Here is a 57671-nt window from a genome sequence, read left to right as displayed (position 1 = left end):
TATGATCGGCGGCGATAAAACCACCGAAGAACTGATCAAAAATACCCGCCGCGGTATTTTGGTATCCCGCACCTGGTATATCCGTATGGTCGATCCGCAGTCCATGCTCCTGACCGGCCTCACCCGCGACGGCACCTTCTATATCGAAAACGGCAAGATCAAATACCCGGTGAAGAACTTCCGCTTCAACGAGAGCCCGGTAATCATGCTCAACAATATCGAAGATATGGGTGTACCCCAGCGAGTGGGTATGTGGGGCATGTCCGCCATGATTCCCGCGTTGAAAGTGCGCGACTTCACCTTCAGCAGCCTTTCCGACGCCGTATAACAGCCAGCACCCATCGAGGATAACGAAATGGAAAGAAGAAAATTTCTCCAGCTCAGCGGTGCCGGCCTGGGTGTTTCCATGTTGCCGCTGTCCGGCAATCTGGTCGCCGAGAGCAAACTGACGCAAAGCGGTGTTGATCTCTCGGTAAAAAAAGAATTTGCCGATGTCGCCCTGAATACCGCCACTAAACTCGGCGCCACTTATGCCGATGTGCGTATTGGTCGCTACCTGAACCAATATGTGATCACCCGCGAGATGAAAGTGCAGGACGTGGTGAACACCGAATCTATCGGCATGGGGATTCGGGTTATTGCCAACGGCACCTGGGGCTTTGCTGCCACCAATGACCTGACAGCCGATGGCGTCGCTCGCGCCACCCGCCAGGCAGTAGCTACCGCCAAGGCCAACTCCAAGTACCAGCAGGAGCCCGTACAGTTGGCTCCGGTAAAAGGCCACGGCGAGGTGAGCTGGCAGACACCCATCCAGAAAAACGCTATGCAGATCCCCCTGGCCGACAAGGTGGACCTGTTAATGGACGTGAACAAGTCCGCTATGGATGCCGGCGCCAGCTATATCAACTCCATGTTGTACCTGGTGAATGAACAAAAGTATTTTGCCTCTACCGACGGCTCCTATATCGACCAGGACGTTCACCGTTTGTGGGCGCCCTTCTCGGTCACCGCAGTGGACAAGAAAACTGGCGGTTTCCGTACCCGCCAGGGCCTCAGCCAGCCGGTAGGACGCGGCTTTGAATACCTGGATGGCCGCGCCGAAGACAAGATCCAAGCACAGACAGTGCTCTACCGCGACTCCTACGATATGGCCGAAGACGCACGCCTGGCGGCGCAACAAGCCAAGGAAAAGCTTACGGCTAAATCGGTCAAACCGGGCAAGTACGACCTGGTGCTGGACCCAAGCCACCTCTGGCTCACCATCCACGAATCCGTCGGCCACCCACTGGAGCTGGACCGCGTGCTCGGCTACGAGGCCAATTTTGCCGGTACCTCTTTCGCCACTATCGATAAATGGCGCAGCGGCAAATTCCAATACGGCAGCGACAAGGTCAACCTGTTTGCCGATAAGGTACAGCCCGGCTCTCTCGGCGCCGTCGGCTACGACGATGAAGGCGTGAAGACCCGCAACTGGGATCTGGTAAAAGACGGTGTGCTGGTGAACTATCAGGCCACCCGCGACCAGGTACATATGCTGGGGCAAAAGGAATCCTACGGCTGCTGCTACGCCGACAGCTGGTCCAGCGTGCAATTCCAGCGCATGTCCAACGTTTCGCTGTTGCCTGGCAAGGAGGAGCTGAGCGTCGACGATATGATCAAGGATGTGGAGAAAGGCATTTATATTGTGGGTGCCGGTTCCTTCTCCATCGATCAGCAGCGCTACAACTTCCAGTTTGGTGGACAACTGTTCTACGAGATTGAAGACGGCAAGATTACCGGCATGGTGGAGGATGTCGCCTACCAGTCCAACACCCAGGAATTCTGGAATGCCTGTTCGCAGGTCTGCGGCAAAGATGATTATCGTCTGGGTGGTTCCTTCTTTGACGGTAAGGGACAGCCGATGCAAACCAGTGCCGTGTCCCACGGTAGTTCCACAGCACGCTTCGACGGTATCAATGTGATCAATACCAAGCGCAAGCTGGGCTAACCACTGATCCACACGGGAGCTGGCCAGCAAACCAGTCAGCTCCCAGTATTGAAAATAAATGGGTAGAAGGAAATAAGGTGCTCCGTTCGAGACCGTATGAGGCATGGATGCCGATTACGAGCGTACAGGGATGTATTTACAGCGTGTCTCGAACGGAGCACTTTCTTTCCTTTGCTCTCAACAATAAAAACCAACGCAGTAACAGAGTTATCCCGTGTCCCTCACCCGCAAGGCTTTTCTCCAGCGCCTGATCCTGGGTAGCTGCGCCGCAGCGCTGCCGCTGGGCACACGCGCACAAAATACCGCACCGGGTAGTGCACAGGAGCACTACGATTTTTATTTCACCCGCTTGATGTACGAATCCGGTGACTGGGATGTGGATCAGCGCATGCCCTCCAACCTGCTCAATTCTCTGGTGGAGTACACCAATCTCAGGGTTGACCCCAAAGAGCACATAGTGCCGCTGGCCGATAAGAAAATGCTGCTGGCGCCCTTCTGCTACCTGGCCGGACACAAGCTGGTGCAATTCACCACGGGAGAGGCAAAGAATTTTCGCGATTACGTCAATCGCGGTGGCTTTATATTTGTCGACGACTGCAACCACGATATCGACGGTCTCTTTGCCAAATCCTTCGAAGCGCAAATGGCCAAGCTGTTTGGCGAAGACTGCCTGCAAAAGCTCCCGGACGATCACGACCTCTACCGCTGTTTCTTTCAATTCGATGAATTGCCGGTAACCAGCTTTGAATTAAATGGCTGGGGTGATGATCTGGTACACGACTACCTGAAAGCCATTGTTGTAAACGGCCGTATCGCCGTGCTTTACAGCAACAAAGATTTCGGCTGCGAATGGGACTACGACTACCGCAACAAACGCTGGCTCGCCATCGATAACACAAAATTTGCGGTGAACATTGTTATTTACGCACTGACGAGCTGATTATGCTGACCACCCTGGAAAATAGTATCGAACAACAACTGCACAGCCTCGACAATCTGCAACAGGAGATTGCGCGAGTGATTGTCGGCCAGAAACCTGTGGTGGAACAGATGCTGATCTGCCTGTTGGCCGGCGGCCACGCCCTACTCGAAGGGGTGCCGGGGCTGGGTAAAACCCTGCTGGTAAAAACCCTCGCCGATGCCAGTGCGCTGGATTTTAAACGGGTACAGTTCACTCCGGATTTAATGCCCGGAGATATTCTCGGCAGTGAGATCCTCGAAGAGGATCACAGCACCGGCAAGCGCTTTTTTAAATTCCAGCAGGGCCCGGTTTTCACCAATATCCTGCTCGCCGATGAAATTAACCGCACACCGCCGAAAACCCAGGCAGCCCTATTGGAGTCCATGCAGGAAGGCTCGGTAACCGTGGGCGGTAAAACACTGAAATTGCCCGATCCTTATTTCGTACTGGCCACACAAAACCCCATCGAGCAGGCCGGCACTTATCCGCTGCCGGAAGCTCAGCTGGACCGCTTCCTGTTAAATATTCATATCGACTATCCCGATGAGCGGGATGAAGTTGAAATCCTGCGCTCCACCACCGGTGCCAGCAGGGTCAAACCCAGCCCCAGCCTGGATGCAGAGCAATTGCGAGAAATGCAGAAACTGGTGCGGGAAATTCATGTAAGCGACGATTTGTACCGCTATGTAGCAGCCCTGGTACGCGCCACCCGTATGGAAACCAGCGGCAGCGATACCCTGCAACAGTGGATCAAGTGGGGCGCCGGTCCCCGCGCGGGGCAGGCTCTGATTCTCGCCGCCAAGGCGCGGGCCCTTTTGCAACGACGCCTCGCCGTCACCCGCGAGGATATCCGCAGCCTGTTACTGCCGGTACTGCGCCACCGGGTGCTGCTCAGCTTCCAGGCCCAGGCCGATGGCGTACAGATGCCACAGCTGATTGACGAATTACTGACGGCGGTGCCGGAACCGGGCCGGGACTGATCAGCGTGGAATATCTGTCCCCCAAAACCCTAGCCAGTTGTCGCGATCTGGTGTGGCTGTCGCGGCATATCGCCGAGGGCGTGATGCTCGGTGTGCAACACAGCCAGCGCCGTGGCACCGGTCTGGAATTTCACCAATACCGAGGCTATCAAGCGGGCGATTCCATTCGCCATATAGACTGGAAACTGTTCGCCCGCAGTGATCGCTACTATGTGCGCGAGACAGAGCAGGAGAGCCGCATGCACGTGTGCTTTGTGCTCGATACCAGCGCTTCCCTGGGCCAGGCAAGCTTTGTCGAGCCCAGCCTGAATAAACTGCATTACGCCAAGTGTTGGATTGCCAGCCTCTGCTGGCTGCTCAACGCCCAGGGAGACAGCTTTTCCCTATTGGCGTTTAACAGCAGCCGGACGGTTTATGTACCCGAAGGCCAGGGTGAGAGCCACCAGCGTCAAATCGCCCTTCAGCTACAACAACTCGACGCCAGCGACCACTGGCCAGATCACACTCAACTGGCGCCGCTGTGGCAATACTTTGAACGCTCCAGTCAGGTGGTGTTACTGAGTGATTTTTTTCAACAGGGCAATGAGATCGACGATTTTGCCGCACGCCTGCATGCCGCCGGCCGCCCCTGCCTACCGCTGCAGTTGTTAATTGAAGCCGAACAGACTTTTCCTTTTGGCGGAGAGCTAAAGCTCCTTAACCCGGAAGCGAACGCCAGTGGACCCATAGCTTTGGAAGTGGACGCCGAACGGCAACGCCAGTCTTACCTGGATGCTTTTGCTCAAGCGCAGAGCGAGTTAAAAGCGCGCTTTGCCACACAGGAGTGTTCACTACAGACCGACCTTATCGAGCAGCCTGTGGAAAAGTCACTGCGACAATTTGTTCAGCTGCACGGCAGGTTGTGCTGAGATGTTGTGGATAAATAACTTATTTCAATCCCCACAGTGGCTATGGCTATTCACAGCCCTGATTATCCCTATCGCCATTCATTTGCTGCGCCGAAGTAATCCACAACAGGTCTCCTTTGCTGCGCTGCAATGGGTACAAAGATATTCACAGAGTCGCGCGCGCCGCCCTATTGTGGATAACAAGTGGTTGCTGCTATTGCGCCTGCTAATCGTCGCCATGCTGGCAAGTTTATTGGCTCAGCCGCTGATTAAACGGGAAATTTATCCCCAAGAGGGCGTGATACTGGTAGACCCCAGAATTGGGGCGGACGAAGCGAATACATTTATCCACAATTCACTGCCGCAGCTTGTCGGGGAAGGTAATAAAGTGCTGTGGTTATCCCCAGAAACGTCTTCCGTAACCTCACCCCCACCACAAAATGTGGACCTGTGGAAAACTCTATCAGCACTATCACGCCGGGCGGATTTGCGCAGGGCTCATATCCTGTTGATAAACAACGGGGTTCCAGCATCCCACCAGGCACTAAGAGTCAGTCCCCATTGGCAGTGGCACGGCCTCAACAAAGCATCCACAGCTCCGAGCCAGGCATTACCGAGTATCGCTTTAATGGCCAAAGCGCCCAGCTGGTGGGCGCCGGTGCTAGAAGACTGGCAAGGCAATATGCCGGGACTATCGGTGCATATTCAGGAACAAGAAGAGACTCCCAATGCCGAGCAGGCAGATTGGTTGATCTACACGGGCCCCGCGCCCCTGCCACAAGCTGTGCTGGAATTTGTTTCAGATGGCGGCCTGTTAATCACCGACAACAGTATCCCCCCTACCGATAATCTCAACTTCGTTGCTGTGGATAACAGCCAGTCAGCTCAAGCGGCCTCAATGGGACGGGGAAGTTGGCTGCGCTACGAAAGTGACTGGTACAGTGAGGCCTTTTATCGCCGCGCAGATTTACCTGAACGCTTATGGCTGCACTGGTCTGGGCAAGACTGGGCTCTGCAACACCAAAATCGTGGCCACTGGTCTGCCAATAAAGTAGTGGCAGGCCTTCCTGTAGAAGACAGCGAGGTAGAAAACCGCTGTATTGAACAACTGCAACCCTGGTTAATAGCCGCCCTACTGTTACTTCTGGCTTTTGAACGCCTAATTGTCCTATCGCGACCCGCAGTCATCATGGCAACCGATAGTAACGGGGAGGCCGACCATGGATAAGCGTGAGTCCACCCTTAACGCTGTGCGCAGGCGCTGGCAACTGACAGCCCTGCGGCCCTATCTCTGGCTTGCCACTGGCCTCAGCCTTCTGGCAGGCTTGGGTATTTTTGTATTCGGCTGGCCACAGTGGCTATTGCTCGCCTGGCTTGGAATTATTGTTGTAGCAATTCTATTGGATCGCAGCTGGCGCCCAAGCCCCGAGAGCCTATGTCGACAGTTGGATGGACAATATCCACAGCTGCAAGACAGCAGCCAGTTGCTTAGCCAACAGAAAACCAACCTAAATCCATTGCAGCAATTACAGCGCACGCGTATCGAAACAGAGCTGCAAAAACTGCTGGAAAGTGGCGACCGGTCGCCTTTCGGTCCAAAAAAACTCCGCAGTACCCTGACAAATGCCTTCGGTGCCTGCCTGGGACTATTGTTATTTGTACTGAGCGATTCTCACTTCACCTGGGATAAAGCTGAGACCACGCAACAAAATACAGCTATTCCCGTTGCCGAAAAACTCGCCATAACGCGGGCGGCAACCCATATCCAGCCGCCCGCCTACACTGGGCTCGCAGCCGACAGCCAATCCCTACAAGTCGATGTGCCGGAGCAGTCTGCGGTCGAGTGGCAACTTGAATTGAATCAGCCGGTGCAAGGGCTGGAAATGCTGGCCGAAGCTGAGCGCTTCATCTTTTCTCCGCTAGGTAATCTACCCAGTAAAAAATGGCAATTACAACGCACTATCGCTAAGGCAGACTTTTACCAGCTTTCAGTGCAATTCGGGGAGAACCAAATACTTTTGCCGGAAATCCATAATATTCGGGTGCATAAAGACAGTGCCCCGGAGTTTACCTTTGAGGCACCCAGCCTGCGCGTCGATACCATTCAAGGGAGCACCCAAGGTATTCCCGTGAAAGTAATAATTAGTGATGATTACCAGGTGAGTTCTGCAGATTTATTGGTCACCCTCGCCAGCGGCACCGGGGAAAATTTACGCTTTCGCGAAGAGCGTATTCCTCTCACCAGTTTGCAATCCACTGCTTTATCAACAAGCCTCTCGGAAGATAAGAAAGCAGCTCGCTACGATTTCCTCCTGCCCATCCACCAGTTTTCCATGGAAGCGGGAGATGAACTCTACTGGTATCTGGAGGCCAGGGATAACCGCGAGCCCAGCGCCAACATTGCCAAGAGCCAACACTTTATCTTGCGCTGGCCGCAAGAAGAGATTTTCGGGCTGAGTGACAGCGAGGGGATGGCGATTAAGATATTACCGGAGTACTTCCGCAGCCAACGCCAGCTGATTATTGACACCGAGGCCCTGCTAGCCGAGCGAGAGCAGCTGCATCCGCAGGCGTTTCGCAAACGCTCCGAGGGTTTAGCCTATGAACAGAATTTGCTGCGCATGCGCTACGGCCGCTTTCTCGGCGAAGAGGATTCGGAAGTGGAGTATTCTAGCGCAGAGAGCGAGGAGCACGATGATAAAGAGGAGTCCGAACACGGCCATAGCCACGATCATACAGAACAAGGTGAGCACCAGGCACATGGCGAAGAAAATGCCACTCCCTTTTCACAGCGAGACTCCCATTTCCAACAGGCAGAGCGCATAGCTGCCTCTGCCGGACACCGGCATGACAGCTCAGAGCATGCCACCCTGTTCGACCCCCAAACCAAGGAGCTACTGCGCAACGCGCTGAATGCCATGTGGAGTTCCTGGCGCGACCTGTCGGTTATAGAGCCCCAAGCCTCCCTGCCCCACCAGCACCGGGCTCTGCGGTTTATCAAGGAAGTACAGCAGGCTTCGCGTATTTACTTACAAAGAGTCGGGTTCGAGGCGCCCCCCATAGACGAAAGCCGCCGGCTTAGCGGTGAACGGGAAGACATAGCGCCAAAAACTGTCGACAGTGCCTTTGAACAAAAACAAAGAGCACAGGTGCTCGCCCTAATGGCCCAGGTAGACTCTGGCGCCGAACTCGATACCGATCTGCTGGTGCAGATAAATGAGCTAGCCACAGAGCAATCATTAGATCTTGGCCTGGAGCTGTCCAAACAGCTGCGTTTATACCAGCAGCGCCACCAGCAACCGAATTGTATTGATTGCACGAACTCCCTGAATCAGCTGCTCTATCAGCTACTGCCAGCACCGGAATCTGCGCCTTCACTGCCTTTGCAAACTGAGGCAGACGGCCATTTCAGCCGTTGGCTGCACCAGCAAGGGGAGAAATCATTGTGATTGATTTCTTGATACCTGGCTTGTGCCTGTTGGCCTGTTTAGCATCACTCGTACTGTTACGCCGCCGTGGCGCCAAGCCGTTCGACTATGGCCTGCAACTGGCGATTTGGCTGAGTGCCTGGATGCTCTGGCAGCAGCCGGCAATCATTCCCGCCGAGCGCAATATCTCTATCGACAGCAAACAGCTGGCGAGCTCAAACCCAATAAATCTCAATGGTGTGGAAAATATCTCCCTCAATGGGGAGTCACTCGGCCGCGACAAACTGCGGGACCTGGCACCAGTGCGCCTGGAGTTATCGAAGATCCAGGAATCTGATAGCCGCTGGGAATTCGACTGGCAGCGGCGAATTACCCTGGGTGATTCTTTAAAGTTAAAGGTTCACAACAACCAGCCACTAACTGAAAACCTACGAATTAGTTTGCTCAATCCCTACGGCCATATTGAAGACAGTCTTGAGCTGAAAGTGGGAGAAGCAATTCAGGCACAACTCACTGCCACTCCAAAACTCGCAGGCCCCCAGCTATACCGAGTACGGACGGAAAGCGAAGCCGGCGAAACCCATACAGATCCTTTACCCATCCTGGTGCGTGAACCGCTCCAACCCAAATTGTTACTGTGGCTGGCACGCCCCTCTTTTGAGACGGCCGCCCTCTCTCGCTGGCTGCGCCAATCCGGTGTAACAGCACAAGTGATGACCCAGTTGGCACCTGAAATTAGTAGAAAAGAAACTCTCAACGGCCTTCCACTTACCGAGTCTGCGGATTTATTCACGAATGAAAGTCCCTTCGATTTAGTGATACTCGACAGCAGTTTGTGGCCACAATTTTCTGCTCTGCAAAAGCGTCAGCTCAACGAACTGGCCACTACAAAGTCACTGTTATGGTTAGTCAGTGACGACAGCTCTGAAGAGTTTCTCCAATACGCTGCTGCCCAATCCATGCCTCTACAAAAGGAAGAAGCCACCCACTTACATTCCGGCTTTGGCTACCAAAAAGCGGACAATCCGGAGATTCCCCCACTGCGTAATCTTGGCTTCAAAGTCACACAGTCCGGCTCCTACGACTTTTTACTGGGCAATGGAGAGCCCCCACTTTTCTGGGGGCGTTCGACTGAGACACAACACCTGGGGTTTATCCTATTTAGTGACAGCCATCGCTGGCTAACCAGTGGCTTTACTACTGAATTCGCCAGCCTGTGGAAGTCCATTATTGATTACCAACTCAAGCATTTGGGTAGTCAGCAGCCAGTAATCCTCTCCAATGAGTTACCGCGTACACAAGAACGCATCACCCTATGCAGCCCACTTTTTTCTGATCAGAGTCCATTCTTATCAGAGTTTCAAGATAGCTCCCGCTCTACCAAAGGAATCGCCGCAAGCAGAAGTTCCCAGGGTCAGTGCTACAGCTTCTGGCCCCAAAATTCAGGTTGGCACCAGCTTTGGACTGAATTGGAAGGGGAGTCGGTACTAGACTTCTATATCTTTGCCAAAGAGGACTGGCCTCTATGGCAGCAGTCCCTGAATGCCAGGGAAACCCAACTAATGGCTGCCGCACGTTTAGGGCCAGAAGCAAATAATCACGCAAACAGGGTTTTGTTGGGGCGCCAATGGCCGGCCCTTATATTGCTGTTACTAGTGTGTATAAGCTGGTGGCGGGAACGCAGGCTTTTGAATAGATCACGACCCTGAGGGCTTCGCCGTAGGTTTATTTCCCGGCTTAGCCTCTTGCTTGGGAAATATCATCTGGTCGGCGGGATACCCCAAAGCTTTGGCCTTCTGTAAAAACTGCTCCAACACATCCTTGGGCATGGTTGGGGTGCGGGACAATATCCACAGATAGGATTTATCGTAGCCAGATACCATCGCGTATTGGTAGTCATCCGATAGGGCAATCACGATATAGGATGAGTAGAAGGGGCCAAGAAAAGAGACTTTCAAATGGCCCACATTTTTCGGGCCGACAAACTCGGCCCTCCCCTCCGCCATTTGCCAGGCATCACGCGCTTTTGAATAGCCGGTATTGATCACCGCGACAGAACCATCATGGTTGAGACTGTAGTCGGCAGTTACCTGGGTCAGGCCGCGCTCGAATGAGTGATCCAATCGAGCAATCTCATACCAGTGACCTAAATATCGCTGTAGCTGGAAGTTTTGGACAGGCTCAACCCCCTCCGGCACCCGTGTACAGGCACCCAGCCAGAACAAGGAAAGCAGTAATACACCCAGTGAAAACAGCTTCATCTAGCCACTCCCAGCAAGCTCCCCTCAAGTCAGAATAGAAGGCAGGGGTTTCACAAGATCAGGATAGTTTCGGGAATCTGTATTTCACCCATAAAAAAACCACCGCGAGGGTGGTTTTTTTATCGCTGGACTGACCAACTTATTTTTCGACGAAAGCGCGCTCAATCACATACTCGTGAGGTACACCTGCGCGGGTCTCCTTGAATCCCCAGTCATCGAGGATATTGGTGAGATCCTTCAGCATTGCCGGGCTGCCGCACAGCATAAAGCGATCTTCCTCAACACTCGGCTTGGGCACACCCAGATCGGTGAAAAGCTTTCCGGACAGCATGAGATCAGTCAGGCGGCCAGTATTCCGATAGGGCTCACGGGTGACGGTTGGGTAGTAAAGCAGTTGCTCGCGTACCATCTCGCCAAAGTACTCGTGTTCCGGCAATTCGTTCTCGATCTGCTCCTGGTAAGCCAGCTCAGAAACATAGCGAACACCGTGAGTAAGGATTACCTGGTCAAAACGCTCGTAGACCGTGGGATCTTTGATGATGCTCATGAAAGGTGCCAAGCCAGTACCCGTGGACAGCAACCACAGGCGTTTGCCCGGCAGCAGGTGGTCCGCCACCAGAGTACCGGTGGGTTTTTGGCTCACGTAGATCTCATCGCCCGGCTTAATCTTCTGCAGGCGGGAGGTCAGGGGGCCATCGGGAACCTTGATACTGAAGAACTCCAACTCGTCTTCGTAGTTGGCACTAGCAATAGAGTAGGCGCGCAGCAGTGGACGGCCATTGTCCTGCTGCAAACCGATCATCGTGAAATGTCCGTTCTCAAAGCGAAAACCCGAATCCCGGGTGGTCTTGAAGCTAAACAGTGTGTCGTTCCAGTGATGGACTTCCAACACCTTCTCTATATTCAATTTGGACATAAACTTAAAACCGGTTATTCCACGAGTCTCTTGATAGTTGAATTTTAGCCCTAGAAGATCTATTGGCAAAGTGGGATATTTCGATATTCCTTATCTATTTTAACGATCAACTGGAGATATCCCTTTGCGCTACACGCTCCGCCAGTTAGAGGTGTTCCTTGCCTGTGCCCATCACGAAAATGTCAGTCGTGCTGCGGAGAGCCTGAGTATGTCCCAGTCCGCAGCCTCCACAGCGCTGAAAGAGTTTGAACAGCAGTTTGAGTTGCGCCTGTTCGAGCGCACCGGTAAGCGATTGCGTCTCAATGAACTGGGACGGCAATTGTGGCCAAGGGCGGAAGAACTCCTGGAGCGAGCCCAGGAACTTGAGCAGACACTGGCCACTCACCGGGAACTGGGAAGCCTGAAGATCGGAGCCACCCTGACCATTGGTAACTACCTGACTGCCAGCGTGATGGCTCGTTATATGGAAGAGCAGCCCGGTACTCAAGTACAACTGGAAGTTGCCAATACCGCAGCGATTGCCGAGAGGGTGCTCAATTTTGAATTGGATCTGGGATTAATTGAAGGAGAGATCAATCACCCGGATCTGGAAATCATCCCCTGGCGCCATGATGAGCTGGTTGTTTTCTGTGCACCAAACCACCCTTTGGCAGGCCGCAAGCGCCTCGCCGATAAAGACCTGATCGGTGCGACCTGGATCACCCGGGAATCGGGCTCTGGAACGCGACAGACTTTTGAGAGAGCCATGGCAGGGCTATTGCCACAACTACATATCCTATTGGAATTGCAACATACAGAAGCGATCAAGCGAGCCGTAGAAGCGGGGCTGGGAATCAGCTGCCTTTCCCGTGTTTCATTAACTGATGCTTTAAAGCGCGGCTCGCTTATTGAGCTACCCGTACCACATAGAGACTTTCATCGAGAGTTCTATTTTGTCCTGCATCGACAAAAATACAGAAGCGCCGGAATTAAGCGATGGATGGAATTATGTGACTCAGCAGGATAAAAAAAGAGTAATTATTTGAGAAAATTTGTATTTAAATCATAGAGTTATCTAGTTTGCTTAAAATCAGTAAAGTTACATCATTTCAGTCTTTAAGCCGTATGGGCTAACCCTGCGTTTTGCGTATGATGAATACTTATCCACCTCTACCATCAATCCAGGATCTACTACCTATCTACTTATTTTGGTAAATTACGCAACCTAAGACGACCTCCCCAACTTATAGTTTTATCTATGATTATTTAAGTGGTTTCCTCCTTACTTACAAAGAGATTATATGAAGATTAAAGGAATCTTATTGTTTTGTGCTGTTTTCAGCCTCTCACTATCCGCTTACGGAAATGGCCTGATTTCCATCAATGAAAAAGCCGAATATCACGACGAAGAATTAATTGCATCCAATATAGTTAAAGAGTGTAATAACCTTGGTTATCAATTTTCAAGCTCAACCAAGAAATTTCTTGGTAAGCATGGATTTGCCAGTTCACTAGACCCAGAGTTGGATATTCAATCAGAGGGATACAGTCTTAAATTAACAATTCTCAATGCATATAGCGGAAGATATATTTCAGGTAGCCATCAAAAATCAGTCTCAATTGAGGCTGAACTCTACAAAAACGGCGACTTGATAGATACTCTCAAGACCACCAGAAATTCAAGTGGAGGTTTATTTTATAAATTCAAAAGCTCCTGCAGTGTTCTCGAACGTTGTGTTCACACCCTTGGTAATGACGTAGCCAAGTGGATCTCTAGAAACCATAAAATTTAGCTTCACCCAAATAAGGAAACTTCATGAATTATATTATTAAGTCCATATCTATTGCAGCCTTTGCATTAATAGTATCTGGCTGTACAAGCAATCCGATTATGAATATTGAAAGTAGATTAATTCCCGATCGTCTTGACGGGTCAGCTCAAACTCAAGATTCAATTAAAAAATCAATTATTGCAGGGTGCATCGAGAGAAACTGGACTTGCCAACAAGTTGCTCCTGGGAAAATATTAGCCACCATTAACGTTCGCAAGCATCATGCTGAAGCAGATATTATATATAACCTTAATAGTTATAGTATCACCTATAAAGATAGCGATATGCTTGACTATAGTGAAAAATATTACACCATTCACAGAAACTACAATCGCTGGGTTAGAAATTTGAATGACGCGATAATAAAAGAACTATCCATTTAATAGCTTTTATATCTATCCCCAGTAGCTGTGACTATTGGGGAGCTATCTTAACTAGAAATTAGATTTTCATGCCCAAATTAATAACAAACGGAATATCTATTCCATCGTTATCACTGAACAGGTTGGCATTGGAGAAGTGTTTCCAGGAAACCATTAGCACCAGATCTTCTTTTCCTCTCCAGTTAATTCGCGCAGCATATCCAACCTGTGCCTGAAAAGAAAAGTTATTATCCTGACGACGGTTTCCCAATTGGTTGCTGGAAATATAGCTAGGACCCAACGCTCTAACAAAGAAATAAGGTTGCCCCCAACTTCTTTGCCTGGGATATAGATTTAATTGAGGATAGATGGAAAACGCTCTTATACGTTTATTTTCATCGGCATCAGTAGTTAGCTCTGTATAGCTAACACCTATATCAATATGCTGACGGTAACTCTTTTCAAAAGTTTTAAAGGAGTAATCTATCCCGAAGGTTTTATTATTCTGACTTGAATCAGGCTGCGGGCCACCGCCAAAACTCACTAAGAGTTCATCAGCAGTAACTGGCTGAGCCAAAAGAATTGTCGAAACTACAGCCAGTACCCACTTCATATGCTATCCCTAGATTAAAGCTCTCTGAGAGGAAAATTAAATACGTCTTTTAAATATTAAAGACGTATTGATTCCGCCAAAGGCAAAATTATTACTCATCACATACTCAGTATCGATGTGCTTTCCACTACCTTGGATATAATCCAATTCCGCACAGTCAGAATCAACCTCTGCCAAATTAATCGTGGGATGGAACCAACCGTTACGCATCATCTGAATGCTTGCCCAAGCCTCCAATGCGCCACAGGCACCCAGCGTATGACCGGTATAGCTCTTAAGTGAGCTTATGGGTACTGCACGCCCAAATGCATTACGAGTTGCGTGGCTTTCTGCAATATCACCTCGATCTGTAGCTGTGCCATGCGCACTGACATAACCTATTTCGCTAGTCTCTACCCCAGCCTGTGCTATTGCCTGCTGCAATGCCACCTGCATAGTTGCCGATTGAGGTTGGGTGACGTGGCTGCCATCAGAGTTGGTTCCAAACCCTGCGACCTCGGCATAAACCCTGGCTCCACGGGCAATCGCGTGTTCATATTCTTCCAAGATAAGTGTACCGGCGCCCTCGCCGATAACTAATCCATCCCGGTTGCGATCGAAGGGACGTGGAGACAATTCAGGGGTATCGTTCTTTGTTGAAGTCGCATATAAGGTGTCAAAGACCGCAGCCTCGGTTGCACACAGCTCCTCTGCACCACCGGCCACCATAATGGTTTGGCTACCATTGCGAATTGCCTCATAGGCATACCCAATCCCCTGGCTTCCAGAGGTACAAGCGGAGCTTGTGGTATAAACCCGTCCACACAAGCCGAAAAATACCCCGATATTGACCGCCGCCGTATGGGACATCATTTTTATATAACTGGTCGCATTAAGGCCATCGGTGCGGTGATTTATCAACATATTGCCGAAATCAGCCACTGCTGACGGAGTGCCTGCTGACGAGCCATAGGAGACTCCGACAGCACCACTTTTGAGAATGGGGTCATCCAACAATCCCGCATCCTCAAGCGCAATCTCACTGGCGCGAACCGCCATTAATGAAACGCGCCCCATGCTACGCACACGTTTACGGTTGTAGTGAGCCGGTTTTTCGAAATCCTTTACCGGCGCGCCCAGTCGGGTTTCAAGCCCCTCATACTTATCCCAGTCTTCCATGTAGGAAATGCCTGAAAGACCGCTCTGTAAAGCCTGACTAACCGAGTCCCAACCCTGGCCGATAGGGGATATTCCGGCCATTCCTGTAACAACCACGCGCTTCATTAGCAGAGACCACCATTTACTGAGATAACTTGACGGGTGATGTAAGCAGCACGTTCGTGCATCAGGAACGCTACAGTTGCCGCCACTTCTTCTGGTTTACCCATTCTGCGGGCAGGCACCATTTTTAAAATTTCTTCAACGGGCAAGTCTTCATCCAACATATCGGTGTCAATGAGGCCCGGAGCAACACAATTCACGGTAATCTTTCGCTTGGCTAACTCCAACGCCAATGCCTTACTCGCACCGATCAAACCCGCTTTGGATGCGGAGTAATTTACCTGGCCGCGATTTCCAGCAATGCCGGATACAGAAGTCATCACGACAATACGGCCGGGCGCACGGCGCCTGACCATTGGCATGGTTAAGGGGTGTAAAACATTGTAGAAACCATCCAGATTGGTGTGTACAACAGAATCCCAATCTTCAGCAGGCATCGCAGGGAAAGCATTGTCGGCAGTAACACCAGCATTGCACACAATGCCGTAGTAACAGCCATTACTCTCGACATCTTCCAATAAGACATCCCGTGCTTGCTCCCGGTCGGCAATATCAAACTGCAAAATTCTGCTTTTTCGCCCTAACTTAGCAATCTCTTCTGCTGTTTCCTCTGCTTGATTACGGCGGCTGCGGCAATGTAAAACAATATCGTAGCCATCTTCAGCTAACTGAAGTGCAATCGCCCGGCCAATACCACGACTGGAACCGGTAACTAAAACCCACTCTGACATTTAGTTTCTTTCCTTCAAATACTGTTCTACATTATCCGGCTGATAAACATTAAGCCGCGCGCTCTGTTCGATAGATGAGCCGGTTATCACACACTCAAATGTCGCCATGCCATTTTCAGCCTGGAGAATGCGCTGGACATCAATTGTTAATTCTTCACCGCAGCGATAACTCTCGATATTTGATAGGAACTTGCGAGTACCCAGTAAAAAACCCAGGCGAACGTCCTTACCCTGTTCTTTTGCATGATATCCGGAGAAAGCTGCGATGGATTGGGCCATATATTCAATACCCACGTAAGCGGGAACACGACCGTTGCGGGAAAATATTCCATCATCACGAACTCGCAACTTTGCCTGTAGCTGCTCCTCGCCTACAGAGATCACTTCATCGAGGAGTGACATATTTCCACTGTGTGGAACCAGTTCTTCAGCAGTATATTTGTGCATCTATTTTACCTCTGACTGCCCAAGATTACCGAGCAATTACTCCCACCAAAGGCAAAAGAGTTACTCATTACATAGCGCAATTTTCCAGGAGCCTCGTGGCCTTGATACAGGTTCAGTCGCACGATCTCCGGGTCATATTGGCCATCATACTGATGGCGGGGAAGTTGATCATATTGTAAGGCAAGCCAACAAAAAGCCGCTTCAAGAGCGCCTGCAGCACCGAGTGTGTGCCCGGTGAGAGGTTTTGTGGAAGAACACGGTAGTTGGCTTCCAAACACTCTTTCAACGGCTAGAGCCTCCATAGAGTCGTTATGTGGCGTTCCCGTACCATGAAGATTCAGATAATCAATGTCGGCGGTATCCAAGCCAGCATTCTCCAGAGCCCCGCGCATACAGGCTTCCGCACCACGTCCTTCTGGGTCTGGGGCCGACATATGGTGGGCATCAGAAGTGGCAGCAACACCGGATAGCATCACAGGACCAGGCTCTTTGCTCAGCACAAACATTGCTCCAGCTTCCCCGAGGTTAATACCATCCCGATTAACGCTGAAAGGATTGGTCTGGCCGGCACTAAGTGCCCCCAGGCTATGAAACCCCCGGACTGTCATGCCACAGAGGGAGTCCACACCGCCAACAACAACGGCATCACAAGTACCGGTTGAGATAAGGCGCCGGGCACTGGCAAAAGCATTGGCACTGGACGAGCAAGCTGTGGAGACGGTAAGCTGAACGCCTTGGATTCCCAGGTACTTCGCAACAAAGGTACTCAAACCAGCCATTTGCTGTTGAAGCCGATAATTATATCCGGTCTCTTTCTCACCACTTAAGTAGGCCTCACCTGAGTCTATTCCCGAGGTTGAGGTTCCCATCACAACGCCAATTCGGCCCGCACCATGTTTTTCTATTAGTTCAGCGACTGCACTTTCAATTTGAGTCAGCACAGCCATAGCCAGCTGGTTATTGCGGCAGTGGTAATCTTGCAACGAACTCGGTAAATCAGGCAGCTTCCCCTGCACAATACCCAGATTCCCTCTGTATTGTGGCAAATAGGTTTCATCGACCTGCATATGAGAACTCTCATCACCGAACAAGGAATTAGCTACTGCCTCAGCAGTATTTCCCAGGGTGCAGATGATCCCCATATGATTAAGATAGAAATTTTTCATACTTAGAAATTCCTAATGCTTAACCTATAACCCAGTAGTTTGTGCTCCAGCTCAATTTGGGCCTTCCAAATATCTTTACTGCTATAGCGAGCCACTGAATTCACTTCACCACTGCGTGAGAGTTTTCGCGTGTAAATTCCCTCGACAATAGCCTCGTCCAAATTCCAGCCTACGGGCAATACTTCACGAAGCTGGGCTATTGGCCAGTATACAAACTGGATATCTGCCAGCAATTTCTCTGGTGGCACTCTCTCTACTCTACTCATATGGTAATGGGTGCTGACCTGATTACCATCGTATGTAACATCCAGCAGGCTTATCCCTTCAGGGCTGAGAAGAGATATCTTTAAACTCTCCATAGTGTGGAAAGTAGCCGCCATCAATTCATACTCATCGCCTTGATAGACAATGCGTAAATGTTGATTGAGCTGGCGCGGTCCCTCGCTCAATAGCGGGGCCAAAGGCCAACTTTGCAGCTCTTCTTTCCTCCCCCCTGTGGACATACATCCCACCAGAGTAAGAAAGCTCAAAAACAGTATTACTTGGCGGAACATATTTCTACCAGTGTATTCAATCGACGCTCAGCAGCGGCAACAAACGGATTTTTTTTATCCCATGCATAACCAGCCAAGATTGAGCAAATCATGCCTTTTATTTCTTTTTGGTCGGTTTGATAAAAAATTACATCCTGGAAACGACCGTCATACCAAGCTTTGACATAGGTTTTAAAAACTTCCACACCATGCTTCAGGGGTTCAACAAACTCTTCATCCCAATCAACCACATCCCCTGAGAGCTGGCGATGCAGGCACTCAACTGCTAACTCTGAGGATTTCATTGCGATGGTAACACCGGATGAAAATACCGGGTCTAGAAACTCTCCGGCATTCCCCAAAAGCGCAAAACCAGGGCCGGCCAGTTTAGTCACATCACTGGAATATCCGCGAATACGTTGTATTTCCGTATCGAATTTTGCATTGCGCAGAGTTTTTGCCAACTCGGGGGCGGAGGCAATAGCCCCTTTCAATATCTGTTCCGGATCCTGCCCCCAGGCCGAAATCTTTTCTTTCTCACCTACAACCCCAATAGAAGCTCTTCCATCTGCAAAGGGAATCAACCAGTACCAAATATCCCGCTCACTGGGATGCACAGTGATTAAGATTTTATCCCGGTCAAAATGGCTATCATCAATATTGTCTTCAACATGTGTAAATACAGATTCTCGAACAGGAAACTCTGACGGACGATCGAGATCAAGTAATCGCGGTAAAACTCTGCCAAAGCCACTGGCATCCAATACAAAGCGCGCCTGGAAAGCCAGGTTTTCTCCATCATTCTCGGCGATTAACTTTGCGTTATTCTCAGCAATATCGACTGACACTACAGAATGGCGATAATAGACCTTAACTCCCTGGCGCTCGGCTTCATCAGCCAGGATTTTATCAAACTTAGCTCGCTGTACCTGGAAGGTGGTGCCATGCCCAGGGGAGAACTTCTCCCGGAAATCAAATGATGTACGAGCACCATCCCACTCAAAAGCAGCACCATTTTTATATTGAAAGCCCGCTGATTTCACAGCTTCTAACATATCTGCTTTTTCAAGATACTCGATACATTGAGCCAGTAGGCTTTCACCAATAGAAAAGCGAGGAAATTCTTCCCGCTCAACTATCGAAACTTGCCAACCTTTTTTAGCCAATAACGCACCTGCGATAGCTCCGGCAGGACCGGCACCAATAATAACAACGTCAGACTTAATTTCTTTCATTGGCTAATATCCCTTACCCCGTGTACAAAAAAATAAAAATGCCAACAACAAAGTTAATACTGTGCCCACAGCCAGGACTAACCCAAAATTTGCTATCGCCGGTGTGCCAGACAATGCTAACAAACCAAACCCTAAAAAAGTTGTTAACCCAGCCATAGCTATCGCCAGCAGGGTATAATGCTGCTCTGCCTTTCTGCTTGTATGGCTAAATATTGCGTAATCTATACCAATACCAAAGACAAGTAATAAAGCCGCAACATGAAATAAATTAATTGCTGATCCCTGTAAAATCACTATCGCCAGGGTGCCTAGTACTGCGCTGGATGGAAGTGCAACTATACTTAAGGCTTGCTTTATTCCTGTTTTAGTTACAGTTACCAGAAATACAACAAAGAATATTAATGGCAGTAATTGCAGCAACAGATCACGCTGTTGTGACATAACATTAGAGATACTTCTGGTAGTATCAACATAGGTTACTCCAGGCAGTAACTCTAAAGATGACAAATCTTCTTTTAAGCCATAAATACGTACCACAGAATAACAGTGATTATTTTCACAACCCAACCATAGTCCTTTATATTGCCGACCTGCAACTGGCAACCATTCAGAGAAATTAAAGGTATTGAATGGCTGTATTTTAGAACTTAACTGCTGGTTAATATCTTGTTCAGAATAACCCAATTGCTGATAAAAAGACCTGACAGCATCCCCACTGTAAAACTTCGACAATAACTTCCAGTCAGCTTCTTGAACCTCTTTTGGAGGTATCCGGTTAGTTACCCCCTGAAAACCACTAATAATTTCCTTTTCTACTAAATGGCCTAGTTGATTTCTAAGTTCCCATTCTCGTGTTAATACTTGTTGTTCATCTTCACCAAAAACCAAAAAATAACGGGAGTCTGGCCGGGATTTAATCAGAGAATTTAGCTCTATTTCATCTTGTGTAAGAAATTCTGGAGGCTGGTAAAACAGTTTTAGGTCATCATTAAATTGAATTTTCTGAAGTGCCGCAGATCCAAACATCAACAGCCCAACCAATGGAAACAGGTAGTACCTAATATTGAGTTTAGGAAACTGACTGGAAAACGATAAAGGCCTATGCTTAATATTAATCCAGCGTGGGAATAGCAGGATTACAGTCAACCAAGCCCCTATTAAACCACAGCCGACAAAAACCCCTATTTGTTGTAAAAGCGGAAAAGGTGTTAATGCAAGAGAGAAAAATGCCAAGCAGCTTGATATCAAGCCCAGCAATAGCCCAGGTAATATATCCTTATCTTTTGGCTTGCCCAGCCTCAATCTATTACAAATAAAGTGAAATGCGTAGTCAATCGCCAATCCAGAAACCGTTGTACCAAATACAAAAGCCAGTATATGAATTTGGCCCAAAATAATAATAACACCAGATATACCACTGGCTACGCCGCATAGAATTGCGAATGTACAGGCTAGTAGAGGTTTTAATGAGCGAAAGACAACAATACATAGACAGCAAATAGCAAGGATCGAAAGGGAGCCAATCAGGCGTATTTCATCCTGCGCCATAGCAGCAGCATACTCTGTATGCAGGGGGGCTCCAGCTACCAGCAGCGAATAACCATTTTTTTGAGCCCATTGCTTTAATTCTGACTGTAAAGAAAGAAGTGATATATCGCTCTCTCCAGTCAAATCAACTGGTGCGGCCAGCGTATAAAGCAGGGTAAAAACTTTATGTCCTTCTGTATGTACCGGAATTCCATCAAAGACTTGTGGAGTAACTCCAATATCAGCGGTAAAGTAATTGCGAAAAGTTGAGAAAGTATCTTTCTCCAAATCAATTCCAGCGCCGTCAGGCCCGTATAATTTACTCAATTGACGCTGTATAAGTTCCTCTGGCGTAGCGTCTAATAACGCCCTATCTTCAGGGCTGAGTAGCTGTTGGCGCAGAGGGAAGAGCAGCTCCCACTCCTCTTTATAGCTTTCAGAGTCGGCCCAACGATATTCAACAGACTCTAAAGATTTTGCGGCCTTTAGTTTCTGCGCCAACTCTTGGGTATGCCTGGCCAGACGATGTGATTCTTTTCCTTCAGAAACTAAAACCCAAATTAAACTTCCCTGTAATTGCTGACTGACTTTTTTCTGGATGCCAGCACTACTTACCGAGTCGGAGTTATTATCAGCTAATAACAAAATATCTGTTTGTAGCCAGCTCGATTGATAGCGTAATACAGTTATCCCAATAATTACACTAACAAAGGAAAGCCAAATAACAACTCGACGTGACATGAGATTATTTCTGGTTATCTTCTGAGAATTCACTCAGTAGTTGACTGTTATTAGCTTCAACTGAATGTAAATTCATAATATCTATTTCAGTAATTGCCATGTTGGCTTCAGCTAGTACTATTTTCCGAATCTTTTTATCTCCCACGACTTCTATCGATTCAATAACCTTTCTAAAAGCTTCTTGCTTGGGAATTAAGTTAATTCGCCATTGCTCTTCTGCGATCTCTGGTCCCACCGTAAAAGTCTGATCTAGCTCACTAAAATCACCACTGATAATCTTTAATAGAGGATCAGCTACATGATTTCCTACAATATTGCTATTGACCCGATTCCCAGAATCAGCATCATCTAGCTTAAATATTCGATGGGATTCTATTGGATTCTCTATTCGCCAGCTTAATCCTAACTCTTCAGAAATAGCTAGGACACCTGAAGAAACCAGAGGCCTGGGCAACTGGGGCAGCCTCTTTGTCTGGGAAAAAGTGCCAAGCATCTGTGGAGATGACACAATATTTTTCTCTATCTCCCGCAAAACTGCCTGCTGCTCCGAAGTCAAAGCAGAAGTTACTGTGGAAAATAGAAAACAAATAAAAAATAAAACCAAGCGCTTGGCAGTCATCACTAATTTACCCCCAATTTTTCCAGCAAAATTGGAGGCGATGCAAACAGCATTTCGGCACTGCTTATTTCGACAGCTACCTGTACGGTATGTCCTTTTGTTAAGCGTACACCGGTATCTCTATCTGTTATCGTATAATTTATCTTAAATCGATTTTCATATTCAGACACCTCAGCACGAATAACAATCCACTGCTGAAATCGCAAAGGCTTGGCATATCGTACGCGCAAATCTATGACCGGCCAGGCAAAACCTGATTCCTTCATCTGTTGGTAGTTATATTCCAACTGATCAAACAATGCGCATCGGGCTATTTCAAAGTACTTTGCATAATGCCCATGCCACGCTATCTCCATCATATCCACATCGTGGAAAGGAATTTGTAGTTCAACTTGCGCCGTCCATTTTTCAGGGCGCATAGGTTTATTAGTTTTCATATAAGCGCCAATGTCTTTGCTGAATTAACGAAACAAATTTTCTCAATGGCTGTTCAAGCTCTCTATCTTCCTCGAGAAAAGGAAATTCATCTCCTATCTGCCTGATTGTGGTATTAAGAGCGGTAGATAATTTTTCCAAATCCACTCCCCCACTACGAACTCGAAGTTGAATGCCCTGCCAAGCAACCATCAGTGCCGCTGCGGTTGTTTGCTCCGTTAACTGTAATACCCTGATACAGTCCCTGGCAGCAATGGTGCCCATACTGACCTTATCCTGGTTATGACACTCCGTTGATCTGGAAAAAACGCTTGCGGGCATGGTCTGCTTTAGTGCTTCAGCAGTCCAGGCACTCGCACCAATTTGAACAGCCTTAAAGCCATGGTTAATCGATCTTCGAGGCCCGGTTACACCTGATAGGTTTGCCGGGAGTCCATTATTGAACTTAACGTCTACCAGTTGGGCTATTTGTCGATCCAGTAAGTCAGAGAGGTTTGCTACCGCATTCTTCAGGCTATCCATGGCGAAGGCTATATGCCCACCATAGAAGTGCCCACCATGAAGCACCCTCTCGTTTTCACCATCAATGATCGGGTTATCATTGGCACTGTTTAGTTCGTTATGAATAAACTGCTGGAGCCAGGGCAGAGAGTCCTGTAATACACCCACTACATGGGGAGCGCACCGAAGTGAATAGCGATCCTGCAATCGGCTATTTTGTCTTGGAGCGGCACCAACATTGAGATCGTCATGAATCCACTTTGCAATTTGGTTTTGACCGGGGTGAGGCTTCACTGCAAAAAGCGCGCTATCGAAATGATAGGCATTGCCATCCAACGCAACGCTCATCATGGCGGTAATACGAGCACTCAGCTGTGCTAGATACTCTGCCCGTTTGTAGGCTAAGCACGCCAAGCCAGTCATTGCGGCGGTGCCATTCATTATCGCCAAACCCTCTTTTGGGTATAGCTTCAATGGCTCAATCTGTAATTCATCGAATACCTCAGCAGTATCTCTCTGGTGGCCTCGGTACCAAACTTTGCGCTCCCCGCACAAAACCGCAGCAACATAAGACAGTGGGGTCAAGTCGCCACTGGCTCCCACAGAACCCTCTTGGGGAATTACCGGAATAATGTCTTTCTGAAGTAACAAAACCAATTGCTGCAACAGCCGATATCGGACCCCTGAACTGCCCTTTGCAAGGCTGGCAATCCGGGCAGCAACAATCGCTCTACTCTGCTCAAGAGTAAAGACTTCCCCCATTCCACAACCATGGAAGGTAAATAACCGATGAGGTAACTCTTCCACCAGGTCTGCTGGAATACTTTCGGTACAGGAATCACCATATCCAGTGGTTACTCCGTAGATCACACCTTCCTTCTGCCAAAGGCTATCCAGGAACTCGGCACCGCGATTTATCCTTGCGACAAAGCCCTCTTCATCAGATAGAGAGATATCGCCACGGCCAGCTGCAATGGTGTTTACCTGATCAATAGATAGATCTGTGCCATCAAAGACTATTTGGGTTCGTTGTAGTACTGCTGAATTCATTTTTGCTGATCCCAGAACGGGTAAAAGTTATACCATTGCAAAGGTGCTATATGACAATAGCGTTCCAACCGTCGTGCAAACTCCTCGACAAGAGAGCGAATATGCCCCTCTCTGTCACCGCGTTTCATCACAACGCGATCGCAGAGTTTTTCCATATAAATATCGTATCCGGAAGTACTGCGCAGACAGAAAAGCGTGTACACCGGGCATTTGAGCAGCGCAGCAAGAATATATGGCCCCTGGGGAAAAGGCGCTTTTCGCCCTAGGAATTCTGCCTCGCAGGTGCGCCCCATAGAGTTAATAGGTGTTCTATCACCGACAATAACAACCAGCTCCCCGGCTTCAACAGCCTCGGAGAGTCGCATCGCTAGAGCGGGAGTTACTTCTGTCACCTGGATAAGCCGTACTTGACTCAGGGGATTGAGCATTTTCATCATGCGATTAAATTTCACCGCATGCTTTGTATGCACTAGCACATTTACCCGTACCTTTGTCAGGCTGCCAAGCGCTCTGCAAACCTCCAGGTTCCCGAGATGGGAGCCAATTATTAATCCACCCTGGCCACTAGCCGCCAACTGGTGAAGACCCGCTCTTTTTGGGAAATTTACCTGACTATCCGGGATACCCACAAACCAGGCTTCAAGCTTTTCTCTAGCGCTGTTAGCAAAATTAAGAAAAATTCTAAATCCGGTTTTCCAATTCGGTTCTATACCGCTAGATGGGTAGCGTTTGGTGAATAATTCCAAGTACTCACGGATCGAATTGCGGCCACTCTGATTTTTTAGGTAATAGCATAAAACTACCGGGTATACCGCAACTTTAAAGGCGATCGGACCCAACCAGTGATGCAACCAGAATAAGAACTTGATGCCCAGGAAAAAGCCTTGTTCCCGGTATTTTGACCAGTGTAAATTACTCACGCTTTTCGCCCTACTGTCGAAATACGCAGAGTTCTGGCCAACATGCCAAAAAATAGACGGGTGTGCATTGCCGATATAAGGAAGTTATCCTCAAATCCCCGGAAATGGGAAACGCCATCTATTGGGTAGCTCACATTAACAGGTACCTGGCAAAGACCGCCTTTGCTCCAATACCACCGTACCAAGATCTCTGGATCAAAATCCATTCGATCACCGGTATACTCGTTATCTAACAAATCTACAGTTCGAGATAAGGGATAACAACGCAGCCCACACATGGAATCCTTAATCTCCAGAGAAAGAGTATTAATCCAGATCCATACATGAGTTAGATAGCGTCCCCACAAACGAACTTTAGGTACTGATTTATCGTATTGCGGATAGCCACAAATCAGTGAATCAGGGCACTTTCTGCTTTTCTCTAGGAATTGAGGTATGTCAGCGGGGCTGTGTTGACCATCGGCATCGACTTGAATTCCATGACTATATCCAAGCTCTTTCGCAGCTCGCAGACCACTTTTTACCGCAGCACCTTTTCCACCATTAGCCTGGCGAACAACCAAGTGAACCCGGGGACCATAGCTCTGCTCTAAGCGTTGTAGTTCAATTCTACAGGGTTTATCACAGCCATCATCTACCAGAATGTAAGGCAGGTTAAAGCCATCCAGAGATGCCAACGTCTGTGCGATCGCCCCCTCATGATTATAAACGGGTATTACAAAACAAAAGTTAGACATGGCTGAAGCACAACCTACCACTGCTATATTCTATATTGCCATCTTGAGTGTTTCGAAAAGAATAATTTAATTTGTTCTTTTCCTGGCTGAACTCCAAAGATAAAGTGACAGCATCACCGGGCATCATTAACTGCTTAAATTTAATCACTTCCATTTGGGTAAACGTACTGCCGGCTTTTACAAGTGGGCGGCCAAAATGCATAGCCCAATCCAGCTGTACCACTCCCGGCACTACCGGTGAGCCTTCAAAATGACCATCCAAGCAAGGCAAATCGTCATTAACCGTAAAATTAACTTGACGAGTATTATCTAATATTTCGCTGCTAATAATCTGTGGCACCATTGCTGCCGGAATTTCATCAAAAAGTTGCATTAGCAGGTCTCTCGTTATTTTTCCCTGTAAGTTAGTGGGAATTTCATCAACAAAACGCCAAGAACGTGGCACAGCCACGCCATCAAGATCCATGGCCAGGGTTTCTCTAAGTTTACGAACAAGAGAAGCCTTTCCTTTCTTTTGCAATAGTTCTTTCCCGGATTCCGTAAGTGTGGCAACAGCGGCAACTACTTTTCTTTTACGCTCCAGGACAAGTGCATTGGCTTTTACAATATATGAGCTACCAACTAGTAGGGACTCAACCTGTGTAAGAGAAATTCTTTTCTCTTCAATCTTAATAATGCGATCAGCTCGCCCCTTAAGTTCGAACATACCGTCTGTACTTATTTGTACTTTGTCCTGACAAATAAACTCCTTGGGTAACCACGGAGAAGAGACTTTAAGTAACCCATCGCTATTTTTTGCAATGTTCACTCCTTTTAGTGGACTCCAACTTTTCTGACGCAATTGATTACGCCAGGCAATCCCCCCGGTTTCAGTGCTTCCATAGACCTCTATGGGCTGGATTCCACACAACTGATCAATCGCCTTTGCATCTACTTCCAGTAAAGGCCCCCCAGAAGAAAAGATATCCACTAAGGACTTTCCTAACTCCCATGGCCAGGAAGAAATACGGCGGCTTAATTGTGCAGGGCTTGCAACCCACACGGCAGGCCCCCATTTCTGGGCGTCTTGGAGTAATCCCACAATATCCACATAAGTCTTACTAACAAATTGACGCCCGCTGGCTAGCGGCCACAGTAATTTAAACAGTAAGCCATATATATGCTGGTGGCTTACTGTTGCCAAAGTAGTTGTATTAACCACCCGGGATGACCACTTCAGATTATGGGCCTTAACCTCATTAAGCAATTGAGATAAGGTTTTATCAACGGTTTGTGGTTCACCACTGGTTCCTGATGTGAATAATTGAATACCAGCATCAAAATAACTGGGAACAGATAGCTCTTCGCTATATTGATCCGGAATATTTATACTAAATGCCGAGCTATCTTTCCAGCTGCCCAGTAATAGGGTTTTCTCATCCAGTTTTTGCTGAGTAAATCGCTTGTTATTTGCCGGAATAACAACGACTTCACAACAAGACATAGCTGCAAAAAAGAGCAAACTAAACTCGTAACTATCTTCACAGAAAATGGCAGCTCTTTTGATCCCAGCTTCGTTTAGGGATTTTTTTAGCTTTCGCTCAACAAATGCCAATTCACGTTTAAATTGTGCGAATGAAATTTCCCCACGCCTTGAATAGCTAACTACTGCCTGGTCATTCGAGTAGCCAAACACCTGTTCAAACTGTACTTTGTCCACGGCCTTAACTCACACCTTATTTTGGACGCGACGACGCAGTAGCCATTCACCACCCATCATAATTCCCATTAGCACATATGAAACAAGGCCATTGTAAAGAGTCCAGACTTTCATATTGCCGTTTAAAACAGTTGCCAGTGCGAGGCTTCCATTAATTAAAAAGAATAGACACCATGCCTTGGTAACCTTTCGTGTATATAGAATACCTTCAGGTGGTAAATCTGGAGTCGTAAGGCGAGCAAGCCGTTCTACTAATGTTTGCGGTTGACTCAAACTGTATAAAAATAGTGAAAATAGAATCAAGTTACAAAGTACTGGATACCAAAGAAGTCCGTTTGAGTCGCCCCTTAACCAGGAAACCCCAACAACAAAAGCCAAGGCCACGGCCATTAACTTGGTGCCAATCGCCTTATTCGCGCCGCCAAACAATACCCTTAAAACCGAAACCATCAACAGCAGTAACAGAATACTACTTAAAGACAAGTATTCTATGCCAAAGTAAATTGCCACAGGGTACAGTGTCAGAATAATGACCAATATTAGCTGCGCGAATCGACTCACTTCTCTGCCATTACCTTTTCAATTGCACCAACTACATCTCCAACAGTTCTTACACTTTTGAACTCTTCAGGTGCAATTTTCTTTCCTGTTACTTCTTTCAAGCGAACAATTAGGTCCACAGCATCAATACTATCTATATCAAGATCATCAGAGAGGTGGGCTTCTTCTTTTACATCCGCCTCATCGACCTCAAACATCTCAACCAGAATTTCGGTCAATTTTGGCAAAATTTCTTCTCTGCTATTCAACATAAATACCTCTACTATGCGCGGCTGCTGCTGACAAAATTTGCCAGGCTATTCACATTAGCAAAATGCGATTTTGTATCTTCACTTTCTGCATCTATTGATATGTTGTATTTTTTTTGCAAAGCAAGACCTAACTCTAGTGCATCAATAGAATCCAGCCCCAGGCCCTCTCCAAAAAGGGGTTCATCTGCTACGATTTCTTCTGGAGTAATATCTTCCAGATTTAATACATCAATAATCAGAACTTGAAGCTCTTCAACTAACTCTTTCACGCAGCACACTCCTCGGTAAAAAATGCTTTTAATTCTTGAGTAACCTCTCGGGCTACTTGTGGTGTTTCATCTTTTTCTTTTACTTGAATAAAACTTTCTGATTCATTCACATCGAATTGAAAATGTGGTCGACTCAGAGGAATACTGTACCAAGGAATATTTTTCATCAGCATCGGTGGATTACACCGTATTGTTACCAGAGTTGGGGTCACCCCGGAGCGTAACGCCATGTAGGCTGCCCCACGCTGAAACCTAAACGGTTGTCCTGGTACAGAGCGAGTTCCCTCTGGAAAGAGAACTACTGATTCCCCTTTTTGTAGTGATTTCGAAGCCAGTTCGATAATCTGTTCCGGGTCATCATTAGGTATATAGCCTGCAGTCATTACCGCGCCGCGCATAAACGGGTTTCTAAATAAACTGGCTTTTACAATACAGTTGGCATTCGGTATTCGGGATATTAGAAATACTACATCAATAAGCGATGGATGATTTGCCAATATCAATTGGCCTGGTTTAGCTAACTTTTGTTCATCACGAAATTGATAAGTGTAGATACCCGTGATATGCATAAAGCCAATAAACAATCGAAAAGCGTTGTGGATACACAAACGAGCCTTGCATTTTCGAACTTCTGTGTCCCGATAGATCACCTTTAATGGTGGGAACAGAACAAACCGCAGTATCAATCCACCGATACCGAACAGGCTAAATGCTATCGCCGTAGCGACCAACCTTAGCCAATACTTGTCTTTTTTCTTTGCCGGCAATAAGTTAACTGGCATTGATCTGTAGCTCCCATCTCTCTGAAACAGGTATACGCCCCTCGCGATCAATCAAAGATCTAATCAACGGAAGCTGGTAATCAGGCTCTGCAAATACTGACTCAGCTCCCGCACATTCACTGGCAGTTAACGATAGTTTTATATCTGTATCACTAGATTTATGTTTCGCCAAGCGCATAGCCGTTGCGCAAATATATGTTGAGCTCTCAGCGCTGGGATAGTACATCTCAGGTAGTGTTTCTTCACAGAACACTAAAAGCAATTCCTCAGCACCCTCTTGGAGTAGACCAGCAGCCTCTATAAAACCCGACTGCATAGGAAAATCTCCCCCAGCTAACGCAAGTGCTGGAGACCTGGTTTTACAGGCAATAGAGAACTGTCCTGCAATTGCGTTGTGTACAGAAAGTCCAAATGCAGTTGGCGATAGGTCTTCACTTGCTGCAACGCCTTGTAGCAATGAATAAGTCCTCATTGCTTCGCCATGCACTGAGCAAAGCAATAAAGGAATATCTTCCTGCTGTAATAGCGGAAAAGCGGTATTAAAAACGGCTTTGGCTAGCGGACTCAAACGACGGCGCTGCATTGCAGGAAGAAAAGACACATCCGCCTGGCTACTTCCACCAAGCTGCTTTTCTCCTCTACGCCAACCCTGCCAATCCGATTGATCTGATATTCCCGAGCACCATGCTCGCCATTTACTGACAACAAATTCCATAACCAAACATTAATTCTGGAGCAAAGCTCCATCCCCCAAAATCAAAAAGCTGAAGCTGGCCTTTCCCACCATTATTTTTAATTGGCTAATAGGTATTGCGCGACCAGAGACAGGGCGGGAATGGTACACAAAATGACCAATAGCCGCCAGTAAAAGCGCTGAATTATAGGTCGAAGTGCAGCCTTAGATTACAGTGAAATACACGGGCTTTTCCGACCACTTATTCTCTCGTACCATGGTACACATTTGCCATGGAAACTTGTATTGCACAGCCCCCCAGCCGTTAAAGTGAAGGTTTTTTAAGTCGACCAGATTCCATCTCTTCCAAAGAGAACAAATTCTTAGGGGTTATCAAATGCCTTACTTTACCTGCTCTTCCTTCAATAGCTGGTCAGGAAACTGGCAGGGAGATTCCATTCACCTGCTGGGAAGCACTGAGCTCTCACGGCTGGAGAAAATACACAGTATTAAACGCCGAGCCCAGTTCCTGGCCGGGCGAATATTACTGCGCACTTTAATTGCGGAGCAATACGAGTATTCACCTTGGGAAATTACAGTTGAGGCTGAAGCACCGACCATTGCTATGGTTAGAGGAAAACCCCTTTGTCATATTTCCATAAGCCATTCCGATGACTTTGTTGCCGTAGCAATAGCGGAAACTCCAGTAGGTATTGATTGCGAAAATGAGTCCCACCAAAGGAATTGGTTGGCCATGGCTAAGCAATACTTCCACAAGGCGGAGATAACCGAACTAAACTCGCTCCCGACATCGCAAGTAGCTGCTTGTTTCCTCACTAAATGGACCGCCAAAGAAGCATTAGCTAAATGTTCTGGTGTCGATTTGGGGCAGCTGCTGGCCTCAGCTCCTGTAATTAACCGACCTCAGCAATTGAACCATCCGTACAAGAATTACCTATTGTGGACAGGACAGCCGAGGCCTGGAGCCTACCTAAGCCTTGCGGTTAAACACAATCAAGCCAGCTCTGTCGTAACCCCAATAGGCACATTTAGAGCTAGCCACTGCGAAAGAACAAGCAAAAGTACTATCCTGAAGCCAATCAATGGTTTCAGTTAGGGCTTGCTCCCAGGGTGTTCAAGCCGCTCACTCCCTGGAAAATAAATCCCCAAAGAAATCACCGTCGTACCAGTATGGTTGCCTGTCTGCATCGGCAACTTGCCGGGCAATCAGGTAATTTACCTGGGTAAATTGCTCAGCCGCCTCATAATTAATCTGCTCGTCCGCAGCATCCCCTGGCTTGTGGTAGCGCTCGCGGAAGAAACCCATCTGTGCAGCAGTACCATCCACACTGGGGTCTTTTGCCTCCCTTCCGGTAATCAAGTAGATTGAGGGCACTCCGCGACGGACAAAATTGTAGTGGTCACTGCGCACGAAGATAACTTCCTCCGGCATGGGATCGGGACTGAGTTTAAGCCCGGAACGGTTTGCAGCCTCCTCCGCAACTCGCCCCAAAGATGAATGTTCAGCACCGAAAGCAATAATATCGCGGAATGGATAGAGCAGCATGGGCATATCAAGGTTGATATTGGCTACGATCGATTCCAGTGGCACCGTGGGGTACTCGGCAAAATAATCCGATCCCAGCAAACCTTTTTCCTCTGCGGTAACAGCAACGAACAGCAGTGATCTTCGAGGATTTTGCCCGGATTCAACAAAAAGACGTGCGGTTTCCAACATCACCGCGATACCGGCAGCGTTATCCTGGGCACCGTAGTAAATCTCGCCGTCCTCTTTCTTTCCAACATGATCCAGGTGTGCGGAAAAAACAACATATTCATCTTTCAGGAGTGGATCACTTCCCGGTAAAACGGCCACTACATTCGGGCTGGTTACGCGCTTGTGGTTAGAGCTGCTGCTCATTTTTGCACGGTAACTAAGGGGGAAGCCTTCTGGAGTTATTCCTTGCTCAATATCGGCAAAAATACTTTCAAGACTGCGCTCAGCGCCATCAAACAGCTTGCCGCCTGCAGCGATGCTCAACATAACTCCCGGGTGCATCCCCGGGATTGCACTACCGGGCATACCAGTCTTTTTCACCCAGTCAAAAGTGTCATCAAAACGGTGCTTCGCATAGTAGTCAAATGGGCGGCGTTTCTCCCGCTCAGGTGTATAAAGGCGAACAAAACCCACAGCGCCATGTTTTGCTGCAACCTGGCGTTTGGTGCGAGGAGAGGAGTGGTGAGCCCCCACTTCACTGGGCAAGCTCTGCGGCCGGCCAGCTAACACAACGACAATCTTTCCCTGTACATCCAGGCCGTGATAGTCATTAATGCCAAAATCCGGAGCTTCAATACCGTAACCGACAAATACCAACTCGGCATTGATCTGTGAGCGCTCACTCAGTGCGGAGGGCGATGCTAGAAAGTCCTCGCCAAATTGCATGGCGATTTCATCGTTCTGGCCCTCTAAGACAAATTCAGGATCACTCCCATCCCAACTGGCACTGCGAAAAGGCACTTCCTGGAAGTAACCTTGCTCCCCTGCTGGAATCAGCCCCATCTTTTTAAATTGGCCAGCCACATACTGTGCCGCTTGGCGATAACCCTCGCTACCGGTATCGCGACCCTCTAGTTCCGCTGATGCGAGGAAATTGATATCTCTACGGATGTAATCACTATCTGCAATGGGGCCAGTGCTGTTAATGCTGGAGGTGGTACAAGCCACCAATAGTGCCATAGCCAGGGCACCCAATAGACTTTTAACTCTCATGGGGAGTGCTACTTCTCAGGAATACAAAGCGTGATTGTTGATACGGACAGGTCATTTGAAATCGCACCACTACAGGTGCTTGTGGACCGTCAAGCAATTGCCCATCTTACCACGATTTAGGGCAATCTAAGCTGAGGCCCAGTGAGCTGCGCCCTGACTGTACTCGCTAAACTCATCTATGCAGCCTTCCCCAAACCGGGGAACGCTTGTCCAACCGCATAAGCTACTTTCTCGTAGGCATTATCCGCACAAAAATCTCCATGAGCCGCAAGAAAGTGCAAAAATGGCTGCCTTAGGATTTGTTCGAAGTCGTACTTCAACCACAGCCTGGGATTTTTATCACTTGGTGTCACCCTTGCTCTCCAGGAGGGAGCAATCTGCATACCTCGGCGGATACCAGAAAACCTCAGCAGGTTTTTACCAAGCCAATTGCACCCATGCCATGACTGCCAATACTGCAAGGCATCACAACTGACCAGTAGTCCGCCACTAAACGGGAGCCACAATACGGCCTCTGGAAACTGACTTTGGGAAAAGACAATAAATTGCCCCCCCGGTATTGGACAAACATCCTCCTGTCGCAACACCTTATCTGCTTTTGGCGGATAGAAATCTGAGCCGCGTTGTGTCCAAAAGGTAAGATCAAAGTGGTCTCTGTAGTAGAGATCATCACGCCCATGGTGATAGCCGAGCCGTATCGCGTGACTCACACGCCCAAGATCTTTTAACTTTTCCTCCTGCTGTGGACGCAATCTGATGGGATTAATCAAGGTAAGGTGATCCTGCCAGCGAGCGATTCCCATATTGCGATTGATAGTGACCCCCGGCGCTAGTTTGATAGTTCCGGGAACATAAAAAAAATTAGGCAACAGTTGGCGAATCTCACCATGAGGCTCTGTGGGGGGGTAGTTGATACGCACTGGCAGGCTACATATCAGCTATATTGAACTCGATTTCGAATACCGCGCAGAATTTTTACTGCAAATTCCGCGCGCTCATCAGGGACAAAAATGTGGTCACGGTGTAGTGTGGATACCACGCTGGTATCTATTCCAGCCTCCATTAATTCCTGGGCGACCACAGGAATAACCCGCACCGCATCAAGACCAGCCAGGATCTGCAAAGTGATTTGGCGAAAGGGGGCGCTTGCGGCAATATCTAATTGCCGAGCCGAACGTTGAGGCAGTATCACACTCATTCCCTCACCTTCTCGGAAGAAACACAAACTCTCTGACAAAATATCTGTAAACCGACTATCTGAAACCTGACAAAACACATAGATTTCATCGTGCAGCTTGGGATACAAAGTTCTCAATGCTCTCACTACGGATAGATCAGCTTTCATGCTTTCTTTGCCGTCTGGAAGTTTTCTCCAACCTGATTAATACGACCGGTTTCTACACGGTCGCACTGCTTTTGGATCAATCTTTCTGATTAATACCTGTTTTCAGGTGAAAATAGTCCAACTCTAAAACTACTTTTTGTGGGCTCTCTATTACCCGGCAGGCTATTTTAATTTGGAAAAAATAAGATCACGCATTTTTTTAGAATTATTTTCCTAACAGAGCTAGCAGTTTAATAACTAAATATTTTTAAGAGTTTTCCTGAAGCTTAGAGAAGTCGGATTTTAGCTGGTGGAAAGTTAAAAATATATTGATGGGATTACTTCTTATTGAGAGAAGTTGACCCAATGACTGTGAGAAGTTACGGATTTCTCAGCTCTTCACCATCAAATTCCGGTTCATTGGGTGCCGGAGTTGTATCCACTTCCGACGAATCCTGTTCAACCTCCCAGCTCTTCAGCACCGCATCAATATCCTTTTCCAGTCGCACACGGGGAAATTTGGGGCAGGGTGAATCTCTATCTGGATCATGCCATGCGGATAGGGGGGCTACAAAAACTACGTAGGATTTATGCAGGCGATTTCGCCCAATACTCACTTCTGTCCATGTTGTTTGCCAGGCAAACTTTCCCCTTACCGCATAGTCGCTTTCGTAGGATTTTAAAGTGAGAAAATAGGGGTAAATCTTCCCTCGCTTGCAAATAATTCTGCGTCCGGTCTTTATATTGGCCATTTGAGTAAATGGATCAAAATACCAATTAATATCGTATCCAAATACGAATTGCATCTCTCCATTTTGCCTTAAAAAAGCGTAGGATCTCCCAGTGCCATCGGGCTTGAGACTCCAGACATGCCGCGCTTCACCATCGCGGGAAATCAGCCAGGCCCCAACCCATTGACTGGCATCGTAGCGTGATTTTGCATGCCAGCCTTCATTGAGTGTTTTTCGTTTCTCTTCACTGGCATTTGCAGTTACGGAAAAAATTAGCAGTGGCAGGAAGAGATAGAATTTTATCCATTCCCACCCACTACTCATCTTTTCCACGCACGGATTAAATAGCGTTCGCACGGAATTAAGCTGCTAGCGACTGACAATATCCGGGCAACTTGCACCGGCCTTGGGGGTTCGCCAATCAGCCAACCGACGCTGAAAGCTCAGAAGTCCACCGCCCGCCTGCAGCCAATGACGGCCATCAATCACTGCAAATAGGAGGGTGGCACGGCTCCAATCTCGAAATGCGACAGATACAACCCCGCCCTTACAGCGCACCGAAGTTCCCGTTTTAACCCGCACCCGGTCACCATCCAATTGCCAGTTAATGGCAAAACCATGGGTCAATAGGCCTTTGGCATTAAATCCATAGGCATATCCGGAGCCATCGGCATGCAGTTGCCACACTAATTGATCATCGCCTTCACTCACAACCAGCCAATTTCCCGCCCACTTTTGCTGGGCGGACTCCGCCGAGGCCCACATTGGTATCGCTAGGAAAATTGCTGTGACAAATGGAACAACCGGCTTGATAAAACGCCGCTTTGGTAAATGACGCAAAAACTTCATGCGCTGCCCTACGGTATCGGCCCCAGTGCATTACAGGGGGCGGGTTATTCAAAAGACGACTGGGGAAGTCGCCAATTTTCCTTTCCGATTACGGGGCTAAAGCCTCACTTATCGGCATGAAAAAACGCTCAGGCGCTATTTTTCACATTCCTCGAAAAGTAAGGCTAGACGCAATTTACAACGGTGGCAGGTTAAACGTTAAAAATATTCAAATTTACGACAAATTCACAAAAAGAATGGCAAGTCACTTTTACCGGTAGTCCAACTATCTGGATTTTGCTTCGGAAAAATTCTTGTCTGCTCTCCACACCCGATACTTTAACTGCACGCCCTGAGGCAGATATATAACCATTGGCAACTTACTGCTATAAGGCAGCATCAAGCCATCACCGCGCACGGTGATAAATCGCCGGGATTCACTGCCTTGGGCACAGACCTTTTGCGTATCTGTGGTCGGGGTCAGGTCGGACAGGACATAGAAGGGGTAACCCCAGCCTGGGAGTATGTCCTTGCGCAATGGGGCGCTAAAGCTTTGCAAGTTGCATTCCGCGACTTGGCTTTTTCCCGGTATCAACTCAACCCTAAAGCGACTTTCATCGACAACCTTGGGCAGCTTGATAACGTGACGTAACTTGCCATCAACCTCCTCTGGAAATGCATCCAGAGGCTCAGAACTGTGGCAATCCAGGGCCAGTAACAACATGAAGGCAGTGGCAACTAATTTTGACATGGTATGGCCTCACTACTGCGTAGGGAAATGGCGGACAAAACTTTTTAAAGTCTAGTTCGCTTTTGTCTTCGCAGTCCCCACCAGAGCAGCGCCCCCAAACCAATTGCCAAAGCAAACAGAGCGGCAGTCCATAGGTATCGCTCCTCCCCCATCGCAGGTGGCTCCAACTTGGAGTGGGCCAGATTGAGATCCGCCCGCAGATTTTGAAACGCGGCAATAACTTCTGTAGAACTGGCACCACCAATCAAGTCACCCCGCAATTGCTGCCATTGGACCTGAAGCTGCTCCACCAGTACCTTGTCACGAATCAGCAGCTCCTGTCGTAACGGCCTATACCCATCACGATAAGCCAGCATTAACTTACCGTATGCCGATGTTATATCTCCTCCTCGATAGTCCGTCTCCGCCAGCTGCAGCAAGCCAATTGCGCTGATAAGAGGGGGGATCAGAGTGCGTACAAGGTGGGGGTTTCCGCGCCACCACATCAGTGCTTGTTGCAGAGTTGGATCAAGTTCCGCCGGTTTAGTGGTCGCCATTCCCGGCAGTCCCAGTAAGCCGGGGTAACGGGTCGCCAAGTCGGAAGAGGGTGGCAACTGATTTGCCACTGGAAAAGCAGCGACAGTCACCGCTAATCCCCAACGCTGTAGGCCGGTCAAGTCTCCATCAATGTCGACTGTGTGAATAGAGTCAGTTTCTGGGTCCAGGGTGTTATAAAGATCATAGAGACTGAACCCCGCCATTCTCTCGAGATCATTGAGGGCTGGGCCTTCATTACTACCCCCACCGTCGACACCGTGGCAGATGGCACACCGCTGCTGATAAACAGGCATCATAAAGCCCGGCGAGGGCAAAGAGTAACTGGGTGACCGCTGCAGCTGATACAAAGCAGCAAGGCGGTCGGCGATTGCATTGGCTCGACGGCGCACCTCTGCGCCGGAATCCTTATTCTCAATCGCCTTACGCAAGTCCGAGAGGCTTTTCTGCAAACCCTGCCGACCAGGCCGATCGGGGAGTTGAGTGACCAGACGCAGTACTTCTTCTACCTGTTGCTTCTGTAGTTCATACAGAGGAGTGTCCAGTCGCTGCCCGTTCTCTACGGCGTCGCCGTAGTCTACCGCTATATAGGAGAGAAGATTGCTGGCCTGAGCGGCCAAAGTATTGCTGCTTGAAGTGTCCTGGGCTGAAACAGGTGCGATTAAGCCAGCTAGGAGGGTAAACAGTAAAATCCATTTGAATCCCATTAGTGGCTTCCGGATCGGGCAAGGTTGATCGATGTTAGGAGCCTCTCGACAGATTGCGGGGCACCTTTCTTAGGGTAGAAATAAAAAACCCCGCTCGAGGCGGGGTTTCTTCAATCGGAAAGCTTAGCCGCGATCCGCTCGCTCTTTGGCAATCAGGTAATCCGCCACTTGCAGCATCAGCTCCTGGCCATTGCTCTTACCTTTATATCCGGGGAAAGAGGAACTGATGCGGTATTTACCCGCAACAACAACTTCCGGGGTACCAGTCATTTTGTAAGCGCGCTGATTGGCCATACCTTGCTTAACTTTGCTGTTGATAGCGAAGGAATTCATCAGCTTCGCAGCTTTGGCACCATCTTCACCATGCTTGTTAAACAGAGTCTCGATAGCCTTTAAGTCAGGCACCCAGTTGCGACCTTCGCGGACAGCCAGCATCTGGCGCTGAGTGTAGATGGTGTTAAAGATAGGAGTGTGCATCTTTTCCAGAACACCCATGGAGTCTGCTACGTAGTAAAGACGAGCGTGTACATCCATAACCGGCTGCCAAATTGCTGGCAATTTCAGCAGCGCAACATCGCTGGGCATCTTTTCTTTCCAGCGCTCCAGAGTTGGCTCAAAAGTGAAGCAGTGGGCACAGCCGTACCAGAACATCTCAGTCACTTCGATCTTGTCGTTGCTCTTTTGTGGTACAGCCTGCGGCAATACTTCATAGTGCTGGCCCGCTTTGAACTCGCCACTTTCCTGGGCGCAGGCAACGAGGCTGAACATTACAGCAAAAACCATCGTGATCGGGGCGAGAAATGCTCTCATAAGTCTTCTCCAACTTTTATTTAGTGGTGCGAACGCCATCTAGCGGCGGGCTGTCGAGCCACTGAGGACACAATAGACAACGCAGATTATTTAAGTTCCCGGACCCTCGTGCAAGGAAACACTGCAAAAACTGCCTAGTACGTCTATGGAAAGCGGCTTTATGCTCAGGCGACAGGCACAAAAAAGGCCGGTTGCAGACCGGCCTCAGTGTACTCAAATCCTGTGACTATTAGTCAGTCAGGCCTGCGATATAGTTGGCCAGCGCCTTGATCTCTGCATCGGAGAGTTGCTTGGCCACGGTGCGCATAGTGCGAACTTCACCGTCATTGTTGCGGGTACCCGCACGGAATGCTTTCAGCTGGGCTTCGATGTACTCTGGATACTGACCGCCCAGACGAGGGTAACCGGCCGGTGCATTGCCCAGTCCAGCAGGTGAGTGGCATCCCATACATGCGGGAACACCAGTCTCCATATTGCCACCACGGTAGATTTTACGTCCAAGCATCAGGCCGTCGACGTTCTCACCGTTGTTTAGCATCACGGAAATAGCCTCAGATCCGGTCAGCTGCATTGGCTGCGAGGCAAAGTAAGCGGCGATATCCTGCAGGTCCTGATCGTTGAAGTTGTCCAACTGACCGATCATTTGCGGCACATCGCGGGCCTTTTTACCGTCAGGTGTACCTTTAATATCTTTAAGCTGCTTATACAGATATTTTTCGCCGAGTCCGGCAATCTTTGGAAAAGCTGGAGCAATACTGTTACCGTCTGCACCGTGGCAGGCTGCACATTGAGCGGCTTTTGCCTTGCCCGCAGCAGCGTCGCCCGCAGCCAGCGCCAAGGGCACGGCGCCCAAGCCGAAAACTAAACCGAGTGCCAGAGCAGTGTTCTTGATAATGCTGTTCATACGTCGTCCCGTTGCGCGCTGAGAGATGGCGTTTCGCACCGCCCCCGATAGTCCTGCGACGCGAAAACGGCGGCATTATATACTTGCGCGCCAAGCGAGTGTACCGAATAAACAGACTTATACGATGTCAAATTCAGAATTTAAAGCCCAACCACCAAAACTGAACTACCGTTCCATACAATTTCTCACCAGTGCCCCCACCCTGACTGAGTGTCCGGAGGACTTTGGTGCCGAGGTGGCCTTTGCCGGTCGCTCCAATGCGGGGAAGTCCAGTGCCATCAATGCGCTCACGGAAAACAACAAGTTAGCGCGTACCTCTAAAACACCGGGGCGCACCCAGTTGATCAACTTCTTTCGCCTCTCCGACCAGCAGCGCCTGGTGGATCTGCCCGGCTATGGCTTTGCCAAGGTCGCCCGCAGTATGAAAGATGAGTGGCAGCGTCATCTGGCCACCTACCTTGAGAAGCGAGAGTGCCTGCGTGGACTCGTGTTACTAATGGACATTCGCCAACCCCTCAAGGAGTTCGATCTGCATATGCTCACCTGGGCAGTAGAGGCCGAGCTCCCAGTGCACATCCTGCTAACCAAGGCCGACAAGTTGAAGAACGGTCCAGCCAACAACACTCGCTTTGCCGTAGAGAAGACCCTCAAGGAGCAGGGACTCAATCACGGGGTCACTCTGCAGATCTTCTCATCGACCAAAAAAACAGGCCTGGACAAACTCGAGCGCAAGCTCAATGAGTGGCTGGAAATCCCAGAGGAAGCCGCCCCCACTGAAGATTGAACGAGCTGGGAGCCCGGGGGCAGCGCCCCCCGAGCAACACAAGCACTTCAATTTTTCTCACACCGGAGAAAATTCCTAAAAGTGAACTCCGGGCACACCAGTTGCCGCTGCTTTGCGCTTCTGTTCGGGGATCAGGGAGCGAAGCAGTACCCGGTGCAGCCGTCGGCGTGCCCCCGGAGTTAAACAATGCAATTCCTCTGCATGTAAGTACCTCTGCGCGAGAAGAGCGGCAAGGGTTTCTTCGTGTATGGCAATCGTCAGCAGACGGGAATTGCCATTGGCATTCATCTTTTCATTCCCCTCAGTGCACTCTGTTTCCGCCATTGATACAGGCGGATATTCTGGCTGTGGAGAACTCGCGTACCTGCTGCTGTGTCTCTCCGGGGTAGAGTGAACTGATGCAATCCGCCGCAACCCTTTGCTTATGGCTATCGCCCAACTCGCGGGCGAGTACTGAGCTGGCGCCGGCAAGTATGTAGTTTCGAAGTTTTTCATCACCCAGCTCCCGGTAGGCAGCCATTAACCAGATAGCGCTTTCACTAAAACGCGTTGCCGAAATGGCATAAGTTGGCCACTGCTTTTCCAGAAGAAAGCTGGCCAGATCGAAGGCGCATCCCAAATAAGGTATTGCTTCGGCGTAATTGCACTCTTCAAGCAAAAGCTTGCCGCGCTCAATCCAATCGAGCCACGCCTTTTCCGCACGATCCGTGTCAGCGGTCAACCATTGGCGATGGTTGGCACACAAGTAACGTAAATTCACCGATAACCCCCCATATTTGATTTAACTTAAAGATAATGCGAACCATTATCATTTGCAAGCGCATTCAAAAGCAACTTTTGTTTTCTTCTGTGATGGAGTCATTTAATGAAATAAAAAAAGCCGGCAGATGGGGGCTGCCGGCTAGGGGACAGTGCCCTTGGGGTGGGGCACTTGTCAGACGCACCCAGGGGGACGGGTACGCCTGAGGGTTCTTTTCATCCCAAAATTTCTTTTCCTGCTTCGATGGTAGGCTGAACTTTCATGCTTCCCAAGCGCATGTGTGAACCTTTAGGTTAGACCTATGCCATGCCCCAATTATGCCGGAAATGGATAACAGGCAATGTAGTCGTGGGACCCTGGGGTAACTGTGAAAGCCTCTGCGGGAGTCTTGGGGAGATCCAATCTAAGGGCCTGCTCGCCGCATACGAAAACTTAAACTAGCTGAGCGGCTCACCAAACGATTTAAGTGCTTAATTCAAAAAGGAAAGGACAGGTGCCCCGATGGATGAAATTACATAAATTCACGAAAGACATAAAAAAACCCCGGAGTTGGGGACCATCCGGGGTAGAAAAAGCTAAACGCTTTGGGGTTAGGGAGCAACAATGAACTGATTACTTGGATAGGCTCTCAAGCCCGATGGTTCCCGCCCCTTTGGTAAATAAGTGTAAACAAAATACGTGTTTTGGCGCCTCATACGTTCTTCTATGTAAAGGCGGTCGATTTTTATCAAATTGTTAACTCAGCCACTGGCCCATTGCTGTGCAGGCGGCGAATACAATCTGCAATCAACGGCGCACAATCTATCCACTCACAGTTTCCTCGCAGCTGCGACTGAGGAAGAGAATTAGTCACCACAATTGATTCCACCGGCAAGCGCGCCATTGCTGTATGGGCATCGCGACTAAATTGTCCGTGGACACAAAACACCAAAATCCGCCTCGCTCCCGCTTTTATCACCGCGTCCACTGCCCGTGTAACTGTGTGGCCAGTAGCAAGTAAGTCATCGACGATAATGACCGTGGCATCCTTAACTTCCCCAATCAAAGTTCCCCCACTCAACAAAGCACCGCTGCGATACTTCTCCACAAATGCGCTAGCCACCGGCACCCCCAACTGATCCCCAAGGGCCAAACGGAATTTTTCCGCACGCTTTATCCCTCCTTCATCTGGAGACAAAACAACCAGGGGACCGGGGTCTCCGGACAGACGCATTCGCGCCACTTCAATCAACAGGGGGTTGGAAACCAGGTGAACGGTGCGACAGCGGAATGCGTTCTCAAAGGCCGCCAGGGAGTGAACATCCATAGTCACGACTACATCCACTCCGGCGGCTTCCAGAAAACTGGCCAGATAGCGACTCGGCAGGGGGTCGCGCAATTTGGTTCGCCGCTCTTTTCGTGCATAGCAAAGGTAGGGGATGACCGCAGTCACTCTCGCGGCACCGGCATCGCGAAGCGCCCCAATGAAAAACAGGCAGCGCATAAGTTTCTGGTCAACACAGCTGCTGGTATCGGTGTAAAGGGATTGGACCAGAAAAACATCCGCCCCTTCCACATCATCCAGTGGCCGAACTTTGTGTTCGCCATCATCGAATTGACGCTCTTCATGGCGAGATACCGGTTCACCGAGACTCGCGGCGACACGTCCTGCGAAGTCTGCTCCCACATCGAGACTGAATAACTTAATGCGGCTCATAAGCTCAGTACCCTGCCTGGCGCCTCACACTCGCTAAGCGCCTTGCCCACGTTTTAATAGAAGTATGGACAGTGGAATTTAGGATCTGGAGTACTGCGGGTGTTGCAGTTGTTGCGGCTTGGGTAGATAGGGAGGGTCAGGGCTGAAAGACAGGCAAAAAAATGCCCCGGACTTGGGGGAGTACCGGGGCAAACATCTGACTTCCTTGGGGGATGATGACGCATTCCAACGATCTTGCCTTTTTAGAGGGGCTGTCGCCGGAACAGTTCCACGGAATTTCAAAAAGATTGTAAAAACGCCTAACAAAACACAAAAATTGGCATTTTATTCATCCGTACCAACAAGAGCGCGCCAAATCATTCCGAGCAGCGCGCCCTACCCTCAATTCTTAGATGGTTTCTTCAGTCAAATTAGTGCGCCTGATCCCAATCTCGGCCTTGTCCCAGATCCACAATCAGGGGAACGTGGAGTTCTGCCGCGCCTTGCATCAATTCAATAATGCCATCGGCCACAATTTCGACCTCATCCTTGGGTACTTCAAGAACCAATTCATCGTGTACTTGCATAATCATCCGGGTCGCCAGCTTCTTCTCCCTGAGCCAGCTGTCTACAGCGATCATGGCCCGCTTGATAATATCGGCGGCAGTACCCTGCATTGGCGCATTAATTGCGGTCCGCTCTGCTGCTTGGCGCTGCATGCCATTGCGTGAGTTAATTTCCGGCAGATAGAGACGGCGTCCAAACAGGGTTTCCACATAGCCCTTTTCTGCGGCCTGTGCACGGGTATCCTCCATATAGCGCAATACACCCGGGTAGCGCTCAAAGTAACGGTCGATATAAGTTTGGGCGTCAGCCCGGGGGATATCCAACTGCTTGGCCAGGCCAAAAGCCGACATGCCGTAAATCAAACCAAAGTTGATCGCTTTGGCCCGCCGGCGCTGCTCATCAGTCACCTTATCCTGAGCTACTTCAAAGACTTCTGCCGCCGTCGCGCGGTGAATATCTGCGCCTTGAGCAAATGCATCCACCAACCCTTTGTCCCCAGACAGGTGAGCCATAATACGCAGCTCAATTTGGGAGTAGTCCGCAGCGATGATCTCACTGCCACCATTGATTCTTGGGTCAACGGTGAAGGCCCGACGAATACGGCGCCCCTCCTCTGTACGAATGGGAATGTTCTGCAAGTTAGGGTCACTGGAGGACAGGCGCCCGGTAGCCGCTACTGCCTGGTGATAAGAGGTATGTACACGACCGCTACCCGGGTCGATCATCTTTGGCAGTTTATCGGTGTAGGTATTCTTCAGTTTGGCCAGGCCGCGATACTGCATTATCAGTGCGGGCAGCTCGTGGTTGTGGGCCAATTCCTGCAATACAGCTTCAGCGGTAGAGGGCGCACCTTTGGGGGTCTTCTTGATCACTGGAATCTGCAGCTTTTCAAACAGGATCGCCCCCAGCTGCTTGGTGGAGCCCAGATTGAACTCTTCGCCGGCTACTTCGTAAGCCTGCTGTTCCAGCTCTCGCATTCGCTGCTCAAGTTCAGCACTCTGCTCCGCCAACATCTTGGCATCGATATAAGCACCGTTACGCTCCATACGTGCCAGAACTGGTAGCAGGGGCATCTCAATTTCATCGAGTACCTTTACCAGAGTTGGCTCTCGCTCCAGACGCGCACTCAACTCATTGTGGAGACGCAGGGTGATATCTGCATCTTCAGCCGCATAGGGGCCCGCTTTGTCCAGCTCGATCTGGTTAAACGTCAGCTGTTTGGCGCCTTTACCGGCAATATCCTCGAAGTGAACCGTGTTCTCCCCCAGGTACTTGAGTGCGAGACTGTCCATATCGTGACGGCTGCCAGTGCTGTCCAGAACATAGGACTCCAACATGGTATCCCGTGCGATGCCGCGCAATTCAATATCGTAGTTGGCCAGGATATGACTGTCGTACTTCAGGTTCTGCCCCACCTTCTTCTGCTGTGGATCTTCCAGTAGGGGTTTGAGTTTGGCCAGTACTTCGTCAAACGGCAGTTGCTCTGGTGCACCCATATAGTCGTGGGCCAGGGGAACATAGGCTGCACGATAGGGCTCCACCGCGAAGGACACCCCCACTAATTTTGCCTGCATATAATTGAGGCTGGTGGTTTCCGTGTCGAAGGCAAAGATGTCTGAACCCTTCAGTTGTTCCAGCCAGGCATCGAACTCCGACATTTCTGTGACGATGACGTAATCGCGCTCAACGGCTTCCGCCATGGCTTCTTCAGCCTCTTCACTGGTTAGCTCTTCTAACCAGCCGCGAAATTCATTCTGCGTGAATAGCTCAACCAGTGCCTCTGTATTGGGCTCTGAATTGTGCAGTTCCTGGGGGTGATAAGGCATCTCCACATCGGTTTTGATAGTGGCGAGCTTATAGGAGAGTTCTGCCGCCTCGCGGTGCTCCGCCATCTTTTTGCCGAGGGTTTTTGAGCCACGGAACCCCAGCGGTGCAATGGCATCCAGGTCGGAATAAATGGTCTCCAAGCCTCCCAGATTCTGTAACAGTGCCAGAGCGGTTTTCTCGCCCACACCAGGAACTCCGGGGATATTGTCTGATTTATCTCCCATCAGGGCGAGAAAATCGATAATCAGTTCTGGACCTACACCAAATTTCTTAGTCACGCCCTCGCTGTCCATTTCGGTATTGGACATGGTGTTAACCAAGGTAACGCCCGGACGCACCAGCTGCGCCATGTCTTTGTCGCCGGTGGAGATTATGACTTGCTGCCCCTGACTCTGGGCCTCCAGCGCCAGGGTGCCGATCACATCATCAGCTTCAACACCATCGACCACCAAGCGCGGCAATCCCATAGCGTCGATGATGTCGTGAATGGGCTGAATCTGCTCACGCAAGTCATCTGGCATAGGAGGGCGGTGGGATTTGTATTCGGCAAACATCTCATCGCGAAAAGTCTTGCCCTTGGCATCAAAAACAACCACTACAGGACTGCCTGGATGCTCCTTGAGGTGGCGGCGCAGCATACTAATCACACCGCGCACCGCACCAGTAGGCTTACCCTGGCTGGTGGTCAATGGCGGCAGCGCATGAAAAGCGCGATAAAGGTAGGAGGAACCATCCACCAAAATCAACGGGGCGGCTGAGGTGTTTTGTTTACTCATAGACGATGAATTCTTGCTTGCTTAGTTTGGCGTTCAGGACGCGCGGCAGGCCGATAGGATAACGCCCTTCGCTCTGTTTTTCCGCTTACTGATTCTTTCCCGCCAGACACCGTAGGCAACCTCTGCACAAAAGCCCACTCGACTTACCCCGCCGATTAAAACTATCGGCGCATCGATCTCACCAAATCCCCAGGCTTGGCTAGTCTTGCCGGTAGCGACCTTATGCGTTCGCTACTCCCCGGAAATCAAATTGTCGCAGGCTGCCCCCAGGCAGTCAGGGATCTTTTATTTCCAAAAAACTGTGCCACCCGATGTTGAAGGAAGGATTCGAAAGATGAGAGGAGTGATGCGTGCCACCCTGTTGTTTGCCGCAAGTATCTTTGCCATTTCGGCAAGTGCCGGCTCGGATTGCAGTGGAGAGCATACCGCTGAAGCCGAGGCGACTGATGAAATACACTCACAGCAGACTGAGGTAGAAGGCCATGAGTTAATACTCAGGCAGGCTATCCGCGAGAGAGAGAATGATTTGCTGGAGAGACAAAAACAGCAGCTGGAGAAACTGCAAAAACAAGCGGAAAGAGATGCTGCCCGAGTAGAGAAACTACAGCAAATAACCAATCGTTCCTAGAAGCCACCCTACCAGATCCCGCCCCCTCCCTGGGTAGGCGGGATACTTGGTGCCCTCAAGGAGCCTCTGATTTATCCTTGTTGCGGTCGGGAACCTGACTCAAGCAAGTGCGGGCTTGAGACAAGAGGGACTCTATCAATTCCCTGTAATCAGCATTTTCATTCAACTGATCTCCCAGCAGATCCAAAGCGGCGTAACGCAGCCCCAAGTTTTCTGCCAACTGTTGATCTCGTTCATTAGCCGGCATATCTCCAAATAGACAGCCGTCGCCAATCTGTGACAAATCCAGCATTGCCTTGGCACCATAGCCCCCACCACTGCCATCGCCCAGGGCATGGGTTTTCACTCCTGCGGAACCAAAAAAGTGACCATAGGCATCGTGCGTAACAACGATGGGAACTTCGCGATATCCATACAAGGCCCGATCGAGTACTTTCTGCAAGTTGGCCATCGAACTGGAAAACTGCCGTGCACGCCCCATAAACAGCTCCGCCTGCTGTGGCTGTAATTGCGCCAGGCGCTCAGCGATCTGCGCCGCAGCTATTGCCGCATTGCGGGGACGCAACCAGAGGTGGGGGTCGGTAGCACTGGCTCCCTCATATTCAAGGGTCTCTATATCCAGCAGCTGCATTTGCCGGCCCGCTGGTAACAGCGCTGCCTGTTTTGCCAACACCCCCTCCATTTGCGGCCCCAGCCACACCAATAGTAGGGCGCGCTCAAGTGCAGCCCGATCGGAAACCGAAGGGGCATAATGGTGAGGATCTGCTCCCTCAACTAGCACCCGAACAGGAATATCCTCACCGGTTATTTCCCGGGCGATCAGGGCTAAAGGGCGCACGCTGACGACCAGCTCTCCACCACTATCGGATTCCGGTTTGCTACAAGCCGGGAGAAAGAGCCCGAATAGAAGCACCGTGGAGATTGTAAAAAGACGTTTGAAGGGATACATCAGAGACATTAGGCGGCGAAAAATTGCGATATAATCACAACCAGCGCCAAGCTGCCAGCCTGGTTGTCCATATCCGGTAAAGAAGGTATGGAAGCAAACATCTTAAAGACTTCCCTGCGGAGATTGAATTCTGAATCCACCCCAGCCGCTTATCACAGCTGACAATATCGCCCTTCAGGTGGGCGGCAGGCAGTTACTTAAAGATATTACAGTCGAATTGTCCCAGGGGGAGATTGTCACCTTAATAGGCCCTAATGGAGCCGGCAAAACCACTCTCCTTCGCCTTCTGTTGGGGCTCAGCCAGCCGACCCAGGGCCGCGTGTGGCGACAAGCTGGGTTGCGTATTGGCTATATGCCCCAGCGGCTTCATATCGATAGCTCAATGCCCATGTCAGTTGAACGCTTCTTGCAACTTGGCCAATCGACCATGAAGCCCGAGCAAGCGCAGTCGGCATTGGACAGGGTGGGCGCAGGGCAGCTTAGAGGCGCCTCTCTGGCAAATCTATCCGGTGGAGAAATGCAGCGGGTCTTACTCGCTCGTGCCGCATCGCGCAAACCTCAGCTGCTTGTCCTGGATGAACCCACGCAGGGAGTCGATATCGGTGGTCAAAGTGAGTTGTACCAGTTAATTGCCACTCTGCGCGACGAGCTCGGCTGCGGTGTGTTACTGGTTTCCCACGACCTTCATTTAGTTATGGCTGCAACCGACCGGGTCCTTTGTTTGAACCAGCATATCTGCTGTCACGGACACCCGGAGCAAGTAAGCCGCCACCCTGCCTATCTGGAATTATTTGGGGACAAGGTCGCCCCCTATACCCACCAACATAACCACCAACATAAATTAAGTGGGGATATTGCGCCCGCAAGCAGCTGCAATCATCAACACTCTCATACAAATACAAAAAACAAAGAGCAAAAATAAGTGGTCGATTTCGGCGAATTACTGCACAGCCAATTTCTCTGGTACGCCCTCGCCGCCGGCCTTATGGTCGCTGTTGTCAGCGGCCCTTTGGGCTGCTTCGCCGTGTGGCGACGCATGGCCTATTTCGGCGACACCCTGGCTCACTCAGCCCTTCTTGGAGTGACGCTGGGTTTTGTACTACAGATTATGCCAACGGTGGCCGTCGGTATTACTTGCTGTGTACTGGCACTGCTGCTGATGTATTTACAGCAGCGCCAAAAGCTCGCTGTAGATACCTTGCTGGGCATATTGTCCCACTCCATGCTGGCACTGGGGATTGTCACCGTCAGTTTCTTTAAGATTAAGGTGGATCTCTTATCTCTGTTGCTGGGAGATTTACTCGCGGTCAGTGGCCAGGATCTGGTACTAATGGCCATTGCCGCCGCCACAATCCTGGGACTCCTTTATTTCCTGTGGGAACAGTTACTGGCTTTCACCCTGCATGAGGAATTAGCTTCAGTGGAAGGTGTCCCTATCGAGCGATTGCGGATCGCTCTGATGTTGATGCTGGCAATACTGATTGCGATCGCAATGAAAGTTGTCGGGGTTCTGTTAATTACCGCCCTACTGATTATTCCCGCAGCTACCGCGCGAAAACTGTCGCACACTCCAGAGCGTATGGCGGTGTTGGCCTCATTGCTGGGATGCTTAGCGGTAGTACTCGGTCTTCTTGCCTCTATCCTGTGGAATACACCGGCGGGCCCGTCCATTGTTCTGGCCGCAGCACTGTTCTTTCTCACTTCACAACTGCGTGCCAGCTGAAGGTAGCCGCAGGTTAATCTCATCCTAATTTCTTATTTTATTTCGTTATTTATCGCAAATTGTCGCTTAAATCTACCCGTTGGTGAGATGTCCGTCACCGTTTATCGCAATAAGCTGATGGTTAGCCGCTAGCTAATTGTGTCAATTTTCCGTCGTTGCTAGTGTTGCCCGACGACCAGCCGTATTAGGCCGGTCACCAATAATGACAAAAAAATGGACTCACAACGATATGGAAAAGTTCTCTCTTCGTCGCAAGGTATTAACTACAGCCATAGTGGCGGCAACCGCTGCCACTAGCCCACAAACACTCTTTGCCGCCGAGGATCAGGCGATGGAAGAAGTTGCAGTTGTGGGTTCCCGTATTAGTCGAAATGCTGAATTTGAAACAGCTACCCCGATCCAGGTAATGGATCGCGATGCCATCGAAAAGTCCGGCTACACCAATCTGCAGCAGCTTTTTGAGAAAAACCCCGCCGCAGGTAATGGCACCTTCTCAACCCGGGGTAACAACCAAGACTCTACCGCAAATGGGGCTGCCGCTGTGAGCCTGCGCGGTATGGGTGCCGACGCCACTTTAGTATTGGTAAATGGCCGCCGGGTGGCTATCAGCGCATTTGCCGAGAGCATCACTACCAACTTTGTGGATATCAACAGTGTACCCCTTGCGGCGATTGAGCGGGTCGAAGTCCTAAAGGATGGAGCATCCGCAATTTACGGTTCCGATGCCGTTGCCGGTGTGGTCAATCTGGTGTTACGTAGAGACTTTGAAGGTACTGAGGTATCCGTAGATTACGGCGGTGCCGATGGCTATGACGAGCAATCCATGTCCGCCGTATGGGGTATCAATGGGGATGACTCAAACCTGACTGTTATTTTTGACCACCATAAAAACAGCCGCCTATCCAGCACCGAGCGCAGTGGACTGGATACCGCTAACCAGTCCAGCCGTGGCGGTATGGACTTCCGCTCCTCCAGGGGCTATCCCGGTAGCTTCAATGTGGGCGGTACCTTTGTTTCCGATCCCAACTGTCCCGAAGAGCGCGATACCGGTGAAGTCTGTGTCTATGATTACGGCCCCTGGACTTTGATCACACCCGAAGCCGAGCGCACTGGCCTATTAATGCTTGGCCATACCCAGTTGGCCGAAGGCGTGGAGTTCTTTAGCGAGGTCGCTGTTCAGCACAATACATCCGTAGCCCAGGGTGCACCCACCCCCCTCGATGGCGACGCGGGTCTCTATGTACTGGCAGATCATCCCAATAACCCATTCGGCGAAGATGTGGATATTTACCGCTATCGCACCGTGGATGCAGGCGCCCGCCAGTGGGATATCGAAACCGATAACTTGCGCGGTGTCTTCGGCCTGCGCGGCTCTGTCGCCGACTGGGACTGGGAGGCTTCTGTGCAGCGCTCCCGCAGTGAAACAACCCAGACCGGTGACCGCTCCCAGGGCTGGGTGCGTACGGACCTGTTACAAGAGCAGATTAATGCCGGTAACTACAATCCGTTTGGCGGGGTTCAGAACCCGGACTCGGTCATTGATGCCATCACCACCAGCCTGGTCCGCCAAGGCAAGTCTGACCTGACCAGCTATAACTTCTCAGTCAATGGAGATTTAGTCGATACCGCCAGTGGCACCATTGCCATGGCTGCAGGCTTGGAATATCGGGAGGAGAAAGCCTCCGACATCCCTGATGACCAGTTCCAGCGCGGTTTGATCTTCGGTACCGAATCCGTATCCGCCAGTGCCAGCCGGGATATCTCCTCAGCTTATGTGGAAGTTGCTATCCCCCTCCCTGCCAGGTTCGATCTAACTGTGGCCGCCCGTTACGATGATTACAGCGACTTTGGCAGCACCACCAATCCAATGGCAAATCTGCTGTGGACAGTAACCGACCAGCTATCCTTCCGAACCTCTTGGGGTACCGGCTTCCGCGCGCCTTCACTGGCACAGGTCGGCTTAGGCCCATCGCAGGAGTCCCTGTTCTTCGTTGATAGCTATGGCTGTGAGGTGAACGACGCCTACTGTGCCAGCACCGATTACAATATTATCTTCTCCGGTAACCCGGACCTGGATGCAGAGGAGTCAGAATCCTTCAACATCGGCGCTGTTTACGAGCCCATAGAAGACCTGCGACTGTCCCTGGATTATTGGAATATCACCCAGGAAGGTAAGATTGACGAGGTCCCCTTCGGCTATATCTACAGTCTCTATTGCTGGGATCAAGACAGCACCGTGTGCCGCCGCGATACCCCGATTGATGGTGAAACCCTTGGCGCTCTGCAATCTATCGACAGCAGCTTCACCAATATTGGTGAACAGGAAGTGTCGGGCGTTGACCTAAGTATTGTCTACAGCGGATTTGAGCTAGTGGGCGGAGAGCTTGGCCTGCGCCTGGATTACTCTTACCTGGCAGAATTTGAGCGTGTTGAACTGAATTCCAGCGGCGACGCATTTATCACCCGCGATCTGGCCGGTGAATACGAGTATCCACAACACCGTTGGAACGCTACCGCTGACTGGACCTTTGACACCTTCGGATTTAGTGCCGGGCTCAGCTACATTGGTGAGTTCGAGGATACTCCGGATATCGATTTCGACGGGACACTCGACTATGACAGCAATAACTCCCGCACCGTAGACTCTTTCCTGACCATGAATATGCAGGCCCGTTATACCGGCTTCGAGAATATGGTGTTGAGCCTGGGTGCGGATAATGTCTTCGATGAAGAACCGCCCTTCGCTATCGGGGATGGCGACGGAGACCTCTATGGTTATGTTCAGTCACAACACGATCCCCGTGGTCGCTTTATCTACGGCAAGATGACTTATAGCTTCTAAGTTTTTAGTAAACCATAAAAATTACAAAGGGGAAGCATCAGGCTTCCCCTTTGTATTTCCTAACTAAGAGCAGTTAAGGACGACAATCATTTTTCTACGCCATTCTTCCGCACTCTTATTGCTGCCGACTCCAAAGAAATACGCTGTTTAGTCAATTCTTGCCCTGCCTTTCGAAACTCACGAATGCCCAGTAGAATTCCTATTAACTCAAAAAGCGAAACCGCCACTCCAATCAATAACAGATAAATTTCAGGCACAACTATCTCCTGCGAGCTAGCAAAGCCGTCACTTTGAAATAGATGCCCAGTGTCAGAATAGTGGGAACCCAAAGTGCGGTAAAAATTCCTTGCTCCTTATAACCGCTAAACCACAAACTCGCGGATAATATCAAAGAGATTAAAACTGCCAGTAAGATAAAGAAATCTGATACTTTGAGCACGCACCATATCCTCTAATCTTCATCAAATTCCCAGAATCCAATTGCCGCCATCAGCAAACCAAAAACTGTAATACCAGCTGGAATCCGCATCCACAATACGCCAAAAACGTCCAGCATTGAGGGAATAAATGAAAGAAATCCTAAAATTCCCCATAAAAAGAAAATACCGGCAATCGACAGTCCAGTCCAACCCACTATCAATCGTACTTTCTTAGATCGAAAATAACCGGCCAAAAGTATTTTCTGCATTAATAATACAAAACAAACGGGCTTTGCCCGTTTGAACATTATTGACAGAATAGTGCAGCCTCAGATGGTTAGAGGAGTGTGAGTCTCATCCTTTATTGCGCTTGGCGTAATCTTCATTAGCTTGCCAAACTCTAACTAAATTTCCGCCTAGAATTTTTTTAATATCCTGCTTGCTATACCCACGCTTCAGCAGGCCTTCAACCAAATTAGGATATTGAGAGACGTCTTTTAAGCCGACGGGCAAGCTATCTCCGACACCGTCAAAATCCGATCCAATGCCTATATGATCCACTCCCACTAAATCACGAATATGGTCGAAATGATCAAGAACATCTTCCAAATCTGCAAAAATGAACTTCTCAGTTGAAAGCTTATCGGAGTACTCCTCAACTTCCTTACTATCTTTAGGTAAATCCTTTTCTTTAACAAATTTCTCAACCTGATCAGTTATTTCACGATATGAATTCAGTGAATCACCACTAATAAAAGTAGAGCCAAAATTCACCATGATGATACCGCCGTTGTCAGCCAACGCCTTTATCATTTCATCATTCATATTTCGTTCAAATCCCGGCGTAAAATGCCTTGCCGAAGAGTGTGAAGCGATAACAGGAACAGCGGATAAATCAACAACTTGCCAAAAAGCTGCATCTGATACGTGGGAAATATCGATCATTACTCCCATCCGATTCATCTCTCGTACCAAGCGCTTTCCGAATGCACTCAAGCCTTCCCAGGGCCTGTTTTTATCATACGAGGAATCAGAGATATGATTGCTCTTTGAGTGGGCTAAGGTAATGTACCTCACCCCTCTATCAGAGAAATACTTTAAATTGGCAAGATCCCCCTCAATAGGAGCCCCGTTCTCTATACCCAAAGGTAAGGAAATTAAGCCGGCATCGACTTGCTTTTGTAGATCATTTATTGACTTAGGTATTGCAAACTTATCCGGGTGCTGTTTGACCATTGCCTCCACTTTATCAATCAAAGTATCTGCATACGATTTGGCAATACCTTCATCCTCCTTTTCTGCTGGGACATAAATAGACATAAAGGGGGCATTTAGTCCACCTGCTTTAGCTCGAGGGTAATCAAAGTCTCCCTTATCCGTGCTAAGTCCAACATCTTCTTCAGCTTGTTCGAGACGATAGGGAACATCTACATGTCCATCAACAATCAAATACTCTTGAACCAGCTCTTGAGCCAGACTTTTACCTTCAACTGCAAATACAGGGTTGCAAGTTAGTGCACATAATGTCCCAACTAAAAAATAATTTTTCAAATGACAATCTCCTTATTTATATGAATAAATCTAGAAAATTTACCGTAGATGGTGTTCATCTAGAACCACATTTATTAAATACATTACTTTGACTTGTTAATCTACAAAGATTAAATCGTTGTCTTTCTTATAACTGCAGATTGGCTGAATCTTAGGGGTAACAATAAAACAATGATCCAAAGCAGATGATATATGGCCTAGCCGGGTAACGGGTAAGGCAACAAGATCATATGCAAAAGATTTACTCCCCAATGAGTCATTACGCATATCCAAAAATTCTGCCGTAATGTCCAAATCAATGCATAACAGATTGAGGCGACTATCAATAATAGAACTGCGGAGATATCTGTTGACCACCCTCCATGTAGAAGCACAAACACCGTAGCTACAACTGGTACGGATAACCAGCGCCAGCGCCCTAATAGTTCTTCGGTACCCCGCTGTAATATCCACCGGAAGAACCCCTCTTCAGAAATGCAAACAATTACTAAGTTTATCATTACCGCAACGGCGATAGTGCCAGTAAATTTTATCGAAGGCGTATATAGGAGTAGACCCAATGCAACGGGAGTAAATATAGCCAATAAAAGATAGGGTAAGTCCGTAAAACGGAAGGTCTGCTTCATGCGCAACATAAAAGCCAATAGGGCAATAGCAATAACTGCTTTACCGCTGTTTATGCTGGCATAGATAAGATTACCACTTGCATCTGTATAGGGTGGCAATACCTGGATATGTTCACTACCGGGAAGCAAATTTAACCCCGATACCAGCATTAAAACTGCTACAGAAAGAAAAGACAACGCTCTCGGCCAACTGCTAGTAGACTCTATTGCTCGCAGGAAAATCCAGATTAAAGGGGCTATAAGCCCACTCCAGCCAAAAGGAATTATACAAAGTGATAGCAAGATAGGTGCAGCCCAAGGACTCACCATACCAGATGGTGTCTGATCTCCTCTTCTCTTTAATGTAGCAACTTCATTTTGCATCGATTGGCCCAGAATTAATATCTAATTTGATAACAATAGCTCATGCGATTCCTTCACTATCCATTAAAGGTCGCTCGTATTGAACGATAGGTCAACTTCATTTTCGCAGGATCTAGAGGTGCCTTAAAAAAGGCGTGATAATGTCCTCTAGGATTAATTAATACAACTTGAGATCCATGATCGATAGTATAACCGCCCTCAGCAAGAGAAACTTTATTAAAAGGTACATTTAGCTGAGTGGCAAATTTCTTCAGCTTAAAAAAATCACCGGTAATACCACGAAATTCAGAATTAAAATAACGGACATATTGGCCCAACTGTTCCGGCTTGTCCCTACTTGGGTCAACCGAGACGAGTACTACGTCTGTAGATGCTCTGGTACTTTCGTCTAAAGTTTTATAAAAATTATTAAGTGTAGATAGAGTTGTTGGACAGATATCTGGACAGTGGGTAAACCCAAAAAATACTAAAGTCCACTTACCTTGAAAGTCTTTAGTATAGAAATCTCTACTGTCATCAGACAATAATTGTATATCTTCTATGATTCTTGGTCTCTGCAGTTTTACAGTGCCATTAATTCTAAGTTCCTCATCAGTAATAATACGAGGCTGTCCGAGCTTATGTATAAATCCAGCAAGCACAGCAAGAATCAATACTAGAAGAACAATAACGGTAATTCTAATTCCACGTTTCTGTTTATCGATGGCAGAATATTGATTTTCCACTTTTCCCTCACACCTCGATTAAATAATGATCTAATAGCATGATAAAAAATAGTGCCATTAAATAAATTATTGAATATTTGAAAGTCTCCATGCCAGCATTGGGATCTTTTCCTATGAGCATTACAAGGCTCCAATAAACAAAACCAAATCCAAGTACAACAGCTCCCAGCAAATATAACCACCCAAACATCGCGGTGGCAAAGGGCAATAGGCTAACGGCCAGTAAAATAAAGGTATACAAAACTATATTTAGGTTTGTATAGGGTATTCCATGTGTAACCGGCAACATAGGAACATCAGCTTTTGCATACTCTTCTTTTCTATGTACGGCAAGGGCCCAAAAGTGTGGAGGAGTCCAAGCAAAAATAATCAATACTAACAACAATGCATGCCCATGCACTTCCCCAGTAACCGCAGTCCATCCCAGTAGGGGCGGAGCGGCTCCTGCAAGCCCGCCAATAACAATGTTTTGTGGTGTGGCGCGTTTCAGGAACATGGTGTAAATCACCGCATATCCGAGAAGAGATATTAAGGTTAGCCAAGCGGTAAGGGCATTTACAAAAACCAACAGGATAAACATTCCTGTCACACCCAAGATAAGAGCAAAAGCAACCGCTTTAACTGGCTCAACTCGTCCTTTCGCAATCGGGCGATTACTGGTACGAGCCATTTTTGTATCAATATGACGATCAACTAAATGATTTACTGCCGCAGCACTACCCGCACAAAATGCAATTCCCAAATTACCAAATACTAAAATATCTAGCGGCACCATTCCTGGAACAGCTAAAAACATTCCAATAACAGAAGTTAACAGCATAAGCATAACTACTCGAGGCTTAGTAAGCTCATAGTAGTCCCGCCATTGAATTTGATGTATTCCCGTGGAGTTTATGGCCATATTCGCACCTATTTTTATATTTATATACGCTTAGTATCTAATTAAGATTGGATACGGTAGTTAAACCTTCTCCCCGCTCTATTACTTCCACATCGACTACCTCTTGTTTATTTATAATGACGGCATTCATTGTGTATATTCGATAACAAAAAGTTAGCAAACTAAGAAGTAGAAGAGCTGCACCAGCATTGTGTGCCACAGCAATCCCTAATGGTAGAGACATAACAACATTTGCTATTCCCAAGCTGACTTGAAGAAGTAGTACCCCGGTAAGCCATAATGACCAACCTCTCAATCCATATCTCCAAGCTAAAACTGAAAGAATAAGTACAATTGCTGTTGTAATCAGTGCTCCAATACGATGGGCAAGATGTATGGCTGTACGTGCATCATTCTCTAATGCACCACCTAAATAATTTGGGCCAATTTGTTGAAAAATATTAAAGCCTTCTACAAAGTTTGCCTGTGGCCACCATTGGTTATGACAAGTTGGAAAATCTGGACAGGCTAAAGCTGCGTAATTAGAGCTGGTCCAACCACCGAGTCCAATCTGTAGAATTACTATTGCAACTGCAGTCAGTGCAAGTAGTCGTAATCGCCTTATTCCCGGTAAATACCTCCCATGTAATTGTCTAGGTTTATCAGCCAACCTTTCACAGAGAATCCACAACATAGATAATGTTGCCATTCCACCTAATAGATGAGCAGTAACTACCTGCGGCCAAAGCTTCAAGGTTACCGTCCACATCCCAAAAGCAGCTTGCAGTATAATAATAATTAAAAGAATATGTGTTTGCTTAAAGGTTGGGGCTTGCCGATCTCTCCAAGCAAGATAAGTGAGTAATACAACGAA

General features: G+C 48.8%; 59 protein-coding genes (2 of these 59 cut by a window edge). 17 read left to right on the top strand and 42 right to left on the bottom strand.

The features are described from left to right. The 8 genes from ACJJIM_RS20855 to ACJJIM_RS20820 all read left to right on the top strand — a co-directional run. A protein-coding gene (locus ACJJIM_RS20855) for a TldD/PmbA family protein (RefSeq protein ID WP_413663965.1) crosses the window boundary here: on the top strand, positions 1–328 show its end. The gene continues 1004 nt to the left of window position 1, outside the view; only the last 328 of its 1332 coding nucleotides appear in the window; its start codon lies beyond the left edge, outside the window; it ends in the stop codon at positions 326–328. Positions 329–355: 27 nt separating this feature from the next. Beyond that, positions 356–1987, top strand: a complete 1632-nt coding sequence (locus ACJJIM_RS20850; RefSeq protein ID WP_444911871.1) for a TldD/PmbA family protein — start codon at positions 356–358, stop codon at positions 1985–1987. A 214-nt stretch (positions 1988–2201) separates the two neighbouring features. Further along, entirely contained in the window at positions 2202–2927 is a 726-nt protein-coding gene (locus tag ACJJIM_RS20845) for a DUF4159 domain-containing protein (protein ID WP_413663964.1), read from the top strand. A gap of 2 nt (positions 2928–2929) precedes the next feature. Further along, entirely contained in the window at positions 2930–3928 is a 999-nt protein-coding gene (locus ACJJIM_RS20840) for an AAA family ATPase (protein WP_413663963.1), read from the top strand. 5 nt (positions 3929–3933) lie between these two features. After that, positions 3934–4836, top strand: coding sequence for a DUF58 domain-containing protein (locus ACJJIM_RS20835; protein WP_413663962.1), 903 nt, complete (start codon positions 3934–3936; stop codon positions 4834–4836). Between the two features lies 1 nt (position 4837). Continuing rightward, positions 4838–6043: a BatA domain-containing protein gene (locus ACJJIM_RS20830; RefSeq protein ID WP_444911870.1), complete on the top strand. Its 1206-nt coding sequence runs from the start codon at positions 4838–4840 to the stop codon at positions 6041–6043. Beyond that, positions 6036–8264: a hypothetical protein gene (locus ACJJIM_RS20825; protein ID WP_413663960.1), complete on the top strand. Its 2229-nt coding sequence runs from the start codon at positions 6036–6038 to the stop codon at positions 8262–8264. The genes ACJJIM_RS20830 and ACJJIM_RS20825 overlap by 8 nt, the downstream gene beginning before the upstream one ends. After that, positions 8261–9952 carry a hypothetical protein gene (locus ACJJIM_RS20820; protein ID WP_413663959.1) on the top strand — a complete coding sequence of 564 codons (1692 nt, stop codon included), beginning with the start codon at positions 8261–8263 and terminating at the stop codon, positions 9950–9952. The genes ACJJIM_RS20825 and ACJJIM_RS20820 overlap by 4 nt, the downstream gene beginning before the upstream one ends. On the opposite strand, the gene ACJJIM_RS20815 is transcribed toward ACJJIM_RS20820, so the two are convergent. After that, positions 9941–10504: a lipocalin family protein gene (locus ACJJIM_RS20815; protein ID WP_413663958.1), complete on the bottom strand. Its 564-nt coding sequence runs from the start codon at positions 10502–10504 to the stop codon at positions 9941–9943. The two genes, ACJJIM_RS20820 and ACJJIM_RS20815, sit on opposite strands and share 12 nt — an antisense overlap. Positions 10505–10643: 139 nt before the next feature. Further along, positions 10644–11420: a ferredoxin--NADP reductase gene (locus ACJJIM_RS20810; protein WP_413663957.1), complete on the bottom strand. Its 777-nt coding sequence runs from the start codon at positions 11418–11420 to the stop codon at positions 10644–10646. A gap of 124 nt (positions 11421–11544) precedes the next feature. Here ACJJIM_RS20810 and ACJJIM_RS20805 point away from each other — a divergent pair, with 124 nt between their 5' ends. The 3 genes from ACJJIM_RS20805 to ACJJIM_RS20795 all read left to right on the top strand — a co-directional run bounded on the left by ACJJIM_RS20805 (position 11545) and on the right by ACJJIM_RS20795 (position 13614). Continuing rightward, positions 11545–12426, top strand: a complete 882-nt coding sequence (locus tag ACJJIM_RS20805; RefSeq protein ID WP_413663956.1) for a LysR family transcriptional regulator — start codon at positions 11545–11547, stop codon at positions 12424–12426. A 274-nt stretch (positions 12427–12700) separates the two neighbouring features. Then, positions 12701–13192, top strand: coding sequence for a hypothetical protein (locus ACJJIM_RS20800; RefSeq protein WP_413663955.1), 492 nt, complete (start codon positions 12701–12703; stop codon positions 13190–13192). A gap of 23 nt (positions 13193–13215) precedes the next feature. After that, positions 13216–13614, top strand: a complete 399-nt coding sequence (locus ACJJIM_RS20795; protein WP_413663954.1) for a hypothetical protein — start codon at positions 13216–13218, stop codon at positions 13612–13614. 58 nt (positions 13615–13672) lie between these two features. Here the strand turns inward: ACJJIM_RS20795 and ACJJIM_RS20790 are convergent, their stop codons facing one another. The 19 genes from ACJJIM_RS20790 to ACJJIM_RS20700 are packed head-to-tail and all read right to left on the bottom strand — an operon-like array spanning position 13673 to position 30385. Continuing rightward, on the bottom strand, positions 13673–14206 hold the full coding sequence (locus ACJJIM_RS20790; RefSeq protein WP_413663953.1) for an acyloxyacyl hydrolase: 534 nt from the start codon (positions 14204–14206) through the stop codon (positions 13673–13675). Positions 14207–14242: 36 nt separating this feature from the next. Beyond that, positions 14243–15469, bottom strand: coding sequence for a beta-ketoacyl-ACP synthase (locus ACJJIM_RS20785; protein WP_282930471.1), 1227 nt, complete (start codon positions 15467–15469; stop codon positions 14243–14245). Then, on the bottom strand, positions 15469–16197 hold the full coding sequence (gene fabG / locus ACJJIM_RS20780) for a 3-oxoacyl-ACP reductase FabG (protein WP_413663952.1): 729 nt from the start codon (positions 16195–16197) through the stop codon (positions 15469–15471). The genes ACJJIM_RS20785 and fabG overlap by 1 nt, the downstream gene beginning before the upstream one ends. Continuing rightward, complete coding sequence (locus ACJJIM_RS20775; protein ID WP_413663951.1) at positions 16198–16644, bottom strand: ApeP family dehydratase; 447 nt, start codon at positions 16642–16644, stop codon at positions 16198–16200. Between the two features lie 5 nt (positions 16645–16649). Then, complete coding sequence (locus ACJJIM_RS20770; protein WP_413663950.1) at positions 16650–17810, bottom strand: beta-ketoacyl-ACP synthase; 1161 nt, start codon at positions 17808–17810, stop codon at positions 16650–16652. 2 nt (positions 17811–17812) lie between these two features. Next, positions 17813–18313, bottom strand: coding sequence for a DUF3261 domain-containing protein (locus ACJJIM_RS20765; protein WP_413663949.1), 501 nt, complete (start codon positions 18311–18313; stop codon positions 17813–17815). 35 nt (positions 18314–18348) lie between these two features. After that, the gene (locus tag ACJJIM_RS20760; protein ID WP_413663948.1) at positions 18349–19578 is read right to left on the bottom strand and encodes an NAD(P)/FAD-dependent oxidoreductase; all 1230 of its coding nucleotides are present in this window, start codon (positions 19576–19578) and stop codon (positions 18349–18351) included. A 3-nt stretch (positions 19579–19581) separates the two neighbouring features. Beyond that, positions 19582–21846: an MMPL family transporter gene (locus ACJJIM_RS20755; RefSeq protein ID WP_413663947.1), complete on the bottom strand. Its 2265-nt coding sequence runs from the start codon at positions 21844–21846 to the stop codon at positions 19582–19584. 4 nt (positions 21847–21850) lie between these two features. Further along, a complete protein-coding gene (locus ACJJIM_RS20750; RefSeq protein WP_413663946.1) occupies positions 21851–22468 on the bottom strand; it encodes a LolA family protein in 618 nt (205 codons plus the stop codon). After that, the gene (locus ACJJIM_RS20745; protein ID WP_413663945.1) at positions 22468–22902 is read right to left on the bottom strand and encodes an acyl-CoA thioesterase; all 435 of its coding nucleotides are present in this window, start codon (positions 22900–22902) and stop codon (positions 22468–22470) included. The genes ACJJIM_RS20750 and ACJJIM_RS20745 overlap by 1 nt, the downstream gene beginning before the upstream one ends. Beyond that, the gene (locus ACJJIM_RS20740) at positions 22892–24451 is read right to left on the bottom strand and encodes an HAL/PAL/TAL family ammonia-lyase (RefSeq protein WP_413663944.1); all 1560 of its coding nucleotides are present in this window, start codon (positions 24449–24451) and stop codon (positions 22892–22894) included. The genes ACJJIM_RS20745 and ACJJIM_RS20740 overlap by 11 nt, the downstream gene beginning before the upstream one ends. Further along, the gene (locus ACJJIM_RS20735) at positions 24448–25371 is read right to left on the bottom strand and encodes an LpxL/LpxP family acyltransferase (RefSeq protein WP_282930481.1); all 924 of its coding nucleotides are present in this window, start codon (positions 25369–25371) and stop codon (positions 24448–24450) included. Before ACJJIM_RS20735 ends, ACJJIM_RS20740 begins: the two co-directional genes overlap by 4 nt. After that, complete coding sequence (locus tag ACJJIM_RS20730; RefSeq protein WP_282930482.1) at positions 25368–26108, bottom strand: glycosyltransferase family 2 protein; 741 nt, start codon at positions 26106–26108, stop codon at positions 25368–25370. Before ACJJIM_RS20730 ends, ACJJIM_RS20735 begins: the two co-directional genes overlap by 4 nt. Further along, complete coding sequence (locus ACJJIM_RS20725) at positions 26101–27807, bottom strand: AMP-binding protein (protein ID WP_413663943.1); 1707 nt, start codon at positions 27805–27807, stop codon at positions 26101–26103. Before ACJJIM_RS20725 ends, ACJJIM_RS20730 begins: the two co-directional genes overlap by 8 nt. A gap of 9 nt (positions 27808–27816) precedes the next feature. Further along, entirely contained in the window at positions 27817–28344 is a 528-nt protein-coding gene (locus ACJJIM_RS20720; RefSeq protein WP_413663942.1) for a hypothetical protein, read from the bottom strand. A 20-nt stretch (positions 28345–28364) separates the two neighbouring features. After that, complete coding sequence (locus tag ACJJIM_RS20715) at positions 28365–28619, bottom strand: acyl carrier protein (protein ID WP_413663941.1); 255 nt, start codon at positions 28617–28619, stop codon at positions 28365–28367. A gap of 11 nt (positions 28620–28630) precedes the next feature. Continuing rightward, complete coding sequence (locus ACJJIM_RS20710) at positions 28631–28888, bottom strand: phosphopantetheine-binding protein (protein WP_413663940.1); 258 nt, start codon at positions 28886–28888, stop codon at positions 28631–28633. After that, the gene (locus ACJJIM_RS20705; RefSeq protein ID WP_444911869.1) at positions 28885–29670 is read right to left on the bottom strand and encodes a lysophospholipid acyltransferase family protein; all 786 of its coding nucleotides are present in this window, start codon (positions 29668–29670) and stop codon (positions 28885–28887) included. The genes ACJJIM_RS20710 and ACJJIM_RS20705 overlap by 4 nt, the downstream gene beginning before the upstream one ends. Continuing rightward, positions 29660–30385 (bottom strand): beta-ketoacyl synthase chain length factor, encoded by a 726-nt coding sequence (locus ACJJIM_RS20700; protein WP_413663938.1) that lies wholly within the window; start codon positions 30383–30385, stop codon positions 29660–29662. The genes ACJJIM_RS20705 and ACJJIM_RS20700 overlap by 11 nt, the downstream gene beginning before the upstream one ends. Before the next feature lie 355 nt (positions 30386–30740). Between ACJJIM_RS20700 and ACJJIM_RS20695 the strand changes: the two genes are divergently transcribed. Next, a complete protein-coding gene (locus ACJJIM_RS20695; protein WP_282930490.1) occupies positions 30741–31460 on the top strand; it encodes a 4'-phosphopantetheinyl transferase family protein in 720 nt (239 codons plus the stop codon). Positions 31461–31487: 27 nt separating this feature from the next. On the opposite strand, the gene ACJJIM_RS20690 is transcribed toward ACJJIM_RS20695, so the two are convergent. The 9 genes from ACJJIM_RS20690 to ACJJIM_RS20650 form a co-directional block, all read right to left on the bottom strand. Then, positions 31488–33113 carry a M28 family metallopeptidase gene (locus tag ACJJIM_RS20690; RefSeq protein ID WP_444911868.1) on the bottom strand — a complete coding sequence of 542 codons (1626 nt, stop codon included), beginning with the start codon at positions 33111–33113 and terminating at the stop codon, positions 31488–31490. A 176-nt stretch (positions 33114–33289) separates the two neighbouring features. Beyond that, on the bottom strand, positions 33290–34033 hold the full coding sequence (locus ACJJIM_RS20685) for a hypothetical protein (protein ID WP_444911867.1): 744 nt from the start codon (positions 34031–34033) through the stop codon (positions 33290–33292). Positions 34034–34047: 14 nt separating this feature from the next. Further along, complete coding sequence (locus tag ACJJIM_RS20680) at positions 34048–34458, bottom strand: ACT domain-containing protein (RefSeq protein WP_444911866.1); 411 nt, start codon at positions 34456–34458, stop codon at positions 34048–34050. Positions 34459–34817: 359 nt separating this feature from the next. Beyond that, positions 34818–35492, bottom strand: coding sequence for a hypothetical protein (locus ACJJIM_RS20675; RefSeq protein WP_444911865.1), 675 nt, complete (start codon positions 35490–35492; stop codon positions 34818–34820). Positions 35493–35537: 45 nt separating this feature from the next. Next, a complete protein-coding gene (locus ACJJIM_RS20670; protein ID WP_413663934.1) occupies positions 35538–36017 on the bottom strand; it encodes a hypothetical protein in 480 nt (159 codons plus the stop codon). Between the two features lie 265 nt (positions 36018–36282). Further along, positions 36283–36747 carry an ecotin family protein gene (locus ACJJIM_RS20665; protein ID WP_282930499.1) on the bottom strand — a complete coding sequence of 155 codons (465 nt, stop codon included), beginning with the start codon at positions 36745–36747 and terminating at the stop codon, positions 36283–36285. A gap of 44 nt (positions 36748–36791) precedes the next feature. Then, positions 36792–37988: a c-type cytochrome gene (locus ACJJIM_RS20660; RefSeq protein ID WP_413663933.1), complete on the bottom strand. Its 1197-nt coding sequence runs from the start codon at positions 37986–37988 to the stop codon at positions 36792–36794. A 123-nt stretch (positions 37989–38111) separates the two neighbouring features. Beyond that, on the bottom strand, positions 38112–38798 hold the full coding sequence (locus tag ACJJIM_RS20655) for a thiol:disulfide interchange protein DsbA/DsbL (protein WP_444911864.1): 687 nt from the start codon (positions 38796–38798) through the stop codon (positions 38112–38114). A 229-nt stretch (positions 38799–39027) separates the two neighbouring features. Further along, entirely contained in the window at positions 39028–39702 is a 675-nt protein-coding gene (locus ACJJIM_RS20650) for a c-type cytochrome (protein ID WP_282930502.1), read from the bottom strand. 124 nt (positions 39703–39826) lie between these two features. On the opposite strand from ACJJIM_RS20650, the gene yihA reads away from it, so the two are divergent. Continuing rightward, the gene (gene yihA, locus ACJJIM_RS20645; RefSeq protein WP_444906753.1) at positions 39827–40486 is read left to right on the top strand and encodes a ribosome biogenesis GTP-binding protein YihA/YsxC; all 660 of its coding nucleotides are present in this window, start codon (positions 39827–39829) and stop codon (positions 40484–40486) included. Positions 40487–40561: 75 nt separating this feature from the next. On the opposite strand, the gene ACJJIM_RS20640 is transcribed toward yihA, so the two are convergent. The 4 genes from ACJJIM_RS20640 to polA all read right to left on the bottom strand — a co-directional run bounded on the left by ACJJIM_RS20640 (position 40562) and on the right by polA (position 46091). Further along, entirely contained in the window at positions 40562–40774 is a 213-nt protein-coding gene (locus ACJJIM_RS20640; protein WP_444911863.1) for a hypothetical protein, read from the bottom strand. 13 nt (positions 40775–40787) lie between these two features. Further along, positions 40788–41246: a hypothetical protein gene (locus ACJJIM_RS20635; RefSeq protein WP_413663928.1), complete on the bottom strand. Its 459-nt coding sequence runs from the start codon at positions 41244–41246 to the stop codon at positions 40788–40790. A gap of 727 nt (positions 41247–41973) precedes the next feature. Next, positions 41974–42942, bottom strand: coding sequence for a ribose-phosphate diphosphokinase (locus ACJJIM_RS20630; RefSeq protein WP_413663927.1), 969 nt, complete (start codon positions 42940–42942; stop codon positions 41974–41976). 410 nt (positions 42943–43352) lie between these two features. Beyond that, entirely contained in the window at positions 43353–46091 is a 2739-nt protein-coding gene (polA, locus tag ACJJIM_RS20625; protein WP_444906756.1) for a DNA polymerase I, read from the bottom strand. Positions 46092–46425: 334 nt separating this feature from the next. On the opposite strand from polA, the gene ACJJIM_RS20620 reads away from it, so the two are divergent. Next, positions 46426–46719 (top strand): hypothetical protein, encoded by a 294-nt coding sequence (locus ACJJIM_RS20620; RefSeq protein WP_444911862.1) that lies wholly within the window; start codon positions 46426–46428, stop codon positions 46717–46719. 55 nt (positions 46720–46774) lie between these two features. Here ACJJIM_RS20620 and ACJJIM_RS20615 read toward each other — a convergent pair whose 3' ends face one another. Next, positions 46775–47677, bottom strand: a complete 903-nt coding sequence (locus ACJJIM_RS20615; protein WP_444906758.1) for a metal ABC transporter substrate-binding protein — start codon at positions 47675–47677, stop codon at positions 46775–46777. A 121-nt stretch (positions 47678–47798) separates the two neighbouring features. Between ACJJIM_RS20615 and znuC the strand changes: the two genes are divergently transcribed. The 3 genes from znuC to ACJJIM_RS20600 all read left to right on the top strand — a co-directional run bounded on the left by znuC (position 47799) and on the right by ACJJIM_RS20600 (position 52233). Then, positions 47799–48590 carry a zinc ABC transporter ATP-binding protein ZnuC gene (gene znuC / locus ACJJIM_RS20610; protein ID WP_444908444.1) on the top strand — a complete coding sequence of 264 codons (792 nt, stop codon included), beginning with the start codon at positions 47799–47801 and terminating at the stop codon, positions 48588–48590. Then, positions 48591–49391: an iron chelate uptake ABC transporter family permease subunit gene (locus tag ACJJIM_RS20605; RefSeq protein WP_413663923.1), complete on the top strand. Its 801-nt coding sequence runs from the start codon at positions 48591–48593 to the stop codon at positions 49389–49391. A 202-nt stretch (positions 49392–49593) separates the two neighbouring features. Continuing rightward, entirely contained in the window at positions 49594–52233 is a 2640-nt protein-coding gene (locus ACJJIM_RS20600) for a TonB-dependent receptor (protein ID WP_444911861.1), read from the top strand. An 86-nt stretch (positions 52234–52319) separates the two neighbouring features. Here ACJJIM_RS20600 and ACJJIM_RS20595 read toward each other — a convergent pair whose 3' ends face one another. From ACJJIM_RS20595 to ACJJIM_RS20565, 7 genes are all read right to left on the bottom strand, one after another. Further along, positions 52320–52490 carry a hypothetical protein gene (locus tag ACJJIM_RS20595; RefSeq protein ID WP_444906760.1) on the bottom strand — a complete coding sequence of 57 codons (171 nt, stop codon included), beginning with the start codon at positions 52488–52490 and terminating at the stop codon, positions 52320–52322. Positions 52491–52684: 194 nt separating this feature from the next. Then, positions 52685–52921 carry a hypothetical protein gene (locus ACJJIM_RS20590; RefSeq protein ID WP_444906761.1) on the bottom strand — a complete coding sequence of 79 codons (237 nt, stop codon included), beginning with the start codon at positions 52919–52921 and terminating at the stop codon, positions 52685–52687. A gap of 85 nt (positions 52922–53006) precedes the next feature. Further along, complete coding sequence (locus tag ACJJIM_RS20585) at positions 53007–54203, bottom strand: dipeptidase (RefSeq protein WP_444911860.1); 1197 nt, start codon at positions 54201–54203, stop codon at positions 53007–53009. 197 nt (positions 54204–54400) lie between these two features. Beyond that, the gene (locus ACJJIM_RS20580; RefSeq protein ID WP_444911859.1) at positions 54401–54979 is read right to left on the bottom strand and encodes a lysostaphin resistance A-like protein; all 579 of its coding nucleotides are present in this window, start codon (positions 54977–54979) and stop codon (positions 54401–54403) included. Positions 54980–55248: 269 nt separating this feature from the next. Then, positions 55249–55917 (bottom strand): SCO family protein, encoded by a 669-nt coding sequence (locus ACJJIM_RS20575; protein ID WP_413663917.1) that lies wholly within the window; start codon positions 55915–55917, stop codon positions 55249–55251. 7 nt (positions 55918–55924) lie between these two features. Then, positions 55925–56818 carry a heme o synthase gene (gene cyoE / locus ACJJIM_RS20570; RefSeq protein WP_444911858.1) on the bottom strand — a complete coding sequence of 298 codons (894 nt, stop codon included), beginning with the start codon at positions 56816–56818 and terminating at the stop codon, positions 55925–55927. A 37-nt stretch (positions 56819–56855) separates the two neighbouring features. Beyond that, on the bottom strand, positions 56856–57671 hold the 3' portion of the coding sequence (locus ACJJIM_RS20565) for a COX15/CtaA family protein (RefSeq protein WP_444906766.1). Its footprint extends 276 nt past the window's final position; 816 of the gene's 1092 nt are visible here — the last part of the coding sequence; its start codon lies beyond the right edge, outside the window; it ends in the stop codon at positions 56856–56858.

Source organism: Microbulbifer maximicatervae (SeqCode), assembly GCF_052467615.1.
The sequence above is the reverse complement of the archived record's forward strand: the minus strand, read 5'-3'. Positions and strand labels throughout refer to the sequence as shown.

Coding starts and splice junctions, on each gene's coding strand:
- ACJJIM_RS20850 (WP_444911871.1), top strand. CDS start 356: ATGGAAAGAAGAAAATTTCTCCAGCTCAGCGGTGCCGGCCTGGGTGTT.
- ACJJIM_RS20840 (WP_413663963.1), top strand. CDS start 2,930: ATGCTGACCACCCTGGAAAATAGTATCGAACAACAACTGCACAGCCTC.
- ACJJIM_RS20830 (WP_444911870.1), top strand. CDS start 4,838: ATGTTGTGGATAAATAACTTATTTCAATCCCCACAGTGGCTATGGCTA.
- ACJJIM_RS20825 (WP_413663960.1), top strand. CDS start 6,036: ATGGATAAGCGTGAGTCCACCCTTAACGCTGTGCGCAGGCGCTGGCAA.
- ACJJIM_RS20815 (WP_413663958.1), bottom strand. CDS start 10,504: ATGAAGCTGTTTTCACTGGGTGTATTACTGCTTTCCTTGTTCTGGCTG.
- ACJJIM_RS20810 (WP_413663957.1), bottom strand. CDS start 11,420: ATGTCCAAATTGAATATAGAGAAGGTGTTGGAAGTCCATCACTGGAAC.
- ACJJIM_RS20800 (WP_413663955.1), top strand. CDS start 12,701: ATGAAGATTAAAGGAATCTTATTGTTTTGTGCTGTTTTCAGCCTCTCA.
- ACJJIM_RS20795 (WP_413663954.1), top strand. CDS start 13,216: ATGAATTATATTATTAAGTCCATATCTATTGCAGCCTTTGCATTAATA.
- ACJJIM_RS20790 (WP_413663953.1), bottom strand. CDS start 14,206: ATGAAGTGGGTACTGGCTGTAGTTTCGACAATTCTTTTGGCTCAGCCA.
- ACJJIM_RS20785 (WP_282930471.1), bottom strand. CDS start 15,469: ATGAAGCGCGTGGTTGTTACAGGAATGGCCGGAATATCCCCTATCGGC.
- fabG (WP_413663952.1), bottom strand. CDS start 16,197: ATGTCAGAGTGGGTTTTAGTTACCGGTTCCAGTCGTGGTATTGGCCGG.
- ACJJIM_RS20775 (WP_413663951.1), bottom strand. CDS start 16,644: ATGCACAAATATACTGCTGAAGAACTGGTTCCACACAGTGGAAATATG.
- ACJJIM_RS20770 (WP_413663950.1), bottom strand. CDS start 17,810: ATGAAAAATTTCTATCTTAATCATATGGGGATCATCTGCACCCTGGGA.
- ACJJIM_RS20765 (WP_413663949.1), bottom strand. CDS start 18,313: ATGTCCACAGGGGGGAGGAAAGAAGAGCTGCAAAGTTGGCCTTTGGCC.
- ACJJIM_RS20760 (WP_413663948.1), bottom strand. CDS start 19,578: ATGAAAGAAATTAAGTCTGACGTTGTTATTATTGGTGCCGGTCCTGCC.
- ACJJIM_RS20755 (WP_413663947.1), bottom strand. CDS start 21,846: ATGTCACGTCGAGTTGTTATTTGGCTTTCCTTTGTTAGTGTAATTATT.
- ACJJIM_RS20745 (WP_413663945.1), bottom strand. CDS start 22,902: ATGAAAACTAATAAACCTATGCGCCCTGAAAAATGGACGGCGCAAGTT.
- ACJJIM_RS20740 (WP_413663944.1), bottom strand. CDS start 24,451: ATGAATTCAGCAGTACTACAACGAACCCAAATAGTCTTTGATGGCACA.
- ACJJIM_RS20730 (WP_282930482.1), bottom strand. CDS start 26,108: ATGTCTAACTTTTGTTTTGTAATACCCGTTTATAATCATGAGGGGGCG.
- ACJJIM_RS20715 (WP_413663941.1), bottom strand. CDS start 28,619: ATGTTGAATAGCAGAGAAGAAATTTTGCCAAAATTGACCGAAATTCTG.
- ACJJIM_RS20705 (WP_444911869.1), bottom strand. CDS start 29,670: ATGCCAGTTAACTTATTGCCGGCAAAGAAAAAAGACAAGTATTGGCTA.
- ACJJIM_RS20700 (WP_413663938.1), bottom strand. CDS start 30,385: ATGGAATTTGTTGTCAGTAAATGGCGAGCATGGTGCTCGGGAATATCA.
- ACJJIM_RS20695 (WP_282930490.1), top strand. CDS start 30,741: ATGCCTTACTTTACCTGCTCTTCCTTCAATAGCTGGTCAGGAAACTGG.
- ACJJIM_RS20690 (WP_444911868.1), bottom strand. CDS start 33,113: ATGAGAGTTAAAAGTCTATTGGGTGCCCTGGCTATGGCACTATTGGTG.
- ACJJIM_RS20680 (WP_444911866.1), bottom strand. CDS start 34,458: ATGAAAGCTGATCTATCCGTAGTGAGAGCATTGAGAACTTTGTATCCC.
- ACJJIM_RS20675 (WP_444911865.1), bottom strand. CDS start 35,492: ATGAGTAGTGGGTGGGAATGGATAAAATTCTATCTCTTCCTGCCACTG.
- ACJJIM_RS20670 (WP_413663934.1), bottom strand. CDS start 36,017: ATGAAGTTTTTGCGTCATTTACCAAAGCGGCGTTTTATCAAGCCGGTT.
- ACJJIM_RS20665 (WP_282930499.1), bottom strand. CDS start 36,747: ATGTCAAAATTAGTTGCCACTGCCTTCATGTTGTTACTGGCCCTGGAT.
- ACJJIM_RS20660 (WP_413663933.1), bottom strand. CDS start 37,988: ATGGGATTCAAATGGATTTTACTGTTTACCCTCCTAGCTGGCTTAATC.
- ACJJIM_RS20655 (WP_444911864.1), bottom strand. CDS start 38,798: ATGAGAGCATTTCTCGCCCCGATCACGATGGTTTTTGCTGTAATGTTC.
- ACJJIM_RS20650 (WP_282930502.1), bottom strand. CDS start 39,702: ATGAACAGCATTATCAAGAACACTGCTCTGGCACTCGGTTTAGTTTTC.
- yihA (WP_444906753.1), top strand. CDS start 39,827: ATGTCAAATTCAGAATTTAAAGCCCAACCACCAAAACTGAACTACCGT.
- ACJJIM_RS20640 (WP_444911863.1), bottom strand. CDS start 40,774: ATGAATGCCAATGGCAATTCCCGTCTGCTGACGATTGCCATACACGAA.
- ACJJIM_RS20630 (WP_413663927.1), bottom strand. CDS start 42,942: ATGAGCCGCATTAAGTTATTCAGTCTCGATGTGGGAGCAGACTTCGCA.
- polA (WP_444906756.1), bottom strand. CDS start 46,091: ATGAGTAAACAAAACACCTCAGCCGCCCCGTTGATTTTGGTGGATGGT.
- ACJJIM_RS20620 (WP_444911862.1), top strand. CDS start 46,426: ATGAGAGGAGTGATGCGTGCCACCCTGTTGTTTGCCGCAAGTATCTTT.
- ACJJIM_RS20615 (WP_444906758.1), bottom strand. CDS start 47,677: ATGTCTCTGATGTATCCCTTCAAACGTCTTTTTACAATCTCCACGGTG.
- ACJJIM_RS20600 (WP_444911861.1), top strand. CDS start 49,594: ATGACAAAAAAATGGACTCACAACGATATGGAAAAGTTCTCTCTTCGT.
- ACJJIM_RS20590 (WP_444906761.1), bottom strand. CDS start 52,921: ATGCAGAAAATACTTTTGGCCGGTTATTTTCGATCTAAGAAAGTACGA.
- ACJJIM_RS20580 (WP_444911859.1), bottom strand. CDS start 54,979: ATGCTGGTATCGGGGTTAAATTTGCTTCCCGGTAGTGAACATATCCAG.
- cyoE (WP_444911858.1), bottom strand. CDS start 56,818: ATGGCCATAAACTCCACGGGAATACATCAAATTCAATGGCGGGACTAC.